The following is a 57671-nucleotide window of genomic DNA, read 5'->3' as shown; positions in this document are numbered from 1 at the left end:
CGACGATTATCAACCACCAAACGAGTACGAATCTCGCTTTGTTCTATGGTTCAGCTTCTGGCGGATCGGGTGATCGGAAAATACGAGTCACTCTTGAAGAAAATGCGAATGTGCAATTGACATCAAGCAAAGATTATTTTTCTTATGATGGGACAGGATTAATTTTTACGATTGGTCAAAATGCTGAATTTTTGTATGAACAAACAGGTAACAAGCCAATGAATTTTACGAATGGTCAAGCAGCAGAAATCAATTTTGGCGCTAATTCACAAACTTCAATGATCAGCCTAGGCAGATTCAATTCAAATGGAAATGTTGTAATGAATGCGGATGAGCCCGATTTTGTTCGTTTTCAAAATACTTCTAATACCAACGGCTTGTTTGCTAGAAATATGACATTTAACCGGATCGATGGAGTAGCAGGAGAAATAGGAGGCTATCAATTTAGCTATTTAGCAACTGATCAAAGTTTACAAAAAAAGGAAGTAGTAGGAGCTGGTACAGCTACATTAAATGACAGTTACTTTACAAATACAGCTCTAAAACAAGCAATCTATCAAAAAAAAATCAATATTACCGATTGGAAAGCACAGCCGAGTGTAGCGGTCGGACAAAGTCAATTAGACACTACGATCAATGCTTATGAGCCAGCCAGTCGGATAGGAAAGGCAACGACGTTTAAATTAAGTACGAAACAACTTTGGAGTGAAACCGATTTAACGACTGAGGAAGCACAACAACAAGTTGAGCTTGCTGATGAAAATACAGATGGGATGATCGCAGTCGAAGAAACCGCGGGAATGACATGGACAAAAGAAAAACTACCAGCTGGAACTTATTTTGTCTATACAAAAATAGCTGGTGCCGTCAACGATGATCCCGAACTTCAAGCCTATTTAACTGAAAGTCTTTGGGTAGAACAACAGGTGGAAGTAGTCAAAAGTCCATTAAGTGTGGAAGTACCTTTAGAAATGATATTTGAATCGAAAACAGAAGGTGCATTCGACACGGCATCTTCGACCAAACCAATCATTAGTTCGAGTAACTATCCCATTGATTTTACGATTGGCACGGTTCAAGATCTTACAGCTGATTCATCAGTTGTGCTAGTCAATCAATTTTCTGGCGGAAATCATAACGAGTTGATTCTTAATCTTGTTGCCACTGATGGGACAACGATGGGACCGTTGGTTGTCGGGCAAAATAATGTGGACAGATTGGAAATTGCCCCTTTTTTAACAGAACCAATTGAACTTTATTTAGCTGGAGAATTTTCAGGAAACATTTTACAAAAATATTATCCTAGTTATGCCTTTACTTATCAACTATCAGCTAAAGAATAAAGGAGAAAAGCAATGGAAGAAACAAAACGGAAAAAACAAAAACAGGTACTACTCATTCTACTAGGATTATTGTTGTTGCTAAGTGGCTGGCTAGTGTACCGCTATTATCTTCAAGCAAAACCAGAGCCCGTTACTATTGTCAGTGGCGAATTTTTACCCGCTGGGAAAGATGCCCAAAAAATCTCTGACTCTGAAAAGAAAAAAATCGCGCAGGTTGCAGTAGATAAAAGCAAATTCAATTTAGTTATCTCACCTGAAGCGAAAATCGATCGACAAACAGGGAGCGGCGAATTGATGATAAAAAATCCCAGTGAAAATGGCTATCCGATCAATGTAGAAATTAGAGAAAAAAAGAACAATCAACTTGTTTATACTTCCGGTGCGATTCAGCCCGGGTATGAAATAAAAAATGTCACGTTGGAACAGGCATTAGAAAAGGGGGAGTATCCATCAGTTGCTTTATTTAGTTTGTATGACCCAGACACCAACGAAAAAAAAGGTCAAGTGGCTGCAGGAGTTACATTAACAGTTGAATAAAAAATAAAAGGGGTTTATTGATATGATGAAAAAAGTACTTGTAAGTATGTTGTTTAGTGGGAGTTTTGTTGGATTTGTTGCGCCCGCAATGGTTCAAGCGGAAGACGTGATTGGTGTTGACCAAGCCGATATTCAAATCAATGGTACGATTGGATTAGATAACACAGATCCAGAAGAAGCGATTGAGGAAAGTCATGACAATTGGATCAATGTGACATTAGATACAGCGACCATATTCTATAACGTAAGCGGGCGAAATGATATTGAATCTCCAACCTATAATATTGAAAATAAATCGGGACGTCCAGTTGATGTATCCATTGCAGATTTCGCGCAAACAAATGCCGAAAGTATCACAGAAATTTCTAGTCTAAATCTTGTTTCTCCAGCAGCAACGAACACTTCCTTGATCGCCGCAGGAACACTCACAGATTTTGCGACGACACCAGTCAAACTCTTTACATTAGCAAACAATGAAGGAAAACTAACTGCAAATGGTACCGCAAATAATGCTTTTTCGACCACCTTCAACTATGCTGGAACAGTATCTTCTACCACAGCAACCAAGAGTACACCAACGTTCAATTTGACGTTGCAATTAGATGCTGTATCTTGGACAGCAGCGCCTTAAACTGATTAAAAAAGTTAGAAGGGATAATATGAAGGCAACACTTGACGTAAAAGGATCACTTGGAATTGATGCCGAACTGCCAAATGACCAGCAAGAAAGTGCAGGGGCTCAAAAACCAGGTTATGTGATTAAAACAGAAGTAAAAACGATGAGTACCTTCCCCAAAACAACGGACACAGACAGTTTAATGATTAGTTTCTTGGGAATATTCCTTGTAGGAGTAACAATTACAGTGAAGTATTTTTGGGGAAATAAAGAAAGAGAATAAAATGAAAAGTTTTTTTAAAGATAAAGATACTGGTTGTATTTCCCTATAAAATAAAAATTTGCTCTTACCACTAGCATACTGGCTAATCGTAAGAGCAAATTTTTATTGCCTAAAAGGCTTGTTTCGTCGTTAAAATCGAAGAGCGAGCAACAATCGTTTTCCGTACGCTTGAAAGATGACGTTCATCGGTTAAGATGACTAAAATGTCGCCAACATTCATGATTGTATCCCCATGAGTCAAAATCTCTTTATTTCCTCTAATAATGGAAACGAGTAACATATGTTTTGGCCAATTGAAATCTCTGACCATTCGTCCATCCAATGTACTTTCCGCAGTGATTGGAAAATCAAAGGTTGTTTTGCCAACTAATATTGGTTGTTTTTCTTGTTGAATCAATCGCTCGAGTAAAGATTCGTAAATCGGATTGCCTCCTAATAAATCATTGCTAACGTAAGCGAAGAGTGAAACGACACCTAAAGGCATCAAATGATTCAAAGAACCGACCATCTCCGTTACTAAGATAATTGCAGTCAACGGGGCTTTTCCGATTGCTGTAAAGTAACCTGCCATCGCAATCACGAGAAAGTCTTTGACATAAATCGGATTCATACCAACTAAGTTCACTAAAGCCCCTCCATAAAATGCTCCAATCAGCGCACCTAAAGTTAGGATTGGTAAAAAAATCCCGCCCGGTAAACTGGCGCCATATGAAACCATAGAAAAGAAAAACCGTAAGATAAACAGACCTGCAATCAATGTTAATGGGTAAAAGGCATGTCCTGAAGTGATGATGATCTGGTTTCCGCCCCCTAGGATTGTTGGCCAAAAATAGCCAATCGGCAAAACTAAAAGAAAAGGAACGATTCCGTGAAAGTGTGCAGGAATTGGCAGCTTTCGATAAAATTTTGGTAAGCTTAGCAAAACAATCTGATAAATATACCCTAGCACACCGAGAATAATACCTAGAATAATTAAAAAACCATAATATTTTAACGGTAAAGACGGAATTTTTCCTAGAGACAATACAGGTTTCAAACCGAAAAAATAAAGTGACACAAAATTAGCAGTGATCGCTGATGTAAAGGATGTCAGCCAAACTAATGGAGAGAAAGAATGATGGATTTCTTCTAAAACAAATAATAACCCAGCAATCGGTGCATTAAATGCTGCTGCTAATCCCGCACTCGCTCCGCTAGAGATAAGAATTTTCTTTTCAGCTGAAGAGCTGTTTAATAATTGGCTTGTTCCTTCACCAACCACTGCGCCTAACTGGATTGATGGACCTTCTCGACCTAAGAATAAACCGGAACCAACCGATAACACGCCTCCAATAAATTTTTTCCATAGAACAGAAAACCATGAGACTGTTAATTCTCCTTGTAATTGTCCTTCAACTTGGGGAATGCCGCTTCCTTTAATATCGGGATCGCTTTTGATAAGAAATCCCACAAAAATAGCAATAATAATTGAAGCTGCTAAGATAAATGCTAAATATAAAGGTTCTTGTTGACTATGAAGGTAAACTTGTTCGGTCAATTCACCAAATTTCTCAATCGCCAGGCGAAAAATGCTAACGATACCGCCAGTGAGCAACCCAACTAAGACCCCTTTTAAAATATAATATAGTTGCGTTTTGTCGACATGTTTAAATAATGTTTTTGCTTTCATTGCTAATCCCTCGTTTCAATTTAATTTAGCGTGATTTTTTCTTTTTTACAAGAGGAAAAGAAAAGAAATTTTTTTTCATTGCAAATTCATCGCTTTGCAAACAAATTTTCATTTCGCTTGCAGTGATCAGATTGCGGTTATTACTACCCTATTCATAGATAATATATGCTTTAATGAAAGCTGGGGAAATGCTATAATTAAACGGATTGATAAAAGAAAGGATGTTGTAAATGTCATCCAAAAGTGAATTATTGAATGGGATGAATCCTCGACAAAAAGAAGCGGTTCTTCATACCGAGGGACCACTATTATTGATGGCCGGTGCAGGTAGTGGGAAAACGAGGGTCTTGACCCACCGAATTGCTTATTTGATTGAAGAAAAGGAAGTAAATCCGTGGAACATCCTAGCGATTACTTTTACCAATAAAGCCGCTAAAGAGATGAAGGAGCGGGTAAATGCCATTTTAGAATATGGTGGCGAAGATGTTTGGGTATCGACTTTCCATTCCATGTGTGTGCGTATCTTAAGAAGAGATGTCGATTTCATCGGTTACAACCGAAATTTTACCATTATCGATTCTTCTGAACAGTTGTCTTTAATGAAACGTATCTTAAAAGAATTGAATATTGATCCGAAAAAATACGATCCAAGAAGTATACTTGGAACGATTTCGCAAGCAAAAAACAACTTGCAAAACCCTCAGGAGTTTGCCAAGTTGCAAGGAAGTTACTATGAAGAAATTGTAGCTAAGTGCTATGTAGCTTATCAAAAAGAATTACAATATAACCAATGTATGGATTTTGATGACTTGATTATGAATACCATTCGGTTATTTGAAGAGCATCCTGATTCTTTGACTTATTATCAAAATAAATTCCATTACATCCATGTGGATGAATACCAAGACACGAACCATGCACAATATACTTTAGTTAATCTACTCGCCCAAAGATTCCAAAATTTATGTGTTGTGGGGGATGCTGATCAAAGTATTTACGGTTGGCGTGGCGCTGATATGCAAAATATTTTGGATTTTGAAAAAGATTATCCGAATGCCACAGTCATTTTATTAGAGCAAAACTACCGTTCGACTAAAACAATTTTAAGTGCTGCCAACCAAGTGATCGAAAATAATAGCAATCGAAAGCCAAAAAATCTTTGGACAGAAAACCGGGAAGGAAATAAAATCACTTACTACCGTGCAGATAACGAGCGAGATGAAACACGTTTCATCGTGGATCGTATGCAAGAGCAAATTCGTGAAAATCAACGAAATTATGGCGACTTTGCGATTTTGTACCGAACCAATGCTCAGTCTCGTGTGATGGAAGAAACCTTACTAAAAGCGAATATTCCTTATAAAATGGTGGGCGGACATAAGTTCTACGACCGTAAAGAAATTAAGGATATTTTAGCGTATTTGAATGTGATTGCGAATCCTCAAGACTCAATCAGTTTTGAACGGATCGTTAATTCGCCTAAACGCGGGATCGGACCTGGCTCAATCGAGAAATTAAGAAGTTTTGCGACGATCCACCAATGGCCACTCCTTGAAGCGGCGCAAAATGTTGATTTAACTAACATTGGTGGAAAAGCCGGTCAACAATTAGCAGTTTTTGGCGATATGATCAATGACGTCACACAAATGGTTCCCTATCTAACAGTGACCGAACTGACAAAAGAAATCTTAGAACGTAGTGGGTATCTAGAAGACTTAAAAATTCAAAATACTTTAGAATCACAAGCAAGAATCGAAAACTTGGAAGAATTTTTAACCGTTACTCAAGAATTTGATAAACAATTTGAAAAACAAAATGAAGAAAATGCGGATGCACCAGAAGAAAAATTAACTGTATTTTTAAATGACTTGGCCTTAGTTTCTGACATCGATAATTTAGAAGAAGAAACTACCCAAGTGACATTGATGACTTTGCATGCCGCAAAAGGTCTTGAATTTCCAGTCGTCTTTCTGATTGGTTTGGAAGAAGGAGTTTTCCCATTGTCACGAGCCTTGATGGAAGAAAGCGAATTGGAAGAAGAACGAAGACTTGCTTATGTCGGGATCACGAGAGCAGAAGAAGCACTCTACCTGACCAATGCTTTTTCCCGTACCTTATATGGCAGGACGCAATATAATCGACCTTCTCGCTTTGTAGAAGAGATTGATCAAGAATTATTAGAAGTCCAAGGCATGCGGCCAACGCCAAAACAAACGAGTCCTTTTACGAGCAGAACAGCTAAACCAGCCTACAAACAACCAGTGACAACTGTTGTTTCTTCAAAAACAGCAACTGGTGGAGAAAGCAATAGCTGGAAAGCAGGCGATAAAGTCAATCATAAAAAATGGGGGATCGGAACAGTGGTAAGGGTAAATGGTACTGCCAAAGATTTAGAATTGGACGTGGCATTTCCTAGTCAAGGTGTGAAACGGTTGTTAGCAGCATTTGCGCCAATTGAAAAAGTTTAAACAGGGGGGATAAACGATGGAACATGAAATGACAATTGATGAAGCTGCAAAACGAGCAGAAGAACTACGATCTCGGTTAAATCGTTGGTCCAGAGAATATTATGTTGAAGATAAACCAACTGTCGAAGATTATGTTTATGATCAAGAATATGCTGAATTAGTAGCAATTGAAGAGCAATATCCTGATTTAATCACTTCGGATTCACCAACTCAGCGAGTAGGGGGGAAAGTTCTCAGTGGGTTTGAAAAAGTGACTCATGATATTCCGCTTTATAGTTTGAATGACGTATTTAGCAAAGACGAACTATTTGCCTTTGATCAACGTGTCCAAAAAGCGATTGGTCGCCCTGTTGATTACTGCTGTGAGTTAAAAATTGATGGTTTATCGGTTTCCTTGCGCTATGAAAATGGCGAATTTGTTCGTGGTGCAACAAGAGGAGATGGGACGGTTGGCGAAAATATCACAGAAAATCTAAAAACAGTTCGTTCTGTCCCATTGAAGTTGAAAGATGCTATCAGTATCGAAGTCCGCGGCGAATGTTTTATGCCCAAAAAATCATTTGTGCAATTAAATCAAGCAAGAGAAGCAGAAGGGAAAGATATTTTTGCAAATCCTCGAAATGCAGCTGCAGGATCACTGAGACAACTGGACTCTAAAATTACTGCAAAACGTAATTTGGATACTTTTTTATATACGGTAGCGGATTTTGGACCGATGAAAGCAACAACCCAATATGATGCTTTAGAAGAATTAGAACAGATCGGTTTCCATACGAATCACGAAAAGCGTTTGTGTCATTCGATTGATGAAGTTTGGTCATTTATTGAAGAATACCATGAAAAACGAATGGACTTAACCTATGAAATTGATGGAATCGTCATCAAAGTGAATGAATTTTCTTTACAGGACCAATTAGGTTTTACTGTCAAAGCACCTCGTTGGGCAACAGCGTATAAATTCCCACCGGAAGAAGTAGAAACGAAGATCGAAGAAATCGAATGGACGGTTGGGCGGACTGGTGTTGTGACACCTACAGCGATTATGACACCGGTACGAGTGGCTGGCACGACAGTTAGTCGGGCAAGTCTGCATAACGGTGATTACATCAAGTTAAAAGATATAAGGTTGCACGATATTGTTCGTATCTATAAAGCAGGAGATATTATCCCTGAAGTAGCACAAGTCGTGTTGGATCAACGACCTGCTGATAGCGAACCTTATGTTTTACCAACACATTGTCCGATCTGTCATAGTGAATTAGTTCATCTTGATGAAGAGGTTGCTCTTCGTTGTATCAATCCGAAGTGTCCAGCCCAAATCAAAGAAGGATTGAATCATTTTGTTTCACGTAACGCCATGAATATCGATGGCCTAGGACCAAGAGTATTGGCACAGATGTATGATAAACAACTAGTTACAGATGTGGCTGATCTTTACAAGCTAACGGAAGAGGAATTGCTGACGTTAGATAAAATCAAAGAAAAATCAGCCAATAATATATTGACAGCGATCCACGATAGTAAGGATAATTCGGTCGAAAGATTGATATTTGGCTTAGGGATTCGCCACGTCGGCTCCAAGGCAGCGAAGATATTAGCAGAGCATTTTGGCGATCTGGAAACTTTAAGTAAAAGTGACTTTGAATCAATCATTGTTTTAGACACGATCGGCGATACGATTGCTGATAGCGTAGTGACTTATTTCAGTAATGAAGAGGTCCATGACTTGATGTCCGAACTAAAACAAGCAGGTGTCAACTTTGAGTATAAAGGGATTCGTTCTTCACAGATCGAAACGATCGACTCACCTTTTAAAGAAAAAACAGTGGTTTTAACAGGGAAATTGACTCGTTTTACGCGTGAAGAAGCAAAAGAAACCATTGAAAATCTTGGAGGTAAGGTTACTGGCAGTGTGTCTAAGAAAACCGATATCGTGGTTGCAGGCGAAGACGCTGGTAGTAAGCTGACCAAAGCACAAGAACTAGGAATCGACGTATGGTCAGAAGAAAAAATGGCAGAAGCATTAGCTGACAGTCATTTTAATTAAGAAAATCTGATTTTTTTCAGACAAATTTCAAGAAACAATTTCAGATGGGAATCACTTATGTTAAAATAGAGAGCAAAGTTTTTAACTCGTTTAGAAAGAAGGGGTAGTATGGCGATCAGTGAAGAACAAGTAAAACACGTTGCCAAATTAGCAAAACTTGCGTTCGCAGATGAAGAACTTGCAAGTTTTACTGATCAATTAGGGAAAATCATTGATATGGTGGAAATGCTTGAGGAAGTTGATACAGAAGGTGTTCCATTTACATCAAATGTGGTTGAAACAGTGAACGTTATGCGACAAGACCGAGCAAGTGCTGGTTGGGATCGCGATGAATTGTTGAGAAATGTACCAGAAAAAGAAGATGGCTTTATCAAAGTGCCAGCAATTATTGACAATGGGGAGGCTGGCGCATAATGACAAAACTATATGATCTTTCTTTAGAAGAATTGCACGCATTACTGGTTTCTAAAGAAATCACTGCACAAGATTTAACAAGAGCAACCTTTGAGCGAATCAAAGAAACTGAGCCAGAGATTGAAGCTTTTATTACATTGAATGAAGAAAAAGCTCTGGCACAAGCCAAAGCGTTAGATGAAAAAGGAATTGACGAAAATAATGTCTTAGCTGGGATTCCAATTGGGATCAAAGACAATATCGTTACCAAAGATCTGTTGACGACTGCAGCTTCCAAAATTCTTTATAATTTTGATCCTATCTATGATGCTACTGTCATGGACAAAGTGTATCAAGCAGATATGATTCCAGTTGGTAAATTGAACATGGATGAGTTTGCGATGGGAGGAAGTACAGAAACTTCTTACTTTAAGAAAACAAAAAATGCTTGGGACCATTCGAAAGTTCCTGGTGGTTCTTCTGGTGGTTCGGCTGCTGCAGTCGCTGCTGGACAAATCCCAGTTTCCTTAGGTAGTGATACAGGCGGAAGTATTCGCCAACCAGCTTCATTTAATGGAATCGTGGGAATGAAACCTACCTACGGACGTGTGTCACGTTTTGGTTTGATCGCCTTTGCCTCATCACTAGATCAAATCGGGCCAATGACTCGCAACGTCAAAGATAATGCATTAGCTTTAACAGCAATCAGTGGCTATGATGAAAAAGATGGCACATCTTCTGGTGTTTCTGTTCCTAATTTTGCCGAAGGATTAACTGGCGACATCAAGGGGATGAAGATTGCTTTACCAAAAGAATATCTTGGCGAAGGAGTCGCTCCTGGCGTAAAAGAAAACATTTTGAAAGCGGCAGAAACTTTCCGTTCATTAGGCGCAACTGTAGAAGAAGTAAGTTTGCCACATTCAAAATATGGGGTAGCAGTCTACTATGTCATTGCCTCATCAGAAGCAAGTTCCAACTTACAACGTTTTGATGGTATTCGTTTCGGTTACCGTTCAGAAAATGTGAAGAACTTAGAAGATGTATATGTGAATTCACGTACTGAAGGTTTTGGTGAAGAAGTCAAACGTCGGATCATGTTGGGAACATTCTCATTAAGTGCTGGATATTATGATGCTTACTTTAAAAAAGCGGGTCAAGTTCGAACATTGATCAAACGTGATTTTGAAAAAGTCTTTGCAGACTACGATCTGATCATCGGCCCATCTTCTCCAACAGTGGCATTTGGTATCGGTGAAAACATCAATGATCCAATCACGATGTACATGAGTGACATCTTAACAATTCCTGTTAACTTAGCTGGTTTACCTGGAATGTCAGTTCCTGCGGGATTATCTGAGGATATGCCGGTTGGTTTACAAATCATTGGTAATTATTTTGATGAAAAAACAATGTACCAAGCAGCCTATGCTTTTGAACAAGCAACACAATTCCATAATCAAAAACCAGCAATTTTAGGAGGGAAAGGCGAATGAACTTTGAAACAATCATTGGGCTTGAAGTCCACGTTGAGTTAAAGACCAACTCAAAAATTTTCTCTCCAGCTCCTGCACATTTTGGAGCTGAACCAAACAGCAATACAAATGTGATCGACTGGGGATATCCTGGTGTTTTACCAGTAATGAATAAAGCAGCATTAGAATTTGGTATGCGAGCAGCACTCGCTTTGAACTGTGAAATTTCTAAAGACACACATTTTGATCGTAAAAATTATTTTTACCCAGATAATCCAAAAGCTTACCAAATCTCACAATTTGATCAACCCATTGGGCATGACGGTTGGATCGAGATCGAAGTTGAAGGTAAGAAAAAGAAAATACGGATCGAACGAGTTCACTTAGAAGAAGATGCTGGTAAGAACATGCATGGTATTGGTGGCTATTCTTACGTTGACTTAAACCGTCAAGGGACACCATTGATCGAGATCGTTTCTGAAGCTGATATGCGTTCACCAGAAGAAGCCTATGCTTATCTAGAAGCATTGCGTTCAATCATCCAATTTACTGAAGTTAGTGATGTGAAAATGGAAGAAGGTTCTATGCGCTGTGATGCCAATATTTCTTTACGACCTTATGGACAGGAAGAATTTGGAACAAAAGCAGAGTTGAAAAACTTAAACTCCCTTTCATTTGTTAAAAAAGGTCTAGCCTTCGAAGAAAAACGTCAAGCAAAAGTCTTACTTTCTGGTGGAGAAATCCAACAAGAGACACGACGTTTTGACGAAACAACTAATAAAACAATTTTGATGCGTGTCAAAGAAGGTTCTAGCGATTATCGTTATTTCCCTGAACCTGATATTCCTAAATTTATGATTGACGATGAATGGATCCAAAAAGTGAAAGCAAGCTTGCCGGAAATGCCTGCTTCTCGTCGTCAACGTTATATCCAAGAATTAGGGTTACCTGAGTATGATGCAATGGTTCTAACTCTATCAAAAGAAATGTCTGACTTCTTTGAAGCGACTTTAGAGAATGGTGCGGATGCAAAACAGGCATCTAACTGGTTAATGGGTGAAGTATCTGCTTACTTGAACAGTGAGAAACTAGAATTAGCTCAAACGAACTTGACTCCTGAAAATCTAGCAGGCATGATTCGTCTGATTGCAGATGGTACGATTAGTTCTAAGATTGCGAAAAAAGTATTCCGAGAATTAATCACAAATGGTGGCGACGCACAAGATGTTGTTGAAAAAAATGGTTGGGTTCAGTTGTCTGATCCAAGCAAACTATTACCAATTATCAACGAAATCTTAGATAATAACCAACAATCAGTAGATGACTTCAAAAACGGAAAAGATCGTGCGGTTGGTTTCTTAGTAGGACAAATCATGAAAGCAACTAAAGGTCAAGCCAATCCAGGTGTCGTTAATAAACTGTTGCAAGAAGAATTAGCAAAACGCTAGGAGTAGATCATGAAAAAAGCTCGTGTTATTTATAATCCAACTTCTGGCAAAGAATTGTTGAAAAAAAATCTAGCGGATATCCTCCAAGCTTTGGAGGATTCTGGCTATGAAGCAAGTGCGTATGCGACAACACCAGAAAAAAATTCTGCCAAAAATGAAGCAAGAAGAGCAGCAGAAAATGGATTTGATCTGGTGGTAGCTGCGGGAGGCGATGGGACGATCAATGAGGTTGTTAACGGTATTGCACCGCTTGAGCATCGTCCTAAAATGGCGATTATCCCAGCAGGTACTACTAACGATTACGCACGTGCGTTAAAGATTCCACGGGATGATATCAAAGCCGCAGCTGAAGTTATCAAGAAGAATCAGACGGTTAAGATGGATATCGGTCAAACGGAAGATAGCTACTTTATCAACATCGCTGCGGGTGGTTATTTAACGGAGTTAACTTATGAAGTTCCTTCAGAACTAAAGAGTATTTTCGGCTATTTGGCATATTTAGCTAAAGGAGCAGAGATGCTGCCTCGAGTGAAACCAATCAAAATGCGCTTGAAATATGATGAAGGAGAATACATCGGGAATGCCTCTATGTTCTTTTTAGGACTCACTAATTCAGTCGGCGGGTTCGAAAAGATTGCTCCTGATGCCAAGCTAGACGATGGTAAATTTTCATTAATTATTGTCAAAACAGCGAATATTTTTGAAATTTTGCATATCGCAGCCTTGATGTTGAATGGTGGGCGCCATGTAGATGATTCTCGAGTGATTTATACGAAAACCAGCAGTTTGTATGTCGAAACAGAAGACGATATTAACCGACCGGTCATGATCAACTTAGACGGCGAATATGGTGGAAATGCACCTATGCACTTCCAAAACCTTCATCAACATATTGAATTTTATGCAAACATCGACCAAATTCCAGATGAAGCAATTACTGGTTCCGAAGAGGAGTTAGAAGAAGTCAGCAAAGAATTTGTCAAAGAAGTTGAGCGTTTGACTGATGAAGACATAGACGGTGACGGCAAGATTGCAGATAAAGAAAAATGACGTAAAGGGTGGGACAAATGATCGTTCCACCCTTTCGTATGATAAAAATTAATTCTTATTTATTGAAGATCATTATGTAACAGTATGTTATTTTTCTTTGTTGAGTCTAAAGCAGGCGAACGAAAGATTGACAATTGGATCGTAAATGAAGTGAAGGCATCAAGTGAATAAATGGACTTGCCAAAAAAAGGCTCTATGTGCCTAAAAAAATGTCCTGAAGCAACCCGGTACCAAGTCCCTATCCAATAAAACACAAATGATCGTTTTTTGGATATGACCGTAGTACTAAAAGCAAAACTGCTTCAGTTACAAACCTAAATGAGGAGTTATTATGAAAGAGAAACTATCAGTTAAAAAAAATGAACGTTACACATTAGATATTATCGATTTAAGTTATGAAGGTATGGGCGTAGCTAAAATCGATGGCTATCCTTTGTTTATTGAAAATGCATTACCAGGTGAACGAGTGGAAGTGCTAGTAGTAAAAGCTGGGAATAAATTTGGTTATGGAAAAGTAGAAAAATGGCTAACCGAATCACCAGACCGTCAACCATTAAAGGATAATCGCCTTCTACGGACAGGAATTGCTCCTTTAGCACATTTGAACTATGAGCAGCAATTACTTTTTAAACAAAAGCAAGTGGAAAATGTCATGAGCAAGATCGCAAAGATGCCAGAGGTTGACATTTTACCTACCATCCCAATGGAGAATCCTGTTGGCTATCGTAACAAAGCACAGATTCCAGTGAGAAGAATAGATGGTCGTCTAGCAACTGGTTTTTATAAAAAGAATAGCCATGAACTAGTTGAAATCGAGGATTATTATATTCAAGATCCAGCAATCGATGAAGCCATCAAACGTGTGAGAGATATTTTGCAACGTTTCCAAGTACGTGGTTATAACGAGGCGAAAAACGAAGGACAAATCCGTCATATTATCATCAGAAGAGGTCATTACTCACATGAAATGATGGTCGTTTTAGTTACACGAAAAGAAAAATTCTTTAAAGGAAAGGAAATTGCTTCTATTATTCATGAAGAATTGCCAGAAGTCGTTTCAGTCGTTCAAAATATCAACGAAGAGAAAACAAACGTGATATTAGGCGATAAAGAGAAGGTTCTTTATGGTAGAAGTTATATTGAGGATCAACTATTGGGAAAAACTTACCGTATTTCCTCAAAATCATTCTATCAAGTGAATACTGAACAAACGGAAAAATTGTATCAAACAGCCATTGAATTTGCAGCGTTACAAAAAGAAGATACCGTCATTGATGCTTACTCTGGTATTGGAACGATCGGTTTATCTTTAGCTGATAAAGTTAAAGAGGTCTATGGCATGGAACTTGTTCCGGAAGCGATTGAAGATGCACAATTCAATGCATTAACAAACAAAATTGAAAATGCTCATTACGAAGTGGGTAAGGCAGAAACAGTCATGAAGAAATGGCAAGACAAAGGGATCAAACCATCTGTGATCGTTGTCGACCCGCCAAGAAAAGGATTAGATGCACGTTTTATTGCGTCAGCCATTGACATGGAACCTGCGAAATTAGTGTATATCTCTTGCAATCCAGCAACTTTTGCCAGAGATGCAAAGTTATTTGCTGAGTCAGGCTACGAAGTGAAAAAAGTACAACCAGTCGATTTATTCCCACAAACACATCATGTGGAATTAGTGGCGCTATTAGCACCTAAGGGATAATTCAAACTTAGTGAATCATGTAAAAGAATCAGAAAACTAGAAAATGATAACGTAGCTGACAATCATGAAGAAAGGGGTATAAGATGGATACAAAGGAAAAAATGCTTGAATTGATCAAAAAGAAACAAGGCGGCGGACGTTCAAAAAAAATGGCTGAGCCTAAAAATGATCGACGGAATATGCGAAAAGGACCAAAAATCTATAATAAATAATTAAAAAGAATCAACACGAAACTAAAAATCGTGTTGATTCTTTTTTTTGTTACTTGTTCGGCTAATGATCAATCATTGATTGGATAAGCTAATTTAAAAATGTATTGTTGTAGATCGAGCCATTCCTTTTTTGTAGGAAAATAAGAAAGTAAGAGTACTGGGCAAGGGAAGGTTGTATCTAGAAAATCATAATTGCAAACAACCAATGCAACCTCAGTTTCTAAAACCATCTTATGTGAGATAAATTTATTAGAGACAAAAAGAGGAACCACATTTTGTGGAAGCAATTGGCATACGAATCGAGTCAAATAGTCTTCTAATCCGGGTTCTCCTTGGAATGAAAATAAAATCGTCTGTTTTTTTTGGGTAGAGGAAGAGGTTAAATTGGCATAATGAATAATACTTAACGTTAAGGCGATATCTTGATAGTGGGTAACAGAAAAAGGTAATACATGTGTATACTTTTTTAAATAGTTCTGCCATTCTTTAAAAAGTTTTTTGACTTTCATAGGTACGCTAGTATGAAGTTCTAAAGTGATTCGCTCAAAATGAGAAGAGATTTTTGTCAGCAGACGCAGGTTGCTGAGATATCCTTTTAACTTTAGCAGGTCGACATTTGTGATAGTTGTAGAATTCTGTAATGGTCGTAAAAATGGTTCATACTGTTCTAAGGTTGGAATATCTTCTGGATAGCACAGATTCAAAGTTTTGTTAGCTGGGTAGTAAGAAACACAATGTAAGCGTATGAGGTAAGACCAAACAATTTCCTCCTCGGCTACTTGGGTAATACCAAATCTACTTTTAAAATACTTTTTAAAAACCGATTTAAACTGAATGAAACTTGTTCTTGCCTTAATTTCTTTACATAAGGACGGTTCGAGATGAATCATTTGTTTATTTAATAAGCGCTGTTTTAAAATATTCATCCATAAGTTGATGCGAAAATAATTTGTTGCGATTTGCGTTGTCGCTTCTTGGAGTTCTTCGTATGTATTGTTGATTGTTTGATAAGAATGATTGGTCGTAAATGTTTGTCTAAAACCATGGTAAAACTCAAATAAAAAGTAACGGATATCTGCTTCATTTCCTAATAAATCTAATTGTTTAGTCGATAAAGTAAGGCGATAAAATTTTAATTCTTTGTTAATATGGCGAATGGTCTTTCTCAAAACTGAATGCGAGAGATGAAACTGTTCGGTGGCAGTTTGGAATGAATGAATACGACCTCGGTAGATTTCGTCAATCAATTTATAAACAATTGTATCTTTAGCAATCTCCATGACAATGGAATCAATCGTTTTGAATGTAGACACCATCAATCGGTAACCGATCTTTTTATAATATTTGATGGTCATTCCCTTGGGAAGTAATTGTTGTAAAGAATCAATATCCGCGCGAAGTGTCGGTGCTGTTGTTTCAAGTTCTTTCACTAGTTTTTCAGTTGAAGAAATCGAATCACATTTATGTAAATAGTAAAGAATTCTTATCTGCCGCTGTAATTGCTTGTTATTTAATAATCTGAAAAATAGGTTATTCATTCTTATTCCTTCCCGACTTTAATTAAAAGCCGCGTAATTTATTTAGTGAAATCTTTTTTATTTTAACTTGAATAAACGATGAGCTCAATTTTTTTACTAATATTTTTTTTGAAAGAAAAAAATAGAAAACTTTTCCTTCAAGTAATCGTTGATTATATAAATAGCTTTTATTTTAAAAACATGGTGAATTTAGGGGGAAAATCAATGAACAAGAAAAAGTTAGTCAAATGTTCGTTAGCGATTTGGTTGGCGACACAATCTCTGCTTCATCCGTTTTCTTATTCTTATGCCGAAGAATGGAGTAAACCAGACGAAGAGCAAGTACAAACAGCAACTAGTTTAAACGAACCAGGAGGTAAAAACGATCTGGTCGAAAATCCATTAGAAACAATGATCCAGGAACCTGATGAAAATCAGCCAGAGTTAGAAGAGTCAATGACAGAAGTTCCGCAAGAAGAACTGGTAGAGGAATCAGAGAGCCTTGATCAACCAACTGAAAGTCAATCAGCTGTTGACTTAGATCAGGATCAATTGACGGAAAACACAGAACAAGAGGAGACACTTCTCAACACTGCCACACCTACAGAAGAATCCACCGATATTGCCAGTGGTGTTTTCGGAACTTGTTCTTGGCGAATCGATGCAGAAGGTACATTATATATTGGAGGAGGCACATTGGGAGAAACACCGGTTACGTTTTTTCCTCCTTGGTTCAACAGCTATCGATTTAAAATAAAAAAAATGGTATTCACTGGACCAACGATTGCTCCTAAAGAAACTCATCGCTTATTTTATGGATATACTAATCTTTTGTCCATTGAGAATTTAGCTTATTTAGACGTAAGTCAAGTAACGGATATGACTTCCTTTTTTTCTGACTGTCGTGTACTAAATGGCGTTGATTTGTCAGGATGGGATACGTCAAATGTCACGAATATGTCTAATATGTTTTTTGAAGCATTTGACCAAACAGAGAATCTCATTCATCTTGATCTTTCAAGTTTCGATACAAGTAATGTAGTTGATATGAGTGGCATGTTCAGTCGATGTACCAAAGTACAATCAATCGATCTTTCTAGTTTTGATACGAGTAATGTTGTCAACATGAACAGAATGTTTTTTGCTTGTAATGAATTAATTACCTTAGATATCGCTCACTTTGATACATCAAATGTGGTTTATATGTCACGTTTATTCGCTGAATGTAAGAAGTTGCGCTATGTGGATGTCTCAAATTTCGATACATCAAGTGCGATTGATCTTTCAGTGATGTTTCGTTTGAATTATGAATTAGAGAGTGTGGACGTTTCTAATTTTGATACATCAAAGGTTGTTCATTTGCATTACATGTTTGATCAATGTCGCAAATTGAAAACGATCGCAGTGGAAGGTTTTGATACAAGTCAAGTAACATCCATGAATTATATGTTCAATGGCTGTAATAGTTTAACCTCTTTGGACGTTTCTAATTTTGACACCAGTCTAGTCCAAGCAATGAGATACATGTTTGCTAATTGTGAGTTACTAGAGACGATCGATGTGTCTAATTTCAATACAGAGTCTGTGAATTATCTGACATATATGTTCTTAAATTGTTCGAAAGTAAAAAAATTAGATCTTTCTTATTTTCAGTTTGAGGATCCCGTAGAAATGGCAGAAATGCTGGCTGGAACAACGAGCCTCAATGAATTGACTCTTGGTAAAGGCTATCGTTTTGTAGATTCAGCCAATCTTCCTGCTATTCCAGTAGAAGATGGAAACACTGGTTATTGGCAAAACGTTGGTTCTGGAACGGTTACGAACCCTGCAGGGGAATACGTGCTAACTTCAGAAGAATTGATGACGAACTATACAGGAGCGATGGCAGATACGTATGTTTGGCAGAAAGAGCCAAACTATGAATCAATTTTAGCCAAAGATTCGACGCTTTACCTTGGTGAAACCTGGGATCCACAGGATAATTTTATTTCAGCAACAGATAAGGAAGGAAATCCCCTTCCATTTGATATGAGTATGGTCAGTGGAACAGTGGATACCTCAGTAGTAGGAGTGACACCGATTACTTATACTAATGGTAGCGCTGCTCAAGTCATTCATGTAACAGTGAAAGAAAACCAGGAGAGCATTCAGGCCAAAGACTCAGTTATTTATGTGGGTGATCAATGGGATCCACAAGCTAATTTTGTTTCAGCTACTGATGAAGATGGAATGCCTCTACCGTTCACTCCAAAAATGGTGGAAGGTTCGGTGGATAGCCAAAAAACGGGCGATTATTTTGTGACGTATACCAACGGAATAGCAAGTAAGACGATCAAAGTAACGGTCAAAGAGAACAAAGAAACACTCGTAGTTAAAGGTTCCACACTCTATGTAGGAGACAATTGGAATCCACAAGACAATTTTATTTCAGCCAATGATAAAGAAGGAAATCCCCTAACATTTGACCAGAAAATGGTTTCTGGTAAGGTGGATACGACAAAAGTTGGCGTTTATCCAGTGACCTATCAAAACGGTCATCAAAAGAAAACTGTTGAAATCCATGTGCTAGCTGAACCAACTAAAGAAAAACCAGATGCGGATACGAACCAATCGGGGGATAAAAAGCCAGTACCAGCAACGCCAAATGAGACAACGAATAACAACGATCAGAGAGATAAAAAAGACGAAAAAAACGAAAAAAATAAAAAAGATGAAAAAGATGATAAAGATGAAAAAGACGAACAAGAAGACAAAAAACTACCTACTACAGGTTATCAAAAATCAAGTCTTTCTATGATTGGCATGGCTTGCTTCTTACTTGGATTATACTTTGTTTACAAAAAAAAGATAAACATTAAATAAAGCGTAAATCAACTAGTCGATCTCCTCGTTTTACGTCATAATGTAAAAAAAGGAGATTGGCAAGATGGATAAAGAATTATTGATTATTGAATTGATGTCAGCAAAAGCAAAGATGTTGTCTATCATCAATCAACGAACGAAAAAAATGACATGGAAAATTGGGATGTATTTTATCGCTAACTTGTTGTTCTTTGTCGGATGGGGAAACATATACCATCATTTAAAGCAGAATCATCCACATTCATTTAAAATGGAGCGAATCACTAGTTTGTACCATTTTTCAAGTTATGTTGACTTTGCGATAGGACTATTCTTGTTTTTACTCGTTGCTGTGCTATGGTTCAAAAAGAGGAACATCTCTAGGCATTATGATCAATGGCTGGAAAAACAAGTGGCGAATATGTTACATATTTCAGTTGGCTCTCAGGACGAAAATTATCTCTACTTGAGTGATCATAACAAAAAGGAGTTTACACTTGCGAAAAAGAGGCGTTATTTTCTGCTGCAAACGATGGAGGGTGTCTCACTTTTTCTAGGAGAACAACTTACTTGGTATGGCAGTAATCGATACTATGTTTTTATGCAAGTAAATGAACCGATAGACCAAAAAAACAAAAAAAGAATTGAGCCTTTTTACTCTCATTTAGCAATTGGAGTTGGAACACTCTTATTGATTGGCGGGGGTGTTTATCAATTCATTAATGCAGGACCAGTAGCAACGAATGTACACTCTATGATGCAAAGCGAAGAAAAAGTAAGAAAAATGCCAACTTCGACTAATCAGGACGGTTTATTGAAACCTGTTCAAACATCCGTCAATTTGATCACTGAGCAAACGAATGACGTAAAAATAGACCCAGAAACACAAGCCTTGTATTTGACGACGAATCAAGGAAAAGACTGGCATTTCGTTCCAATTGCTGTGGACTGGTTGCGTTTTGGTGACTATACTTTGACTTCGGGTACTGTTGCAAAAGGGGAATGGATGGACAAAACATTTGATGTTTCTCCTACTTTTTCTTGGTTTATCTATTCACCTGATCAAAAAAACGTTTACCTATTATCATCAGCTGATAATGGGAAGACGTGGCAAAAAAGTCAGATTACAGATCAAGGCGGACAGGTTCGTTATCGTAAAGCAAACTTTTTCACAAATGATCAAGGCGTCATGGTATTTTCATCCTCTACAGGAATGTCTGCGGAAAGTCTAAAAATTTATACGACCAACGATAAAGGGCAAAGCTGGCAAAAAAGCGGCAGTACCATCGTAAATCAACCGATTCAAAATGTTAGTTTTGTGACGAAGACATTGGGTTTCCTTTCTACAAGAGAAAACATCTATTATACGAATGATGGGGGACTAACATTCAAAGAATCCTTGGTAGCTATCCCGGGTGAGTATCAATTGGGAGGGATCGATTTGTTCCAGTCACCAAATGAAGTGGTACAAGTAAGTGCCAATAAATTGGAAACCAAGTTTTACCTCCTAAAAAATGGATCGATCGATACAGGGAAAATGTTTGCTTGTCTTTTTTATTCGACTGATGGTGGAGAAACATGGCAATTCGAACAACAATTATCGCAAGTAGAGAATCGCTAAAAAAGTTTAGATGAATTTCAACACCAAAAAGGAAACGGCGTAAGGAGAGACAATGACAATTTATGTAAGTGAAAGTTCTTTATGTAACGATTGAATTTGTGAATAAGAGAGATTGAAAGAATAGACCCATAAAAAAGAGCCTTGGAAAAAAGACCAGGCTCTTTTTTATGGGGTTTAAAATAGGTAAAAAGTGTTCAAAATTACTTAGGTCAAAGCGCACTTTCACAACTTCTTGATATAAACGGTGTTCAAGAAGCAACTCCTCAACAATAAGCGATGATTTTCTAAAATATGAGGAGCTATTTTAAAAAATCCTCTCTTATTCGCTCGGAGCTAAACGCTTCTTTCACAGCCTCTTGCTAAACGGTGTTCAAAGTGCTGACCCTCGGTAATAAGTCTAAAAATCTCAAAACATGAGGAGCTGTTTCGAGATTTTCTTCCTTATTACTCGGGTCAAGACGCACTTTTCACAACCTCTTTTATGTGATTTGAAATTGGCTATTATATAAACTAGCATAAAGTGTTGGTTTGCTTAATAGTGACTGATGAGTTCCTTGTTCAATAATATTTCCATTTTCCATCACTAAAATCAAGTCGGCATTTTCAATCGTAGATAACCGATGGGCGATGATAAAGCTGGTTCGGTTTTCTGTGACAGCATTCATTGCTTTTTGGATCATTGCTTCGGTGCGGGTATCCACGCTGGAGGTTGCTTCATCTAAAATAACTACGGAAGGATTCACCAGCAATACCCGAGCAATGGTCAATAGCTGTTGTTGTCCTTGTGACAACGAACCATTTTCACTTGAAATAATCGTATCATATCCTTCAGGTAACGTACGGATGAAATGATCACATTGGGCAATTTTGGCAGCCGCAATGATTTCGTCTCTGGAAGCTTGCTGTTTCCCATAAGCAATATTATCTGCCACTGTGCCTTCAAAGAGCCACGTATTTTGCAAAACCATCCCAAAGTGTTTACGTAACTCACTACGAGAGAATTTCGTGATATCGATTCCGTCGAATTCGATTCTTCCATGGTTTAGCTCGTAAAATCGCATGAGTAAATTGACTAATGTCGTTTTTCCTGCCCCAGTTGGTCCCACGATTGCAATTGTTTGTTTTGGTTTAGCCGAAAAGTTGACATTTTCCATCAAGATCTTATCTGGACTATAACCAAATCGAACATCTTTGAACTTGATTGAACCAGCAGGCTGGTCAAGTGATGTTGTATTTTCGTGATCAGAACGCTCATTTGGTTCATCCATAATCTCAAAGATACGATCAATCGCCGCCATAGCAGATTGTAACGAATTGATGACATAAGAAGCGGTCGAGATCGGTTCAGAGATTTGATTGATGTACTGCAGATAAGCTTGTAACAATCCTAGTGTGAGTCCACCAGATATTACTAAGATCCCACCTAAGACAGCACTTAAAATGAACGCTGATTGATTGATCAAGCGAATCGCTGGATAGATGGCAAAGTTCATGAATTGCGCTTTTTTAAATGCTTGGTACTGTGAATGATTTACTTGACGGATCGACTCGATCGCTTGATCTTGTTGATTGAATGTTTTGATGACCAAGTTACCTGCAAGATATTCTTCCACTTTATTATTTAATGAACCTAGTTCTGTTTGATTGTCATCAGAAATCTTTTTGTTTTTATTCGCAAAGAGTTGAGTGACCCATGAACTACCAACGATCAATAAAAGAATCAGTAACGTCAATTTGCTGTCAATATAAAACAGCATCAAAATTGAAAATAAAATCGTTACGATGGAAGTGAAAAATTGATTGATCCCTGTTAGCAAGACTTGTGCTAGTTGATTCAAACCAGTCGTTGTTCGGCTGATGATATCTCCTACCTGATGCTGATCAAAGAAGGCCATTGGTAATGTTTTGAATTTCTTGGTCATTTCTTTTCTAACATTAAGTGTGATTTTTTCACTCAATGAAGCCATTGCGTATTCTTGAATGAAAGAAGTAATACTACTTAAAAAAGAAAAAACGAGTAATAAAACAACAGGGAACAAAAGGGCATCCTTGACATCATGAAATGTCATTTCAGCAATCCCGATCGTACGGATTCGACTTAAAAGCTGATCGATACCAACGCCCATGATCATCGGCATTGCAACGACCATCAGGTTACCGATTAAACTACATAATAGTAAGCCATAAAATGTTTTGTGATCAGATTGGATCATTTTCCAAAAGCGGATCAAACTATGTTTATTCATTTTTACATCAGTTGTTTTCATATATTCCCTTCTTTCAAAATCCCTTGTGATTTAGCAAATTCCTGATAAGAAAGACAAGTAGCAAGGAGTGTTTCGTGAGTTCCTTGTCCCACGATTCGGCCATTGTCTAAAACGATGATGTGATCAGCGTTCATGATTGTACTCAATCTTTGAGCCACAATGATCAATGTCTTATCAGCCATTTCTTCATGGAGGGCTGTTCTTAGTTTTGCATCCGTCTTGTAGTCCAAAGCAGAAAAGCTATCGTCGAAAACATAGATATCTGCTGGTTTGATGAGCGCTCGTGCAATACACATCCGTTGTTTTTGTCCGCCAGAATAATTATCTCCGCCTTGTGCAACAAAACTAGCTAATTTTTTGGGCAATTTATCCAAAACTTCCTCTAATTGTGAAATACGTATAGCTGAGGTCAATTCTTCTTCTGTTGCATGCTCATTGCCCATTTGCAGGTTTGATAAACTTGTTCCACTAAACAGAAACGCTTTTTGCGGAACATAGCTGATTTTTGAGCGAATCATTTCTTGTGTTAATTGTTGAAGTGGTTGCCCCCCTAATGTAATCTGTCCACTGGTCACATCATTCAAACGAAGGAGCAATTTGGCTATTGTACTTTTACCAGAACCAGTTCCGCCAACGATGGCAGTTGTTTTGCCTTTAGGTACCTTAAAATGGATATCTTCCAATACAGGTTCTGAATCTTTGGTATAACTGAAAGAAACGTGTTCAAAAGATAACACATGCTCATCATCCATATTCAGCGAAGCTGTTGATGGATTTTCCGGATCAATGATCTCAATAGGTTGATTCAACACTTCTTCGATCCGCCGAAGAGAGGACATCGATTTTGGAACGACGACTAACACCATAGCTGCAGTCATTAGATAAGCCAACGTGAGCATCGAATATTCGACGATGGCAGTAACAGTCCCGATCTGTAGTGTACCTTCACTGACCAACGAACCACCAAACCAAAGAATGGCGCTGTATACGATCCCCATTAATAAAAATGCAATCGGAGTGACCCAAGCAAATACGCGATTGACTCGGATCATCTGTGTGGCATACTTCTCAAATGTTTGATTGGTGCGCTTCTCCTCATAGTCTTGATTGTTGAAGGCTCGAATCATATTCACACCTGTAAAAAATTCCCTTAAAGTCACTGTGATACGATCCATTTTTGGTTGAATACTGAGAGATAGAGGGGTTCCTTTTTTCATTAAAATGTAAATAACGACAGCATAAATAAACACAGAAATCAATGTAATCAATGTCAATGTCATGGAATATTGAAGCATCATGACAATTGTAAACACCGCAATGATTGGTGCAGGTAAGATCATTTGACAAAAGAGTACAATCATTTGTTGGATATTATCTACATCATTAGTCATTCGAGTCAGGAGTGAGGCACTTCCAAATTCATCTGCATCTTTCATCGATAATTGTTGGAACTTATCAAAATAGTTTTCCCTTGTTTGGTAGCCAAATTTTGCAGACACTAGTGCAGAAAAATAGCTAGAAGCAATCGCTGAAAAAGTACCTAGCAAGGCTACGAATGCCATTTGTAGACCAATGGTATAAATTTTACTGTTTTGACCAGTAACTATCCCTTCATCAATTAATGTTGCCACTAATTTAGGAACACCAAGTGTACCAATGATTTGTAAACAGACGAATAAAAAAGTCATGCCTACGATTTTTTTATTCTTCCATAGGAATTGTTTAAGTAATGTCATTTTGTTTCCTCCTTTTACTAGACAATAATGAATTTTACACCTTAAAGTTACTTGAAGGTCAATAGAAGAAGCGGTAAAATTAACAAGAGGTGAGCGGAAATGCCAAAACTTTACACGATCGGAGAAGTCTCGGAACTACTAAATGTACCAAAGTCAACGATTCGTTTTTGGGATGAGCAAGGGTTAATCCATTCTCTACGCCATGAAGAAAACGGGTATCGGATGTTTAATATTGATGATATTTTTCAGATCTATGACATCAATTTCTATCGAAAATTAGATGTTCCAATCAAACAGATGAAAAATTTATATGGAAAAACGATCGAAGAACATTATGCAACGATTGCAGAAACAGAGCAGCGGATCAAGCAAGAAAAAATAAGTCTGCAAAAAAAACATGAAGAAATCTTGGCTCGAAAAGAACAATTAAAACTTATGATTGACAATCGAGGCATTACCAAAGAAACAATTCCTTTTGCGGCAATCGTCATAGTGGATTCCGACGACATTTTAGATTCGAAAGCCTATCTTGAAAACTATGCCAGCTTCGGTGGGTATTTTGATTTTTCGCTGAGCGATGAAATGATTTATGGCTTCTGTACAGACCAAACATCAGCCACAATTTCACTGTCTAAAATTGTTTGGTACAATCAGCCTGGTAAAACTTATCATCGATTTTTATTACAAGTGGAAGTCAATCATACCGAAAAGAACAATATCGAAGAAGTAAGATTAACATTAGCTCAACGAGGGTATCAAACAGGAAATGTGATTGGACAGTATCTGCTAACGAAGCAAACGGAAGAAGGAGTCTATCATGAATATTATTTAGGATGGATCGAAAGCCAAAAAGTAGAAGCTGATTTAACAAATGAGGATAAGCAAAAGTAGACGAAGAAGGAGCGGGAAAGGATAGTTATCTCGCTCTTCTTCGTCTATTTGGTTAGGATTTATCAGGGTTAAAACTTTCTCTAATGATTAGTCGTGTAGGATAAGTGACAATGATCGGTTCATCTCTCAAACCATCGATTCGCTCCACCGCTAATCGAACAGCAGACTGACCAATGGCTTTTGCATTGATCGCTACACTTGTTAAACTAGGAGATAAATCAGCAATCGCCTCGATGTTATCGAAGCTAACTAGAACGATCTCTTCTCCAATTTTTCGATTGTCTTTTTGTAATGCTCGATAAACACCTAATGCTAAAGGATCGCTACCGATCAAAATGGCCGTCGGTAAATCATGTTTTTGTTTTTCGAGAAGTTTGGTCGCTAACTGCTCTCCGGATTCCTCTGTCCATTCTCCTAAATAATAATTGATCTGTTTGGTCAAATGATGATCTTGCATGAAATGGCGGTAGGCTCTGAGCCTTTTTTCATTCTCAGTTGTTGATTTCCGACCAGCTTCGTTAATATCGATTTGATAACCACCAATATAAGCGATGTTGGTGTGCCCATTGTCTAAAAAAAGTTCTAAAACAGATTTAGTCATTCGTTCGAGATCCCCATAGACCATATCCACTTCTTGTTGGATATCTGGATTATCTACTACAACTAATTGTCGGTTCTGTTTCAATAAATCGGCGATTGCACCTTTATCGATCGTACCGACTACGATTATAGCACCTAATTGATCCAAATCTTTCCACTCGGTCGGGTTATCCGACATATTATAAATTCGATTCATACCGATATGGAGTCGGCTGGCTTCTTCTTCTAGACCTGCTCGTAATTCTCGATAATAAATATCTTTTTCTTCGCTGGCTTTACTGATTGCTGAAATGACACCGATGGAAGGACGGCGTTTTTTAATATATTTTCGCTTGTTGATATCATAATTTAATGTGGCAGCTGCAGTGAAAATCCGTTGACGAGTAGCAGCAGAGACACTGATCGTTTTGTCTTCATTCAAAACTCTTGAGACCGTAGCAGGTGAAACATTGGCTTTTCTTGCGACATCTCTAATTCCAACCATAAAATGGCACCCCTTACAAAAAAATAAAAATTTTTATTGACATATTTGTTTAGTAAACAGTATACAGGAAATGTAACAAAAGTAAACGGTTACTATTTATTTGAGAGGTGAAACAATGGAACAAGTGATGAAGAATCAAAGAGCAGCTTTAATCACATTTGACGAACAGGAAAAAGTATTTCATCTATCCAATTCAGAAATTTCCTATATTCTTCAAATTGAAGAAAGTGAAGTTCTGGCTCATGTTTATTTTGGTAAAAGAACGACCCATTATCATAATCATAAAAAATATCCTCGCAGAGATCGCGGCTTTTCTGGGAACGTCCCCTTAAATGAAGATCGAACGTATTCAAAAGATACATTACCACAAGAGTATTCAGGGCACGGAGGGATGGATTATCGATTACCTGCCTTGATGATTCGTCGAGAAAATGGATCAAATCTGCTTGATCTACGTTATGAAAGTTTTCAGATCCAAGAAGGAAAGCCAAATTTATCTGGATTACCGCAAGCGTATATCAAGAATGATACAGAGGCAGAAACGTTGATCGTGACGTTGAAAGATCGTGAAGAAAAGATTTACGTGGATCTTTCCTATACGATTTATCGAGAAAGAGCAGTGATTACACGTTCGCTGAAGGTAAGAAATGAAACCAATGATCCAGTGATGATTGAAAAAGCAGCCTCTTTTCAACTTGATTTTACGAATTCAGGCCGGTTTGATGAAGTGATTGCCTTACCAGGAGCGCATGTCAAAGAACGGCAGATGTCTAGACAAAGCATAACAGATGGCATCAAATCATTTGAAAGCCGTCGTGGTTCAAGCAGTCATCAGATGAATTCATTCATTGCCTTGACAAATCATGCAACAACTGAATTCACAGGGGAAGCGATTGGGATCCATCTTGTTTATTCGGGAAATCATTCCTTTGAGATTGAAAAAGATGCCATTCAACAATTTAGAGTGATCGGGGGGATCAATCCCTATAATTTTTCTTGGGAGTTACAACCATATGAAAGCTTCCAAACACCGGAAATACTCTTAACTTATTCTGATCAAGGGTTGAATGGGATGAGTCAAGTGACCCATCATTTATTACGGGAACGAGTAGCAAGAGGGCAATTTCAATACCAAGAACGTCCGATCCTAGTCAACAATTGGGAAGCGACTTATTTTGACTTTACGAGCAAAAAGATCGAAGCGATCATTGATGAAGCAAACGAATTAGCGATAGAGATGTTTGTTTTAGATGACGGCTGGTTTGGGAAAAGAGATTCGGACCAATCTTCTCTAGGAGACTGGTTTGAATATCAAGGGAAATTGAAAAATGGCTTAAAAGGGATCGCTGACTATGTTCACCAAAAAGGACTAAAGTTTGGCTTGTGGGTTGAGCCTGAAATGGTTTCCAGCGACTCTCAATTAAATCGGGATCATCCCGAATTTATGATGAAAGAACCAGGTCGTCAACCATCGGCTTCTAGATCTCAACACGTCCTTGATTTTACCCGAAAAGAAGTCCGGAAGACGATTGAAACACAGTTACGGCATTTGTTAGACAGTGTGGAGATCGACTATATCAAATGGGATATGAATCGATCGCTATCTGATGTCTATTCGGTGTCATTGGGCAAACAAAACCAAGGGGAAGTTTTGCATCGTTATCTATTAGGATTATATGAGATGATGGAAAACTTAACAAACGACTATCCTCATATCCTTTGGGAAGGATGTTCTGGTGGTGGTGGACGGTTCGATGCAGGGCTGCTTTATTATATGCCACAGTCTTGGACTAGTGACAATACAGATGCGGTTGAACGTATCAATATCCAATATGGGACAAGCTTAGCTTATCCTATTTCAGCTATGACTGCCCATGTATCAGCTGTTCCTAATCATCAAACGGGTCGAGTCACCAGTTTAAAAACACGTGGAGATGTGGCCATGGGCGGGGTGTTTGGATATGAACTCGATCTAACAAAATTATCTAGTGAGGAAAAGCAGGAAGTAGCCGCACAGGTAGAATTTTATAAAAAAATCAGACAGACAGTCCAATATGGTGATTTCTATCGTTTACAAAATCCCTTTGAGCAAAATATTGCTTCCTGGGAATTTGTTTCAAAAAACCAACAGGAAGTCCTCTTATTTATAAATCGTCGGTTGGCAAATGCACAGCCCGAATTTCATGAGGTACGCCTTGTTGGACTAAGCGAAGAAAAACTATACCAGAACCAGATAGATGGCAAAGTATATTCAGGATCGGAATTAATGACAATAGGTCTTTATTTCCCGGATTTTTATGGCGATTTTCAAACAGAATTGATTCATTTTATGAGTATAGACGAAGGAGAATAGAAAAATGAACGCATTGATTGAATGGTTAGATGATCCGCAAGTGTATCGAGTAAATCAAAGGAAAGCCCATAGTGATCATGTTATTTATGGTTCTAAAGAAGAAGTGGAAACAGGAAACACCAGAATCCAATCGCTGAATGGGAAGTGGCAATTTTGCTATTCCCGCAATGCTTTAGAACGTCCAGTGAATTTTTTTGAAAAGGAATTTGATAACAGTGGCTTCGATCAGATTGATGTTCCTAGGCATATCGAACTAGCAGGATACGACAAGATCCACTACATCAATACGATGTATCCATGGGAAGGGCATGAGTTTAGACGTCCGGCTTATACAACCGCTGGTAAGGAAGAAGCCGAGGGGATGTTTTCTCAAGCCGAGTATAACCCAGTTGGCTCATATGTGACGAACTTTACTTTAAATGAAGAAATGAAAGAAAAGGCGATCACCATTCGATTTGAAGGTGTCGAACAGGCAATGTATGTCTGGTTAAATGGGCACTTTGTCGGCTATGCAGAAGATTCTTTCACGCCTTCTGAATTTGATTTAACTCCTTATCTGGAAGAAGAGAATCGTTTAGCGGTAGAAGTCCATAAAAGAAGTAGTGCCGCTTTTCTCGAAGACCAAGATTTTTTCCGTTTCTTTGGGATTTTTAGAGATGTTTCATTGATCGCCAGAGGGAAAAATCATATAGAGGATATGTGGATCAAACCTCAAGTTGATCCCTCTTTTCAAAGCGGTTGGGTAGATATCGACTTGACTATTGAAAATCTTACTTCAAACGGAAAGCTACGTGTCCGACTCCTCAATTGCAAAGGAGAAGAGATCCATCAAGAAGAAGTGGGAATCGAAGAACAAATCTCGTTGCATATTCCAGTAGATAAAATTACTTTATGGGATCATTTTCAACCCAATTTATACACCGCCGAATTTGAAACGTTTGATGATACTGGGGTGACGGAGTATAGTTACTATCCATTTGGTTTTAGAAAGATCGAGATCAAAGAGCGGATCATTTATTTGAATGACCGACGTTTGATCATCAACGGTGTCAATCGACATGAATGGCATCCTGAAAAAGGAAGAGCTATCGATTTGATGGATATGAAGAAAGATCTAGAAATCATTAAACATGCGAATATCAATGGGGTTAGAACCTCACATTATCCAAATCAAATCCCTTGGTATTATCTTTGTGATCAGGCGGGGATTCACTTGATGGCAGAGACCAATCTGGAATCTCATGGTTCTTGGCAAAAGATGGGCGCGTTTGAGCCGTCTTACAATGTACCGGGGAACGTTCCTCAATGGCGGGAGATCGTTCTTGACAGAGCACAGACAAATTTTGAGACATTCAAGAACCATACGAGTATTTTATTCTGGTCTTTAGGAAATGAATCTTACGCAGAAGAGAATATTCGTTTGATGAATGATTACTTTAAAGAAAAAGATCCCGATCGCCTTGTTCACTATGAAGGAAATTTCCCTAATCCTGCATTCGAAGATTCGATTTCTGATGTCAAGAGTTGCATGTATGCTACGCCAACAGATATCTGTGATTACCTTGAAAATGATGGGAAAAAGCCTTTCATTTTATGTGAATACATGCATGACATGGGGAATTCGTTGGGAGGATTGAATTCTTACATGGAATTATTAGATCGATACCCAATGTATCAAGGTGGCTATATTTGGGACTTTAAAGATCAAGCGATTCAAGTGATCGATCCATTGACGAAACAAAAAGTAATGAGATACGGTGGGGACTTTGATGATCGTCCAAGTGATTATGAATTTTCAGGTAACGGGATCGTCTTTTCTGATGGTCAAGAAAAACCGGCATTACAGGAGGTAAGGTATTATTATGGAAAATACAGCGATTAAAATGAAGATTATTTATGGAGATTGTACATTTGCTTTAAAAGGTGAAGGATTTCATTATATCTTTTCCTATACAAGAGGTGGGTTGGAATCCTTAAATAAAAATGGGAAAGAATGGTTGTATCGAGAAACGCTGCCGACGTTTTGGCGGGCTTTGACGGATAATGATCGAGGGAATGGGTTTGGCTATCGTTCGTCCATGTGGCTAGGGGCTGGGATGTACCCGAAAGTAAAAAATGTTCAAGTTTCCATTGATCAAAAACCAATCGGACAGCCAATTGCTCCGATCAATAATCGCTATTCCAATCATGAATATGCGCAATCAGCAGCGATCAAATTCACGTTAGAAATCAATACGGTGCCCAAAACAGAAGTCATAGTCAACTATGAAGTACAATCTGATGGGGAAATGAAAATTTCTGTCTTTTATCATGGACAGCAAGGGCTGCCTGAATTACCTTTATTAGGTTTTCGCTTTATTATGCCAACCAAAGCGAAATATTTTGAATATGAAGGACTATCAGGAGAAACGTATCCAGATCGAATGGCAGGAGGAATCGAGGGTACTTATAAAGTAACTGGTTTACCAGTGACTCCCTATCTCGTGCCACAAGATTGTGGTGTCCATATGAAGACGAAATGGCTAGAAATCACTAGAGATTCTACGATGAATAATGCGGATCAAGGAAAGGAGGAATTTTCATTACGCTTTGAACAAGTGAACGGCGATTTTGCATTTTCAGCTCTCCCTTATAAAGCCGAAGAATTAGAAAATGCTACGCATCTTGAAGAGTTACCACCAGCTAGAAGAACCGTCTTAGTGATTCAAGGGAAGGTACGTGGTGTAGGAGGAATCAACAGCTGGGGAGCAGATGTTGAAGAAGCGTATCATATTTCAGCGGAAGAAGACCATGAATTTAGTTTTATCGTGAAGTAAAGGTCGTGAAAGAAGCGGTCAGCTCCGAGCAAATAAGAGGCAATTTTTTAAAACACCTTTTCATGTTAAAAAAAATTTAGGCTTATTTCAAGGAGCTGATGCTTGAATGCTGTCTATCTAGAGGAAGGATTGATAGCTAAGTATCGGGAAAGAACAATAGCTTTTCATATTATTAGCAGACATGAAAAATATAAAACCATAGACAAATAGACGTTGCTTTTCTAAAATCATCTATCTTAGAAGGGCAGCGTCTATTGCTTATAAGTATCAACTAACTGAATTGTTTATTTTTGGATTAACTGATTAATGGCAATGTGATTTTTACCGTTGTACCAACACCCATAATCGATTGGATCTGCAATCCATACTCTTTGCCGTAAAGCAATTTGATTCGTTCGTTCACATTCTTGACTCCGATTCCAGAAAAATAGTCCTTGTTTTTTTTCTTTTGATTTGTATCAAATCCATCACCGTTATCTACGATTTCAAAGATCAATTGTGTTTCATGAATTTTTCCGAATAAAGTAATAAACCCACTTTTTTTTGTTTGAAAAGCATGTAAAAAAGCATTCTCGATAATTGGCTGGATCATCATATTGGGCACTTTAAAAGGGTATAGTTCATCGGGGACCATGATCCGAGTGGCGATATCATCACCATATCTCAATGAAAGAATATGGATATAGCTTTGCACACTTTTTAATTCTTCTTCGACAGTGATTGTTTCTGCTTTTTTCCCAATGGTACTTCTCAACAAATCAATAAAATGATCGATTCCATGAATTGCTTTTTGATTTTCTTTTTGCCAGATCAAAAATTTTAGACTAGTTAACGTATTGTAGATAAAGTGAGGCTGGATTTGGGCTTGCATCGTTTGAATCTCTAATTGGCGTTTTTTCTTTTCGTTTTCAATTGAAGTAAAATAGTTCTCATCGATCGTTGTTAATAGTTGATTGATTGTAGTGCCTAAAGTCTTTGTTTCGTAGGTCCCTTGAACGTCTACTTGGGTATTATTAGGAATTTTTTTGATATGTTTTAAGGACTGAATCAAGGCATAAATCGACTTCGTCTGACGGTTCATATAGCGAAAGACAATAGCACCAACTACCATTAAAGTCATCAAATTAAAAAGGACGATCGGAACAATCAGTCCCATTTGATTGACTAGTGAACGAATATTTACTTTACTAATCAAAGCTAAGTTTTGTCGATATAATGGAACACGTGTTAAACGATTATAATCAACTGTTTTTGTTTCATTGGTATTTAAATCATTTAACAAGTTGGTTTTGGCACCAATCATGCCAGTTTCATTGGAGGTAATGATTTGATTTGCTTCATTGATGAGATAGATTTTGGAGACCTCCGAATGGATCGTTTCATTGAATAAATTCGCTAGCTCATCTGCAGTTATCGCAATGACAGCATACCCATAAATATGATTCAACGAGGAAGTCAATTTCTTAATGAATAGGATGCTGCTTTTTGTTTGGTCACGAGTAGTCAAACCAAAGTCGACAAAGAACATTTGGGTCGATGCTTTATGTGCCTTTGCTTTTTGTACGACATCAGATCTCATGAATGCCGCAGCATCCATACTGGCAAGCATCTCGTTTCCAACGAAGGTATGTCCACTTTCACCATAGATCATCAGATCGTAATTGATGGAAGGAGAGATCGAAGTAAAGCTTCGGTTCATTTGTTGGATCGTTTTTACATTTGCGTAGTTATCTAACGAAGAGTGCGGATCGTTAGAGAAATAATTTTCGACTGCAGGGTTGTTAGCGACCATCGTTAAGGTATTTTCGATATTATCATTCAATCGTTCAAAATCACGTTGTATTTTGCCAAGCGTTAGTTCATTCGATTTATCAAATAGATGGATATAAGCGTTTTTGGATCGATCATAAATGAAGAAGGACAGAATAATCGCTTGAGTAAGAAGCGCAATGACTAGGACAACCAGTAGTTTTGTAACTAGTTCATACTCTTTGAATTTTTTCTTCATGTTTCAAACTTCCTTTTCGATATTGAGAAGGATTTAGCCCAGTTTCTTCCTTGAATACTCTTGAGAAATAACCAAGTTCAGCAAATCCTACTTGGTAAGAGATTTGTGAAAGTGGCTCGGTTGTCTCAAGCAAAAGCCGTTTCGCATGTTGTATCCGGACTTTTTTTAGATATTTAGTGAAGCTAATCCCATATTTCTCGGTAAACATGGTAGATAAATAACTATAGGAAAAATGAAATTTTTCGGAGATGATTTGCAAGGAAATATCTTGATGATAATTTTCTTGAACATAATCATAGATCGCTGTCAGAATTTCTGAGTTTTCATTCTTTTCCGGCGTGCTCCAACGCATCAATTGAGTGATGATTTTAGTAAACGTAATGGAAAAATCTTCGATGGTGGCGACGTTCGTTATAAGTGTTGGTAACGTAATTTTTAATGTCGTCAATTCTTTCGTCCCTTGACCATCTTCTAAAGCATTGATGAGTGCGTAGAGACGATTGATTGTTTCGTGTTTTAAAAATAAAGGGTCAATTTTTAAAGCGATCAGAGTCTCAATCGCTGATTTCATTTCTCTGATAGCGGATACATAATCTTTGTTGACAATCTTTGTTAAGTAGCTTTTCGTGCTCTGATCAAAGTGTGGAATCAAAGGGACTAATTGTTCTTCCGATACAACACCAGCACTTTTCTGATAAAAACGTTGTCCTTTGCCTAATTTTTTTAATCTTTGAAAACAATCGAACAGCTCACTTAGCTCTAAACAAGGGGAAATAATCAATAATGCATCAGATTTTTGCGCATATTCACGCAAAGAAGTCTGAATTTGTTCGAAACAATCCATGGACGAAACATTTAGTAAGCAACCATATTCATAGTCGAGAGTGGTAAAAGGCTGACAATCAATCCAGAGTTCAGCTCGTTCTTCGTTACTTTTTAGAGAAGCTAGTGGAGCTAAATCATCCATTTCGCTATAGACGATGTAAAATAACGGGAAACGAAAAGGATCGTTAGATATCGTTGTTTTTTGTCCAGAGAAATATTGTGTTAAAGCACTATCTAGAGAGAATTTAGAGTCTAGATTTTTTTGGCCTTTTTTAACCAAATGGTTCAAAGCAGAAAGCAGGTTTTCTGGATTCAATTTTGGTTTAAGTAAATAATCGGATACGCCTTCTTTAAAAGAGTCTTTCACTAGTTGAAACTCATCATGGCTTGATAACACTAATATTTGAATATCAGGCTTGCTTTTTTTTAGGAGGCGAGCAAGTTCAATCCCATCCAGTTCAGGCATGATAAGATCAGTAATGACAATATCAATATCATTAGAATGAATAGAGAAAAAATCAAGCGCTTCCAACGAGTTTGAAAAAGCGCCTTTAATTTGGAATCCGTGGTTTGACCAATCAACCAAATTGGCTATGCCATGTAAGATTGTTTTTTCATCGTCGATCAATAATAAATTAATCAAGCTTGTTCCCCCTTTTAAACAGTTTCTCTTTTTAAAATACGGTTTAATTGGCAGAAAAGCAAGATGAATTACTCAAAATAAAAAAATTTGAAATCTAAATTTGTGATTTTTTCTTATTTTGGGATATTTTTTGGAACTCTTTTAGAAATTAAGAAAACGATTACATTTTTTGGTATGATTCACATGTAAAGAATAAAAATGAAAAAGGCGGGTTGGATATGAAATTCAAAAAATTAGTAGCAAGTGCGACGCTTTTAGCTTCAGCAGCAGTTTTGTTTGCGGGATGTGGGAGTTCCTCAAATTCAGCAACGAAAGATGAAAATAAAATCAGTGTTTGGGCATGGGATGAAACGTTTAATATCAAAGCAGTCAATGAAGCAAAAAAAGTCTATGACAATAAAGATGTCGAAGTGGATGTCGTTACGATGTCACAAGATGATATCGTACAAAAGTTAAACACAGCATTAGCCAGTGGAAATACGGATGGATTACCGAATATCGTGTTGATTGAGGATTATCGTATTCAAGGTTATTTGAATTCTTATCCGGACGCATTTTCTGAGTTAACCGATATCGTAGATGAATCCAATTTTGCTTCGTATAAATTTGCGGTTAATAAGATCGATGATCAAATTTATGGCGTCCCATTTGATTCAGGTGTTACGGCTAATTTTTATCGAACAGATTTGTTAGAAGAAGCCGGTTACAGTCAAGCAGATATGCAGAATTTAAGTTGGGATGACTATTTACAAGTTGCTCGAGATGTTAAAGCAAAAACGGGTAAAAAAATTACTGAAGTGAATCCCTCAGATCTTGGACGTGTCCGTATGATCATGCAAGAAGCTGGTGAATGGTACACTTCGGAAGATGGAAAGACGGTTACGATCAAAGATAACCAATCATTGAAATATGGATTAAATCTATTTGCTACACTACTTAAAGAAGATCTAGTGGAACAAACTTCAGATTGGAATGCAGGTGTCACGGCTATTCAATCAGGGGCTGTTGCATCCAGTCCAATTGGTGCTTGGTATTCCTCAACGATCCAAGGTGCTGAAGATCAATCAGGGAAATGGGCAATTGCACCGACACCTTCATTACCTGCCAATATGCAAAAAGCACAAGCTTCTAATTTAGGCGGAGCTGGGTGGTATGTGATCAAAGGTGTTTCAGGCGAAGAAAATGCGAAAGACTTCTTGAAGAAGACCTTTGCGACTAACGAAGACTTGATGGGAACCTTAGCGAAAGAAATCGGGTTAGTTTCTACCATGTTAAGTGCAAAAGATCAACCAGCTTATCAAGAGTCTTCTGAATTCTATAGTGGTCAAAAGGTGTTTGAAGATTTTTCTAAATGGACAGCGGAAATTCCACAAGTTAATTATGGACAAGAAACCTATGCAATCGAAGCAGTTGTAGCAGAGTCATTACACCGAATCATCAATGGAGAAGATACTGATAAAGTCTTGGCAGATACGCAAAAACAAGTAGAAGCACAGTTAGCCAATTAAGCAGAGTGAAATGAATTGATTTAGATGATCAGATTTGTGTTGGCTGGTGATTTTTGAACGGTCATCAGTCACACAAATTTGCTATCTATTAAAAATAGTTTCAATCAATACCGTAGAATTTTCGTGAGGACGCTGTCATTTACTCAGACAATTAGTTAAGAGGGAGGATTTGTGAGACGATCCTTAAATGACAGATAAAACGAAGATGAACGTAACGAAAGTGAGCAAAGCAGATGAAACAAAAAGATTTTTTCAAGAACGGAAATGCGTTTCTTGTTTTACCAGTTCTGATGATCTCGATCATGGTATTTATCCCAATGATTTTAGCGCTGATCACTTCATTTCAAAGTGGTCCCCCAGTTAATATGAGTTTTAATGGTTTGGGGAATTATCAACGCATGTTGAATGATGCGACCTTCAAAAAGGCTTTTTTTAACACCTTTTTATATTTATTGGTACAAGTACCGATTATGTTGTTTTTAGCTTTATTTGTCTCTAATTTATTAAATGATAAAAAGCTTAAAATGAAAGGATTCTTCCGGACAGCGATTTTTTTACCTTGTATCACATCCATGGTTAGCTATTCGCTTATTATGAAAAGCTTGTTTTCTCAATCGGGATTAGTGAATAATTTTTTGATGACGATTGGCTTGATCGATATGCCAATTGGCTGGCTGACTCATCCAGTTTGGGCGAAAGTATTAATCATCATTTCGATTACATGGCGTTGGACAGGTTATAACATGATTTTCTTTTTATCAGGAATGCAAAATATTGATCCGGCAATTTATGAAGCAGCAGAAATCGATGGCGCATCTAAGTGGCAACAATTGATCAAAGTCACGATTCCTAACTTAAAACCAATTATTTTGTTTACGTCAATCACATCAACGATCGGTACGTTGCAACTCTTTGATGAAGTACAAAATATTACGGGTGGTGGACCAGCAAATGCAACAACTACGCTATCTCAGTATATTTACAATTTAAGTTATAAATTTACACCGAATTTTGGTTATGCTGCGGCGGTTTCATTTGTGATCGTAGTCTTTATTGTACTGTTATCAATCATTCAAACGAAAGTCGGAGGTGAAAAAGCGTGATAGATCAAGCAGAAAACAAAGTACTTCTTAAAGAGAATGAAAAAAAAGCGACTAAAACATTCGATTGGTTAGCTGTTTTTAAATATGCCTCTTTGAGCGTGATTTCATTTATTTCGATTTTTCCTTTTGTTTGGATGATCTTAGGAATGACGAATACACCTATCGATATTACTGCCGGAAAATTAAAGATCGGTAGCCATTTAGTTGTCAACTTCCAGAATCTTTTTTCAAATGACTTAAACTTTGCACGCTCATTGTGGAATTCAGCTTTGATCGCTATTGTAACAACGGTCTTAGCTTTGTTGATTTCATCTATGGCTGGTTATGGGTTTGAGATCTATAAAAGTCGAAAAAAAGAACGATTATTTACGATTTTGCTTTTATCGATGATGGTTCCTTTTGCTGCGTTGATGATTCCTTTGTACCGCATGTTTTCTAACTTAAACGGAACGATCTTAGGGATTAATAGCTTCTTAGTCGTCATTTTGCCTTCAGTAAGTACAGCTTTTTTGATCTTCTTCTTTCGACAAAACGTTAAAGCGTTTCCTAAAGATTTAGTAGAAGCTGCACGTTTAGATGGATTAAAAGAATTAAGTATATTTTTCCGTGTCTACCTACCCACTGCTAAAAATACGTATGCAGCTGCTGCAATCATTACTTTTATGAGTAGCTGGAATAACTATCTTTGGCCTTTAGTTGCATTACAATCACCAGATAAGCGTACGGTCCCATTAGTTTTATCTGCCATGGGAGCCTCTTATACACCAGATTACGGAATGATTATGGCCGGGCTTGTGATTGCAACATTACCAACAGCTATCGTGTTCTTTGTTTTACAAAAACAATTTGTTCAAGGAATGATCGGTTCTGTCAAGTAAACGCGACTCGATGATAAAATTAGTTTGGTATAAACTTTAAATGTATAGGAAAAGCTGTCCCACTAAGGGAGAGCTTTTTTTCTTTTTAGATAACGCTTAATATAAAAAATATATTTATGGTTAATTATTTAAATAACTATAATTATTATAGGTTGTAAGGATAAAAATTTATAAATATTATATTATTGCTATTTATTTAGTTGTTATTTATAATTAAATTGTACAAAAAATAACGTTTTAGTAATGGGTGAATAATTATTTTTTGTTCATAAAATAATTTTAAGGAGTGAGGTAAATGAAAAAATATGCGGTTAGTCTGTTGTTGTTTGTGTTTGGTATCTTTGTACTTTCAGCCAATGTTGGTGCGCAAGAAGTCACGTCAAAAGAGATTTTTAGTATTCCGGAGCCGACGTGGATCTTCAACTCAGGGATGAGTAAAGGGAAAAACCATGATCGTCAGGATCTAGGTTTTATCTTAAGCGAAAATACCGAATTGAGAATGAGACAGACAAATGCTCATTTCAAGAATAAGTTAAAATTGCGACTACTAGGAAACGATAAAAAGAATGAAAAAAGTATCGAAGTTGGATCAAATTGGGTAAGTATACGTGCAGATGAGCCCTTGGTTCCATTTATTGATACACCGTACGGAGAAGGATCAGCACAGATCGAATACGAAGTGGTGACTTCCAAAGAAATGAAAGCGTTACCTGTTTATGGATATCATGGGAATGAGACCATGTTTTTTTCAATGTGGGATACGGAGGATGCAGAGTATGCGCTAATTCAAGGAGTAGATTTCCAATTACTCGTACCCAAATTGGACAAAGAACTAGTGAGAAACTTAAAAGATTTTCCATCAATTGATGCGTTGATTGAGTATCATCACGGTATTTTTGCTTTATTTAACGGTATCGCTGGTTTTGATGGTTCCGCACCAGAAAATCAGAACGGCGCGAATCGTTACTTTTTAAAGGCAGATGATTCTGGCGCAGGTGCTGCTTATTATGGGGGTGATTGGACAGCTAATAGTGAACCTACGACAGATATGTGGTTGAAAGAACTAAGTTGGGCAACATTACATGAAATTGCTCACGGTTATCAAGCTGGTTTTGATGGGCAAGATATGTATACTGGCGAAGTGTCAAATAATTTATTTGGGGTCCAATATCAGTATGAAAAATATGGAAAAAAAGCAGATGACATCGGTTGGTTGTTTAATTTAGGTAAAAAAGAAGAAGTCGAAAACAAGCTATATGATAAGTTGATCCGTGATGGAGACACTTACCATGATGTCGATGTGCGTGAACAACTGATTTTATTAACGATGTTCAAACAAAAAGCTGGAAATGACTCCTTCACTAAGATATATCAGGAATACCGTAAAATGGCTAATCAGAGTGATTTCAAAGATTGGGAATATACATTACCCAATTTAATGAATCGTATCTACAGTGAAAATAGTAAGCAGGATTTTTCTGCTGCCTTAAAAAAACGTGGGTTGTATCTTGATGAATTTCAAGCAGAAAAAAATCGTGTGGCAGGTTATCCAGCTGTGGCTTCATTGGCAGATATTGTCTCTGAAAATGAGTTGGTGCGTGCACGTCAATTGATTGACCCAAACTATTTGATCAATTCTAATTTTGAATTGGTTACTAACGAGGAAATCGCCTCTCTAGGGTTGGCTGGTGATTTGACCATTGAAATTCTTCCTAGCGATTTGAGTAACTTTGAAGGACTCACAGTTGAATTAAAAGATGGAGCAACTATTATAGCGAGTCAACCAGTACAACAAAAAATGACATTTAAAAATATTCCTAATGGGGTCTATCATTTAGAATTTTCTGGTGAACAAATGAAGTATTATTTACCAAGCGAAAATTATGTTTATGTAAAGGAAACCCAAAACCATGCTTCTCTTTCATTAATCAAAGCTGATATCAGTAAGTTAGCCGATGAAGATCTTATCTTTTATGGCTTTAATGATCAATGGTCAGGTTCATTAAGAACGAATTTGAATTCAAGAGAAGAAACACTTACCTTAAATATGCCAAAACCTCATTATTTATTTAAAGATGAACTTTATGTAAAAGTGACTATCAAATCTCAGGATGGCAAAATTAGGTATGAAAAATCGATTAATGGAGACATACCTGAACGATTCACCGATGACCATTTGTTGCTTGAGATAGGAGATAGCATAGAAATCTACCATGCAGAAGCAAGAAATCGTTTGAAAGGTCCAGAAAATCTTATTGATCGTGGACAAAATACTAACCACTGGCTAGTTACGGAACATGGGTTAAAACACCTTGGATTAAACAATAATCCAGAAAAAGATCTTATGAAAAAAATTGAAAAATTAGGGAATTCATTAGTAAAAGCTGAGGGTATTAAACCGATGGCATGGGAAAGATCAATGGCTAAAAAACAATTATGGACAGCCATACAATCTCTATCTCCAAAAGATACAGAACATTATATGTCCCAATATTATGTTTTGTTTAAATAGCATATGATGAGCAGGAAAGATGAGCAGTCAAAATTATCGAATTGATCGTCTTTAGCAAAAAACTTAGCACCTTAGAGATTGAGACGAAAGTGTTAATTATCAAGCACCAAAAAAAATTCCGGAACTTGCCAAGAAACACAAACGCTAGTTTTTTCTGTCGATTGTTATCTACTTGGTGCTTCTCCAATTTTTGATTAATTTCGGCTTATCTTTCGAAAATGCTGCTTTTATCTCGTCGTGAACAAGAGCTCTTTAAACACCGTTTATTCATTTTTAGATATACTAGAAGATACTGGGACAAAAAAGTTGTCTCAGTATCTTCTTTTGTTTTATCACAAGCGTTTGGTTTTAGTGATGTAATACAAATAAGACCAGTATAAAATATTAGCTAAATGGCTATGCTAGTATAAATGACTTGAATGATCCTAAGATTTACTCAAGAATTTTTTAAAAGAGCTTCTTTTATATAACAAACACTTCTTTTTTGATATAAAAATGGTTACGCTTTCATTAGAATAGAAATATCAAATAAAGGAGTGAGTAGAATGAAAAATAAATGTTGCATGATTACTTTGGCTTCTATTTTATTGTTAGGATGTGCTACACCAAGTGTCGTTTACGGAAAGGAACAAGAGGGACTATTGGCAAGAACAAGCCTTGCATCTGTTTCTCAATCTCTCAACAAAGGAAACGAGGGGCAAGTAAAAACAACAACACTTGGACTATCTGACGATGAGCAAGCGATCATTCAAGCAATCGGTAAAGGCAAGAATTTCAAGGGAAAACTTTATTTAAATTATATCCGAGATAAAATAACTGAAGTTTTCAAAGAGTATAATGGAGATATTTTTAAACTTCTAAGTGAATTCTCTTCGTTGATATCAGACCAAATTTCAGAAGTGAATGTAAAAGAACGCTTTGATGTTAGTCCAGAAGTAATCAAACGTTTGATTACAATCAGTGCGATGTATGACATTGCTTTTGCAAAAGACAGTTGTTTTATGAACTTGCTTGGTGCAGCGAATGATGGAACGGCACCTGCTGAGCCTACAGGTTTTTATCCTAATACCACTCAATTAGAAGGAACGACCGTAAATAAGCAAGATGGGAAATTAATGACGTTGAAATCTTATTATGTGGATCAAAAATCAGATGTAACGGTGATGATTCATGGTGGTTTTCGAGGAAATTGGAATTTAGGGACAGTAACGGATGAGTATAATATCTTTTACAATGCGGGCTATAATTTATTATTTGTAGACCCTCGTGCCACTGGAAACAGTGGGGGCGATTATGTCACTTATGGACAATATGAGTCAGATGATGTGCTCTATTGGATCAATCGAGAAGTAGGAACTAAGCCGACTCAAAAGATTTTACTTTATGGTGGCTCAATGGGGGCTGCAACTATGATGTCAACATTAGCTAAGGATATCCCAGCAAACGTAAAAGGAATCATCGAGAATTGCGGATTTAAATCAATTGATGAACAACTTAGATACACCTACAAAAATACCGTAGCGCCTTTATTAGGTTCAATATTTGGGGAAGAATTTGACATTGTAGCAGACGAAGAACATGAAGATCTATATATGGGATTGTTGAAAGAGTATTACTTTGACCAAGAATTAAAAATGAATGTGAATGAAAATCTACCTGAAATTGGTATGGCCACAATGATCCCCAAATTGATCATTCACGGAGATGCTGATCAAGTAGTTCCTCATGAAAATGCGGATGAACTCTATGGTCTTTCCGGGGGCTATAAAGTCAAGTTGATTGTAGCAGGAGCTGGACATGGGGAAGCCCAATCAGTTGATCCCGAAGCGTATCAAACATATGTCACTAATTTTCTAAATTATCTTTTTGGAAGTCAAAGACGCTAAGAAAAAATGATTGATCTTTCTGAGAAATGCGACGAAGTTTGACACGATCGAGAGAGTAGCGCCACGCATATTTAGGTTGATGAAATAAGCCGAAGAATCTAAAATCATTTCCTTGATTTTAGTGTTCTTCGGTTTGTTTTTACTACATTTACTCAAACCACAAGCAGTTACAAATACATACATGAAAGTATTGAACCTATCTGATCACGATCAAGATAAATGGAGAACGACTTAGTAGTTAAAGACATCTTCAGACCAATGAATGGGCATAGTGGATACTTTTGTATTCTTTTGGGGTACAGCCGGCGACCTTTTTGAACACTTGAATAAAATGACTTTGACTAGAATAAGCAAGCAAGTGACTGATTTCATCGTAAGAATGATCTGTAAACAATAACAAATGTTTTGCTTCGGTTATCTTTTTTTCTTGAATGTATCCGTGAATGGTAATCCCCATTTCTTTTTTGAAGTGGCTGCAAATATGTGCCTTATGTTTTTCAGTGATGGCAGCTAACTCGTCGACGGTGATGCGTTCGTATAAATGATTATCAATGTGGTTGACAATCGTTTTTACTAACATGGATTTTTGAGCTAAAGGAAAATTATGAAGCAGTTCCATAAAACGGAAGGTTGCTTCTTTCATATATTGCAGACATTCTTTGACTGAGTGGATATAAATCAGTCCCTGAATCAAAGAGTCGGACAGACCAAAGGCTTGATTGATCGGTACGCCTTCTTCAATACTCATTCTGGTAACGATGGCTACGAACGAGGCAAATTTAAGTTTCAACCCTTCCAATTCAAAGGGGGATAAAGAGACTTTATAGGTTTCTTTCATTTTATTGAAGACCCAAATGACTTTTTCAGGTTCGTTTCGTTTAATGTAATCTAGATAGCGTAATTCAAAATGATACGAATCGAAGGTTTCTTTGTGGATCCGTCGATCATAAAGATTATTTTCCAGGCTGTAATCAGTGGATAGATTTTTTTTATTTTTTTCTTGTTGAAAGTACCAAATAAATTCTTCCTTTTTGGTTGGCCGCTGAGTCAGAATCGTGTGTAATAGTTGGATATATTCTTCAAATGAATACTTGTCTTCTTTGGAATAATGAATATTATAATGGTACTCATGTCCCATAAAAAAACAAGAGGTTTCTTTTGAACCGATAATACCGCAAGGGCCAATGATCATCTGATATTCCTTTTGATCAGATTTAAAACAAAAATAGCCGTATAAATAGGATGTTGTATGGTAAAGCTGGATCTGCTCTGTTTTTTTAAATGGAAAATAGGTACTGATCGTGATTGGTAAGTCTTCTAAATTTTTTGGATGGATGAGATATCCGTTGTCATCAAATAATAGCATCGGAATCAGATATTTTCGGTACAATAAATCCATAGTTATTTTAATCGTATCGGTAGTCATAATATAAATACTCCTTGTGACGAATTCTTTCTTTTTATTTTACACGAATAAATTTTATATAGCGCGAATATTTTGGTATAAATGCTAATTTTTTTATATAAAATTCGTTTTTTATTCTTTATAATCTGTTCTATAAAGCGGTTACAAAGGAGGCGCCGATGGAAGCAGATCAGTTACAAGCTTTGTTTGATCGATTATCTGTTCAGGAAAAAATCGCACAAACGATCCAACTGAATGGAAGTATTCTATCAGAAAATGATGTGATGAATACTGGGCCAATGGAAGAATTAGGATTACCTCAAGAGTTAGACGTATTTGAGATTGGCTCTATTTATAATATCAACGATCATCAAAAATTAAAAGAACTACAAACAAAAGTTTTAGCAAAAAGTAAACACAAGATACCCATGTTGTTTATGTCAGATGTCATCTATGGGTTTCGGACAATTTTCCCCATACCTCTAGCTCAAGCTGGTTCTTACGATTTTGAGTTAATTCAACAAGCAGCTAAGTTAACAGCAGAAGAAAGTTATTTAAATGGCTTACATGTCTTGTTTTCACCAATGTTAGATTTAGCGCGTGATCCACGTTGGGGGAGGGTTATGGAATCTCCAGGCGAAGATGTTTATACGGCGAAAGAGTTTGCAAAAAGTATCGTCAATGGTTATCAGGGAGATAGTGAGACAAAAATTCCAGAAAAACATGTAGCTGCATGTCTGAAGCACTTTGCAGCTTATGGATCACCGGAAGCAGGACGAGAATATCAAGCGGTAGATATGTCCCATCAACGGCTTTTCAATGAATATCTACAGCCTTATCAAGCAGCAATTGAAGCAAAATGTGAATTAGTAATGACTGCTTTTAATTTGTTGAATGGAGTTCCTGCAACTGGAAATGAATGGTTGAATCGAGAGATTTTACGTTCTCGCTTTGGGTTTGATGGCGTATTAGTTTCAGACTATGCAGCAATCAAAGAACTGATTCCTCACGGGTATGCCAAAGACGAAATAGATGCAGCCAAAAAGGCACTCATTGCAGGTGTTGATTTAGACATGATGACTTCGATTTATGCCAATCACCTGTCTGAATTAGTACAAGAGCCACGATTTATGCAACTTCTCGATGAAGCGGTGTGGCGTATTTTAATGCTCAAAAATAAATTGGGCTTATTTGAAAATCCTTATCGTGGCTTGGAAGAAGTGAATACTGGAGAAATCTTAACCGAAAAAGCTAAAGAAGCAGCAGTCGAGTTGGTTGAAAAAAGTTGTGTTCTTTTAAAAAATAATGACACACTTCCATTAGTACCAAATCAAAAAATTGCTGTGATCGGTCCATACGGCGAAAGTCCTCTCACTTTAGGTTTTTGGGCTTCAGTCAGCGGAAAGCCACAAGATACGGTTACTTTGAAGGAAGGATTGAGTCGCCATTTTGCGACAGATCACTTAATGTTTGCTAAAGGATACAATTTATTCGATTCTTATAATGGGTTTGGACCTCTGAAAAAAGGAATGGAATTATTGAATGGGCCAATTGCAGAAGAGGAATCATTAATGGAAGAAGCTTACCAGATTTCTCAAAAGGCTGATGTGATTGTATTAACATTTGGCGAACAATTTCTCGAGAGTGGTGAAGGAGCTTCTAAAGCTCACTTACAGATTTCAAAAAAACAACAACGTTTGATCAAAAAATTACATGAATTAAATAAACCAATTATAGGCGTACTATATACCGGTCGACCGCTAGTCATAACGGATATAGAAAAATATTTCGATAGTTTATTACTTGTCTGGTTTCCTGGAACGATGGGTGGGATCGGAATCGCTAATTTACTTGCTGGTAAAGTCAGTCCTTCTGCTCGTCTATCGATGACGTTTCCTAGAAGTGAAGGACAACTACCGATTTATTATGCTCAGACCTCCACAGGCAGACCAATATCAACAAGCAATCATTCTGAGCGTTTTGTCTCAAAATATATCGATGAATCCAATGATCCGCTATTCAAATTTGGAACGGGAATGAGTTACGCCTCATTCGAAAGTCAATTACTGAGAAGTGAGCAAAAAGACCAATTTATTGAGATCAATTATTTAGTGAAAAATCGGTCGGATGTTTCAGCAGAAACAGTGACACATGTTTATCTTCATCAAGAATATGCTTCGATTGTCCAACCGGAAAAACGATTGGTCAGCAGTCAGCGAATCTATTTAGAAGCAAATCAAGAAAAGCAAGCAAGAATCAATATTCCAATTTCTGACTTAGCTATCTTTGATAATAATGGAAATAGTTGGATAGAAGAAGGTGTCTACCATTTTTATTTAAATGTCGACGGGTTAGAAAGTGTTACCACATGGGAATATAAACAATAGGGGGATTACGATGGAAAAATTAGAAGCGTTTTTAGGAAGTAAGTTATTACCATTATCGCAAAAATTACAACAAAATAAAGTGTTAGCTGCTTTGATGGAAGGGTTTATTCGTACGAGTCCAATCACTTTGGGGATTGCGCTGATTACGATCGTAGGGAACTTCCCAATTCCTGGTTGGATCGATTATTTGACTTCATTAGGTATTTACCCACATGTAGAAGCTATTACAAATGGTGCAACTGGGGTATTTTCATTGTATGTCGTTTATAGTCTGGCTTTTTCTTATGCAAAACAACTGGGGACGAATGAGCGAAACGCAGCAATTATTTCTTTAGCTAGTTTTGTGATGTTGATGCCTCAAACTGTCGCAACAATGGCTATGCAAAATGGAGAGGCTGTAGACTCTACGATTGCAGCATTACGCTTAGATTTCTTAGGCGGACAAGGCTTGTTTATTGGAATGATCGTTGCGTTAGTGGTTACTCAACTTTATGCTTATCTATCGAAAAAAAATATTGTGCTTAAATTACCAGATAGCGTACCTCCGATGGTTACGCAATCATTGGCACCAGTCTTTGTTGTAACAATCATCTTTGTCCTTGTATTTATTCTGCGTATCTTATTTGGTTTGACAAAATCTGGCTCGATTTTCCAATTCTTTATCGATGTGATCAATGCACCGCTTAACGCGTTGGTTGCTAGTCCATTATCAATTATTATTATCATGGAAGTATTAGCTGTCCTTTGGTTCTTTGGGATTCACAACGCAGTTTTACAAGGACCATTAGGAGCAATCAGTATGACGATGGTTGTCTCAAATATCGCAGCTTTCCAAAAAAATGAAGCTTTGCCTTACTTGATTCCTTCTGTGATCTACATGGGAATGTACGCTGCAGGCTTCATGGGATTTGTGACGTTCTTTATGATTCGTAGTAAATCTGCCAAAATGAAACAACTTGGGAAATTATCCGTGATTCCTGCCATTTTCAACATTACGGAACCCTTGATGTTTGGTATGCCGATTATTTTAAACCCATTGTTTTTCATTCCACAAGTCTTTACACAGTTGATCGCAGGCTTTGTGACGTGGGGATTAACCACAACCATTTTACCGATTTCATTGAACCCAATGATAAGTTTATTGCCTTGGACGACACCAACTTTTGTTAAGATGCCACTTTCTGGTGGGATAAATTATACAATCTTGATGGTTATTTGCATGGGTATCGGGATCTTGATGTGGTATCCATTTATTAAGATTGCTGACAAAAAAGAGTATGAATTAGAATTAAAAGCAGAAGCCGAAGCTAAGGAAGCAAAAGAAAAGATGGCTGGTGTGATTGCAGAAGAAGTTCAAGCATAATGGAGGAGAGCAAATGGTCGTTTTAGGGATTGATATTGGAGGGACGATGATCAAGACCGCTCTGATTTCTCAGAATGAAGTTTCTTTTAAAAAGCGTTTTCCAACACCTTCAGATAAAGAGCAATTTCAACGATTATTATCACAAATGATTCGTGACTATCAAGAAATCCAATCATTCCATAAAATTGCTTTTTCAGTACCTGGATCGGTTGATCAGTCTGGGACAGTTCGCTTCGGCGGTGCTGTTCCTTATCTGGATCAACTCCAATTGCAATCGTTTTTAGAGTTGGAGAATTTCGAAGTGTTCGTTGAAAATGATGCCAAAGCTGCTACTTCCTGTGAAATGAAATATGGCAATTTAAAAGGGATCCAACAAGCCGCAGCAATTATTTTGGGAACTGGAGTTGGCATGGGCATTTGTATCAATGGACAGCTTTATAAAGGAACGCACATGCAAGCCGGTGAAATTAGCTTTATGATCCGTGATCGTCAGATTACTGGTCAAGACTCGTTTGTAGGTATGGGACTGTCGGCTGTTTGGTTGATCAAACAATTAGCTGAATTATTAAAAGTAGACAACGAGGGCGAACAGGTCTTTGCTGCCTTAAAAGACAGTGAGAATGAGTCAGCCAAAGCTTTATTTCATGATTATTGTAAACAGGTTGCTTTTCTTTGTTTCAATGTTCAAACGCTGCTAGATGTTGAAAAGATCGTCATTGGTGGAGGAATCAGTCAACAAGAATATTTGGTCCAGACGATTCAACAAGCTTATCGAGAGCTGTTTACAGTAGCGCCAATCATCAAAAAAACATTACAACCAATGACGATTGAAGCAGCAAAATTTCAAGCAGACGCCAATTTAATTGGTGCGGCCATAAAGGAGAATGAAGATGAAAAATAAATTTCCAACAGATTTTTTATGGGGAGCTTCTACCAGTGCTTATCAAGTAGAAGGCGCTTGGAATGAAGAAGGGAAAGAACCATCTGTTCAGGATATCAAGTCTATCCCAGAAGGAACGACTGATTTTAAAGTTGCCTCTGACCACTACCATCGATTGGAAGAAGATGTCCGTTTATTTAAAGAGTTAGGACTAAAAGCTTATCGTTTTTCGATTTCATGGAGTCGTGTAATGCCTAATGGAAAAGTGAATCCAGCTGGTATTGCTTTTTACAAACGTTTGATTGAGTTATTGAAAGAAAATGATATCCAACCAATCGTAACTGTTTTCCATTTTGATTTGCCTGCGTCCATTGCCGAAAAAGGTGGTTGGGAAAATAGAGAAACGATTCAAGCTTTTGCGGATTATTGTCAGGTATTATTTGACCATTTTGGGCAAGATGTTCCACTTTGGCAAACAATCAATGAACAAAATGTCATGGCATTGGCTGGTTCTGTAATTGGGACAAGTAATAAAAGTATGAAAGAAAAATTCCAAGAAAACCATCATATGTTAGTCGCACAAGCCCTCGTGACCAGTAATTACCACAAAGGGAATTATAACGGCAAAATTGGACCAGCGCCTAACATCGCCAGTGTGTATCCTGCTTCAGATAAACCAGAGGATCAGATGGCCGCTTTATATATGAGTGCGCTTAGAAATTGGCTCTTTTTAGATGTTGCTGTTTTTGGGAAGTACAATCATAATGCTTGGCATTTATTAGAGAAGATTGGTGCGGCACCAGTGATCACTGCAGAAGATCAAACGATTTTAGCAGAAGGAACAGGAGATTACATTGCTTTTAACTACTATAATACAATGACCGTCTCCAGTTATTTTGCCAAAGAACAAAAAATAGATCAGCAATCCGGTTTTGGGATTCCAGGATTCTTTCAAACAGTCGAAAATCCACATTTACCAATGACGGAATTTGGCTGGCCTATTGATCCAGAAGGGTTTCGTTTTACTTTAAATGAAATTTATTCTCGCTATCGCTTACCACTCTTGGTGACAGAAAATGGGATCGGTGCATCAGAACAACTCATTGACGGGAAAATCCATGATGATTATCGGATTGCTTATTTACATCAACACATCCAGCAAATGGCTTTAGCGATTGAAGATGGCGTTGAGGTGATCGGTTATTGCCCATGGAGTGCGATTGATTTGATCAGTACCCATGAAGGAATCAATAAAAGGTACGGATTTATCTATGTCAATCGGACCGATGAAGAGTTACTCGATTTAGCACGGTATAAAAAGGATAGCTTTTATTGGTATCAACAAGTGATTGAGGAAAATGGCTTAGGAGAATGAAGCAATGAGAACAAAAGAAATTATTTTTGATCGCAAGGCAAATACCGGTCTCAAGCTTTACTTACAAGAAGAATTGTTTGAATCGCAGCCAATCGAAAAACGTCCGTTTATTTTAGTGATTCCTGGGGGTGGGTATTCTTTTTGTAGTGAAAGAGAAGGGGAACCGATCGCATTAAGCTTTCTGTCAAAGGGCTATCATGCAGGTGTTTTACATTATCATGTAGGAGAACATCGTCATTTTCAAAAAGCATTGTCTGATGGACAAAAAGCAATGGGATTACTTCAAGAATGTGCGGAAGAATGGCAGATTGATCGTCATAAGATTGCGGTCATTGGCTTTTCAGCAGGTGGGCATTTAGCAGCAGCCATGTCGACAATGTTAGCGACTAAACCCGCTCTATGTTTATTAGGTTATCCAGCTATCCTCTCTTCTTTTTCGGAGGTCATGGGTATTTCTGCTCCTTCTTTGGAAGAATGCGTGACGAGTGATACGCCGCCGACGTTTTTATTTTCCACATTTGAAGATTCGATCGTTCCTATCGAAAATTCCTTACTATATTTACGTGCGTTAGAAGAAAATGATGTTCCTTTTGAATCACATATTTTTCAAAAAGGACCTCATGGACTTTCTTTGGCAACTAAGTGGTACCGCACATCTGATGAAGTGACAGACGAACGTTTTGCTCGCTGGTTTCCATTTGCGATGGAATGGATGGAATCACAGTGGGAAGAACAAGGAAAAGGCAACGAATTATCGACCAGAGAGATCATCGACATACCGATTTTTCAACTCGTAAAAGAGGCAGAAAATCAGCAAGTTCTCCAACGATTTTTCCCTAGCTGGCAAGATCCTAGTCGTTTCAAATTAGTAAAAAGACTTAATTTAAAGCAATTACGGCGAATGATTCCAGATCAAATGACGAATGAACAATTTGAACAATTGATCGATGGATTGAATCGACCAAAGGAGGAGCATTGAATGCAAGCTTACCTTGTCCATGAAAGTTATAAAGCGACCAATCGTCTGACGGCTGAACAGCCTCAGGAACTTACGGAATTAACTTTTTATAAGAACAGTAAAAATGCTTGTCAGTTACTACTTCATGACGGGCGAAAAAACCATTTCGTACTATCGGATGAATTTTCGATACCAGATGCTATTGAGATACCGATTTATCGTATCGCTATCGAATCCTCGTTACCAGTAAAAGCTCAATTTATTGACTATTATTTAGGCAACGAAGATATATTGTATGCTGATAAGTTGTTAGAACAAACAGTGAAAACTTATTCAGGCGATCGTTATGCGCCAATTTATCTGGAATTTCCTCTGGATACTGAAATCAAGTCTGGCAGCTATTCACTAGAAATAACAGTTTACCGTTCATATTTGACAGCCGGTGACGAAGAAGTAGTGACGAAAAAATTAATGATTGACGTTTCAGATTATTGTTTTCCAGATAACGTGACTCAGAAATTTAATTTGGATATTTGGCAACAACCGTCTAATTTAGCGAGAAGTTTTCAAGTCCCGTTGTGGAGTGAGGCTCATTTTCGGTTGATTCGTGAAATGGCCGCCAGTTTAGCAGCAATTGGGCAAAAAGCGGTAACGGTGATCGCAGGCGAGATCCCTTGGAAAGGTTGGTTCAATTATATCGTCAAAGACTATCCAGCGAATCTCTATGAGTATTCAATGATCAAAGTCAAGAAGGATCTCAAAGGAGAATTGACGTGTGATTTCACCATTTTAGATCGCTATCTTCAAACGATGGCAGAAGCAGGTATCGATCAAGAAATCAACGTCTTTGGTTTGTTAGGTGTGTGGCAAGTACCATTCTTCCCATTGATCCAACAGTTAGATTACCCTGAAAAAATTGTGGTTCGCTATTTTGATGAAGCCTTGCAAAAGATCGGATTCATCGAAAACAAAAATGAATTGAAGTCCTATTTCAACCAATTATTTGAGCATTTCAAAGAGATTGGGGTATGGGATAAAGTCAGGATTATCTCTGATGAGCCGAAGATTCACGAAATAGACACCTTTAAAGCTTCATTAGCAGAATTAAAGTCAGTGGATACTAGTGTTCAGATAAAAGTCGCTTTTGATAAAGAAAACGTCTTGGAACAATTGCTGCCAGATGTCGATTTTCCGGTCACTTCTTTTTATTGTACGTGCAACCATTATCAGCAGTTAACACAAAGCCATCCAGGAAAGACACAATATTATATTTGTAATTATCCTGATCGTCCGAATACCTTTTTACACAGCTCATTACTAGAGACTCGTATCCAAGGAATTTTAGCGCATTGCTTCAAAACAGATGGTATGCTGCGTTGGGCATATAATTGCTGGCCAGAAAATGTGCGAGAAGATATCCGCTATAATACTAGTTCGTTACCGATCGGTGATACTTGTCTCATTTATCCTAGCTATTCTGGACAGTTATTGTTGTCTTTACGTTACAAACAATTGCAAAGAGGAATTGAAGATTTTTACCTGGTCAAAGAAGCAGTGAATAAGAATCCGATTGTCACACAACAATTGTTAGATGCATTTTTAGGCAGCAGCGAACCAAAAGAATGGATGCAAGATAGCCATACAAGCAACCAACGTTTGTTTAATCAACAGGCAGACGAATACGAAGCATTTCGAAAACAATTGATTGCTTCCTTGTCTTAGAGCTGAGTACTTATTTTGTGATTGCTTTTTCAGAGTGAAACAAAAGGGACGCTAAGCTCCAGATGTTTTTTGAGTACCTTGCTAAACAGCAGACCTTCCTTTTCAGAATCAAGCCCAAAAAATTGAAAGGCTCGTATGGTTTTTCATTCTTGATTTTGAAGTAGCAGGGTTGCTTATAACATAAAGAGAAGCCAAAGGAGCCGAAACCAAGTTTGATTTTCGCTCCATTTGGCTTCTTTTTATGGTAATGTCATATTTGAGTATTTTTTCATTGAAAAAAATAACAGCGTTTACCTGTTCTGCTCGTAACTTGTGAAGGAATCAGGTAAAATAGAGTAAAGGAGGAGGATATATGCTAAAAAATTTAAAAGAAGTTGTTATCGCCATTTTACCAATGACGCTTTTAATTGTTATTTTAACTTTTATTTTCGCACCGCTTGACTCAGATGAAATGATTTCTTTTTTGTTTGGGGCAGGGATTATGATGATTGGCATGACACTATTTTTATTTGGCGCCGATTATTCGATGATGGAAGTCGGGCGATTAGTGGGAAAATATATGATCAAAAAGAAAAGTCTCACAATCCTCATTGCTTTAGGATTTATGATTGGAATTGTAATCACGATCGCAGAACCTTCCGTTCAAGTGTTGGGACAACAAGTCAATCAGATTTCTGAAGGAAAGATTGGCCGAGTGTTGTTAATTGGAATTGTAAGCGTTGGCACAGGTGTCTTTTTAGCGTTTGCTCTTTTACGGGTTGTCTTCAAATTATCTTATTATCAATTGATGGCGATTGGTTATGTTGGTGTATTAGTCGCTTCCTTTTTTACAAGTAATGAATTTATGCCGATTGCTTTTGATTCTGGAGGCGTTACGACTGGACCGATTACCGTTCCTTTTATTCTAGCATTAGCTGGCGGACTGACTAGTATGATTCGTCAAGAAACGAGTGCCAATGATAGCTTTGGGATGGTTGGGATTGCATCTTTAGGTCCAATTCTGGCAGTAATGATTTTAGGGGTGATTTTTCAATGAAGATAGTCCAAGAATTATTCTCGGGGATAGAAATCATTTCCTATGAGGTGTTAATCGCCATATCGCCGATCATACTATTATTCTTAGTCATGAACTTCTTGAGCTTTCAGATGAGTAAAGAACGTTTCTGGGCTATTATCAAGGGCTTTTTGATCACTACTGTCGGATTGATCTTATTCCTGCATGGTGTCGATCTGGCTTACGTTCCTGTTGGACAACATCTAGGTAGTGTACTTGCTAGTTTAGAACATAATCAGCTTTTGATACCTTTAGGGTTCTTGATGGGGTTTTTAGTTGGTTTCGCAGAACCAGCGATCCATGTCATGGTTAAACAAGTGGAAGAATTGAGTGAGGGAAGAATCAAAGCAAAAATCATGTTAGCAGTCATCTCTATTGGGATTGGCTTAGCAGTTGGGTTATCTATGTGGCGTTTATTAGTTGGGTTTTCTCTCTACTATTTTTTGATTCCAGGATATGGCTTAGCTTTCATTTTAGGGCGCAAGGTTGATAAAATTTTTCTTGCTATGGCATTTGATAATGGAGGGGTAGCGACTGGTCCCATGTGTTCCACGTTCATTTTATCGATGTGTGTGGCAATCGCCACGCAAATTGAAGGAAGAGATCCGATTATTGATGGATTTGGAGTGGTGGCTATGATTGCATTGACGCCCATATTATCGACATTGGTTCTAGGCTATATCTACAAAAGGAAAGATGAAAAAGATAAACAAGCTAAACACAAATTACAACAGTTGGAGGGAAAAAAATGAAAGATCCTGTAGCGTTGAATCTGAATATGATCGTCACGATTGTTGATGGGGGAATGGGGTACGAAGTGATTAAGTTTTCAAAAACCGCCGGAGCAGCTGGAGGTACGATACTCCATGGGCGTGGATCAGGGATTCATGATTCTAGTAATTTTTTAGGTCTGGAAATCTCACCTGAAAAAGATATTGTGTTAACCCTCGTACCTGATAGTTTAACCAATCAAGTCATGGAGACGATTGGTCAGGGAATCAACATTGATGTTCCAGGCAATGGTATCTGTTTTAGTATTGATGTCGATAAAGTCATTGGGATCACTAAAATCCACCAATATCGGGAAGTGATCGAGATGAAAGAATTGATGGAAAAAGAGGAGTGAATCTGCAATCGCTCAGGTGGTTTCATTGTTTTAAGGAGAATTTGATGAATTACTAAATTTTTATGAAACCCTCCTCTTTTACCAGACAACTTTTTAAAAATATGCTATGTTAAAAATGATAAAGGGGGAGAAAAATGAATTTTTTAGTGGTGCTAAAGGATCAAGTCATCAACCGTTCGACCTTTCTTTATGTTCAGTTAAACAAGGGGAAAACTTTGTTGCATTTTTCGCCAGAGTTTCATTTAGAAGGTCAAACACTAGGAGAAATCTATCAATCAGAAGGGTTAACTGCACTTTTGCTCTTTTTTAATAGAGAACTTGATTTACCTGTGAAAGATTACCTTGAGCTTTCATTGACAAGTTGGGATCAGGCAGTAACAGAGCTATTTCCAAATGGCTTGATAATCAAGGAGAACGGCCAGTTGATACAGTTAACGGTCAGTGAACTTCAAAGACAAATGCGTTATAAAATTGATGAGAAAGATTCGTTTTCAATTTTTCAACGGCAACAAAAAATCTTAAAAAGTTTTTTAAGTGAAATTGGTAAAAAACGCCATTTATTAAAGACAACTCAATTATTAAAAAAATATCCTGATTTAGTTCATACATCGATTCAATTAACACAATTCTTAACGCTGATTCGCCGATTTGTTCGCTTGAAGGAAGTGCCTTCTAGAAAGCTCACGTTACCGTTAGCGGATACATTTCGTGTCGTCCAAAGAGCGCAGGAAAAGAAAGTCATCGTGATTGACTTTATGAAGAATCGGAATGCACTTCATCAATTAACAATGGAAAAAGCGAATTAAAGCTTTTTCTTTTTGCTTTTTTTTGCCATAATAAGAGCAACAGGAGGAGTTACGATGGCACAAATTTGGTTAAGACGCTTGATTGAATACAAAAGAAAATACAACCAAGTGATGCAAGGACGTTATGCAACATTTGATTCGTTGAACCGAGTATTGTTGATTCTGGCACTATTCTTTCGTCTGTTTCAATTTTTACTTCCTTTTTCAATCGGTTATTTCTTATTTTGGGGATTACTCGGTCTGATCGTATTTCGATTGTTATCAAAGAAAATCTATGTAAGAATAAATGAAAATCGGAAATTCATCGAAAAATCGAATCAAATAAAATTATGGTTTTCTCAGTTGAGAAAGCCAAAAAATTCAAAGAAAGTGATGGAGTACACGTTTTTTTCTTGTCCTACTTGTCACCAAAAGCAAAGAGCGCCACGAGGTAAAGGACGAATTCGAGTGACTTGTCAAAAATGCGGTACCCAATTTGAAACGAAAGTCTAGGTGAAGAGGATGAAGTTAGTCTTATTACGACATGGTGAAAGTGAAGCCAATTTTCAAAATTATTGGACTGGCTGGTTAGATGTTGCGCTAACTGAAAAGGGGATGCAACAAGCAACGGAAGCTGGACGAAAAATGAATGAGCAAGGACTGGTTTTTGATATCGTTTATACATCTGTACTAAAAAGAGCAATCAAAACGTCACAGTTAGCTTTAGAAGAAATGAATCAATTGTATCTTCCCGTCCAAAAAACTTGGCGGTTAAATGAACGACATTATGGGGCATTAGTTGGTAAAAATAAAACGGAGATGAAAAAAGAATATGGCGAAGAACAAGTCAAAAAATGGCGTCGTGGCTATCGAGAAGTTCCGCC

The 57671-nt window shown here is 37.5% G+C and carries 42 protein-coding genes and 1 pseudogene (2 of these 43 cut by a window edge); 35 read left to right on the top strand and 8 right to left on the bottom strand.

Translation table 11 applies throughout. The features are described from left to right. The 4 genes in view from IGJ27_RS07250 to IGJ27_RS07235 are tightly spaced (at most 28 nt apart) and all read left to right on the top strand, a layout consistent with a single transcriptional unit that may run on beyond the window. Nucleotides 1-1343, top strand: partial view of a hypothetical protein gene (locus IGJ27_RS07250; RefSeq protein WP_178305898.1) — the 3' portion only. It extends 853 nt beyond the left edge of the window; the window shows 1343 of its 2196 coding nt (coding positions 854-2196); its start codon lies beyond the left edge, outside the window; the stop codon is at nt 1341-1343. Nucleotides 1344-1355: 12 nt separating this feature from the next. Next, a complete protein-coding gene (locus tag IGJ27_RS07245) occupies nt 1356-1880 on the top strand; it encodes a hypothetical protein (RefSeq protein WP_010718977.1) in 525 nt (174 codons plus the stop codon). 22 nt (nt 1881-1902) lie between these two features. Then, nucleotides 1903-2511: a hypothetical protein gene (locus IGJ27_RS07240; protein ID WP_010718978.1), complete on the top strand. Its 609-nt coding sequence runs from the start codon at nt 1903-1905 to the stop codon at nt 2509-2511. Between the two features lie 28 nt (nt 2512-2539). Then, complete coding sequence (locus IGJ27_RS07235; RefSeq protein ID WP_010718979.1) at nt 2540-2779, top strand: hypothetical protein; 240 nt, start codon at nt 2540-2542, stop codon at nt 2777-2779. A gap of 109 nt (nt 2780-2888) precedes the next feature. Here IGJ27_RS07235 and IGJ27_RS07230 read toward each other — a convergent pair whose 3' ends face one another. Beyond that, nucleotides 2889-4448, bottom strand: coding sequence for a ClC family H(+)/Cl(-) exchange transporter (locus tag IGJ27_RS07230; RefSeq protein WP_010737720.1), 1560 nt, complete (start codon nt 4446-4448; stop codon nt 2889-2891). 230 nt (nt 4449-4678) lie between these two features. On the opposite strand from IGJ27_RS07230, the gene pcrA reads away from it, so the two are divergent. The 8 genes from pcrA to IGJ27_RS07190 all read left to right on the top strand — a co-directional run bounded on the left by pcrA (nt 4679) and on the right by IGJ27_RS07190 (nt 15243). Continuing rightward, the gene (gene pcrA, locus IGJ27_RS07225) at nt 4679-6916 is read left to right on the top strand and encodes a DNA helicase PcrA (protein ID WP_178305899.1); all 2238 of its coding nucleotides are present in this window, start codon (nt 4679-4681) and stop codon (nt 6914-6916) included. A gap of 16 nt (nt 6917-6932) precedes the next feature. After that, entirely contained in the window at nt 6933-8963 is a 2031-nt protein-coding gene (ligA, locus tag IGJ27_RS07220; protein ID WP_178305900.1) for an NAD-dependent DNA ligase LigA, read from the top strand. A gap of 108 nt (nt 8964-9071) precedes the next feature. After that, a complete protein-coding gene (gatC, locus tag IGJ27_RS07215) occupies nt 9072-9377 on the top strand; it encodes an Asp-tRNA(Asn)/Glu-tRNA(Gln) amidotransferase subunit GatC (RefSeq protein WP_010718983.1) in 306 nt (101 codons plus the stop codon). Beyond that, nucleotides 9377-10849: an Asp-tRNA(Asn)/Glu-tRNA(Gln) amidotransferase subunit GatA gene (gene gatA / locus IGJ27_RS07210; protein WP_178305901.1), complete on the top strand. Its 1473-nt coding sequence runs from the start codon at nt 9377-9379 to the stop codon at nt 10847-10849. The genes gatC and gatA overlap by 1 nt, the downstream gene beginning before the upstream one ends. Next, nucleotides 10846-12276: an Asp-tRNA(Asn)/Glu-tRNA(Gln) amidotransferase subunit GatB gene (gatB, locus tag IGJ27_RS07205; RefSeq protein ID WP_010737716.1), complete on the top strand. Its 1431-nt coding sequence runs from the start codon at nt 10846-10848 to the stop codon at nt 12274-12276. The genes gatA and gatB overlap by 4 nt, the downstream gene beginning before the upstream one ends. Nucleotides 12277-12285: 9 nt before the next feature. Continuing rightward, nucleotides 12286-13326, top strand: a complete 1041-nt coding sequence (locus IGJ27_RS07200) for a diacylglycerol kinase (protein WP_010718986.1) — start codon at nt 12286-12288, stop codon at nt 13324-13326. A gap of 331 nt (nt 13327-13657) precedes the next feature. After that, the gene (gene rlmD / locus IGJ27_RS07195) at nt 13658-15031 is read left to right on the top strand and encodes a 23S rRNA (uracil(1939)-C(5))-methyltransferase RlmD (protein WP_063627211.1); all 1374 of its coding nucleotides are present in this window, start codon (nt 13658-13660) and stop codon (nt 15029-15031) included. 83 nt (nt 15032-15114) lie between these two features. Further along, on the top strand, nt 15115-15243 hold the full coding sequence (locus IGJ27_RS07190) for a hypothetical protein (protein WP_010718988.1): 129 nt from the start codon (nt 15115-15117) through the stop codon (nt 15241-15243). 68 nt (nt 15244-15311) lie between these two features. Here the strand turns inward: IGJ27_RS07190 and IGJ27_RS07185 are convergent, their stop codons facing one another. Continuing rightward, nucleotides 15312-16781: a helix-turn-helix domain-containing protein gene (locus tag IGJ27_RS07185; RefSeq protein WP_161651776.1), complete on the bottom strand. Its 1470-nt coding sequence runs from the start codon at nt 16779-16781 to the stop codon at nt 15312-15314. A gap of 204 nt (nt 16782-16985) precedes the next feature. Between IGJ27_RS07185 and IGJ27_RS07180 the strand changes: the two genes are divergently transcribed. Both IGJ27_RS07180 and IGJ27_RS07175 read left to right on the top strand, forming a co-directional pair. After that, nucleotides 16986-19622: a BspA family leucine-rich repeat surface protein gene (locus IGJ27_RS07180; protein ID WP_178305902.1), complete on the top strand. Its 2637-nt coding sequence runs from the start codon at nt 16986-16988 to the stop codon at nt 19620-19622. 64 nt (nt 19623-19686) lie between these two features. Then, entirely contained in the window at nt 19687-21222 is a 1536-nt protein-coding gene (locus IGJ27_RS07175) for a WD40/YVTN/BNR-like repeat-containing protein (protein ID WP_178305903.1), read from the top strand. A 479-nt stretch (nt 21223-21701) separates the two neighbouring features. Here the strand turns inward: IGJ27_RS07175 and IGJ27_RS07170 are convergent, their stop codons facing one another. Together IGJ27_RS07170 and IGJ27_RS07165 are read right to left on the bottom strand one after the other, a co-directional pair. Beyond that, entirely contained in the window at nt 21702-23489 is a 1788-nt protein-coding gene (locus IGJ27_RS07170) for an ABC transporter ATP-binding protein (RefSeq protein WP_178305904.1), read from the bottom strand. Continuing rightward, nucleotides 23486-25225: an ABC transporter ATP-binding protein gene (locus IGJ27_RS07165; protein WP_373191445.1), complete on the bottom strand. Its 1740-nt coding sequence runs from the start codon at nt 25223-25225 to the stop codon at nt 23486-23488. Before IGJ27_RS07165 ends, IGJ27_RS07170 begins: the two co-directional genes overlap by 4 nt. A 99-nt stretch (nt 25226-25324) precedes the next feature. Between IGJ27_RS07165 and IGJ27_RS07160 the strand changes: the two genes are divergently transcribed. Continuing rightward, nucleotides 25325-26116: a MerR family transcriptional regulator gene (locus IGJ27_RS07160; protein ID WP_178305905.1), complete on the top strand. Its 792-nt coding sequence runs from the start codon at nt 25325-25327 to the stop codon at nt 26114-26116. Between the two features lie 52 nt (nt 26117-26168). Here IGJ27_RS07160 and IGJ27_RS07155 read toward each other — a convergent pair whose 3' ends face one another. Further along, nucleotides 26169-27200, bottom strand: coding sequence for a LacI family DNA-binding transcriptional regulator (locus IGJ27_RS07155; protein ID WP_053766792.1), 1032 nt, complete (start codon nt 27198-27200; stop codon nt 26169-26171). 115 nt (nt 27201-27315) lie between these two features. On the opposite strand from IGJ27_RS07155, the gene IGJ27_RS07150 reads away from it, so the two are divergent. The 3 genes from IGJ27_RS07150 to IGJ27_RS07140 are packed head-to-tail and all read left to right on the top strand — an operon-like array spanning nt 27316 to nt 32369. Beyond that, nucleotides 27316-29553 (top strand): alpha-galactosidase, encoded by a 2238-nt coding sequence (locus IGJ27_RS07150; protein ID WP_063627206.1) that lies wholly within the window; start codon nt 27316-27318, stop codon nt 29551-29553. A 4-nt stretch (nt 29554-29557) separates the two neighbouring features. After that, nucleotides 29558-31435 (top strand): glycoside hydrolase family 2 protein, encoded by a 1878-nt coding sequence (locus IGJ27_RS07145; protein ID WP_178305906.1) that lies wholly within the window; start codon nt 29558-29560, stop codon nt 31433-31435. Then, a complete protein-coding gene (locus IGJ27_RS07140) occupies nt 31416-32369 on the top strand; it encodes a beta-galactosidase small subunit (RefSeq protein ID WP_178305907.1) in 954 nt (317 codons plus the stop codon). Before IGJ27_RS07145 ends, IGJ27_RS07140 begins: the two co-directional genes overlap by 20 nt. 295 nt (nt 32370-32664) lie before the next feature. On the opposite strand, the gene IGJ27_RS07135 is transcribed toward IGJ27_RS07140, so the two are convergent. Both IGJ27_RS07135 and IGJ27_RS07130 read right to left on the bottom strand, forming a co-directional pair. Continuing rightward, entirely contained in the window at nt 32665-34377 is a 1713-nt protein-coding gene (locus IGJ27_RS07135; RefSeq protein WP_010737706.1) for a cache domain-containing sensor histidine kinase, read from the bottom strand. Beyond that, nucleotides 34352-35845: a response regulator transcription factor gene (locus IGJ27_RS07130; protein ID WP_115233171.1), complete on the bottom strand. Its 1494-nt coding sequence runs from the start codon at nt 35843-35845 to the stop codon at nt 34352-34354. Before IGJ27_RS07130 ends, IGJ27_RS07135 begins: the two co-directional genes overlap by 26 nt. Before the next feature lie 218 nt (nt 35846-36063). Between IGJ27_RS07130 and IGJ27_RS07125 the strand changes: the two genes are divergently transcribed. From IGJ27_RS07125 to IGJ27_RS07105, 5 genes and pseudogenes are all read left to right on the top strand, one after another. After that, nucleotides 36064-37353 carry an ABC transporter substrate-binding protein gene (locus IGJ27_RS07125; RefSeq protein ID WP_010737704.1) on the top strand — a complete coding sequence of 430 codons (1290 nt, stop codon included), beginning with the start codon at nt 36064-36066 and terminating at the stop codon, nt 37351-37353. A gap of 233 nt (nt 37354-37586) precedes the next feature. Continuing rightward, on the top strand, nt 37587-38456 hold the full coding sequence (locus IGJ27_RS07120; protein WP_010719005.1) for a carbohydrate ABC transporter permease: 870 nt from the start codon (nt 37587-37589) through the stop codon (nt 38454-38456). Beyond that, complete coding sequence (locus IGJ27_RS07115) at nt 38453-39334, top strand: carbohydrate ABC transporter permease (RefSeq protein WP_010719006.1); 882 nt, start codon at nt 38453-38455, stop codon at nt 39332-39334. Before IGJ27_RS07120 ends, IGJ27_RS07115 begins: the two co-directional genes overlap by 4 nt. 295 nt (nt 39335-39629) lie before the next feature. Beyond that, nucleotides 39630-41846, top strand: coding sequence for a putative mucin/carbohydrate-binding domain-containing protein (locus IGJ27_RS07110; protein ID WP_373191446.1), 2217 nt, complete (start codon nt 39630-39632; stop codon nt 41844-41846). 647 nt (nt 41847-42493) lie between these two features. Continuing rightward, a pseudogene (locus IGJ27_RS07105) lies at nt 42494-43723 on the top strand (alpha/beta hydrolase); the annotation flags it as partial. 259 nt (nt 43724-43982) lie between these two features. Here IGJ27_RS07105 and IGJ27_RS07100 read toward each other — a convergent pair. Further along, the gene (locus IGJ27_RS07100; RefSeq protein ID WP_178305909.1) at nt 43983-45158 is read right to left on the bottom strand and encodes a helix-turn-helix transcriptional regulator; all 1176 of its coding nucleotides are present in this window, start codon (nt 45156-45158) and stop codon (nt 43983-43985) included. A 158-nt stretch (nt 45159-45316) separates the two neighbouring features. Between IGJ27_RS07100 and IGJ27_RS07095 the strand changes: the two genes are divergently transcribed. From IGJ27_RS07095 to IGJ27_RS07040, 12 genes are all read left to right on the top strand, one after another. Further along, on the top strand, nt 45317-47524 hold the full coding sequence (locus IGJ27_RS07095; RefSeq protein WP_373191447.1) for a glycoside hydrolase family 3 N-terminal domain-containing protein: 2208 nt from the start codon (nt 45317-45319) through the stop codon (nt 47522-47524). 10 nt (nt 47525-47534) lie between these two features. Next, entirely contained in the window at nt 47535-48887 is a 1353-nt protein-coding gene (locus IGJ27_RS07090) for a PTS sugar transporter subunit IIC (protein ID WP_010719011.1), read from the top strand. Nucleotides 48888-48900: 13 nt separating this feature from the next. Then, nucleotides 48901-49788: an ROK family protein gene (locus tag IGJ27_RS07085; protein ID WP_088744881.1), complete on the top strand. Its 888-nt coding sequence runs from the start codon at nt 48901-48903 to the stop codon at nt 49786-49788. Beyond that, the gene (locus IGJ27_RS07080) at nt 49778-51142 is read left to right on the top strand and encodes a glycoside hydrolase family 1 protein (RefSeq protein ID WP_178305910.1); all 1365 of its coding nucleotides are present in this window, start codon (nt 49778-49780) and stop codon (nt 51140-51142) included. The genes IGJ27_RS07085 and IGJ27_RS07080 overlap by 11 nt, the downstream gene beginning before the upstream one ends. 4 nt (nt 51143-51146) lie before the next feature. Then, nucleotides 51147-52121, top strand: coding sequence for an alpha/beta hydrolase (locus IGJ27_RS07075; protein WP_081127498.1), 975 nt, complete (start codon nt 51147-51149; stop codon nt 52119-52121). Beyond that, a complete protein-coding gene (locus IGJ27_RS07070; RefSeq protein ID WP_178305911.1) occupies nt 52122-53822 on the top strand; it encodes a DUF4091 domain-containing protein in 1701 nt (566 codons plus the stop codon). It begins immediately after the preceding gene. A gap of 352 nt (nt 53823-54174) precedes the next feature. Continuing rightward, a complete protein-coding gene (locus IGJ27_RS07065; protein ID WP_010737694.1) occupies nt 54175-54858 on the top strand; it encodes a DUF1538 domain-containing protein in 684 nt (227 codons plus the stop codon). Beyond that, nucleotides 54855-55628, top strand: a complete 774-nt coding sequence (locus tag IGJ27_RS07060; protein WP_010719018.1) for a DUF1538 domain-containing protein — start codon at nt 54855-54857, stop codon at nt 55626-55628. The genes IGJ27_RS07065 and IGJ27_RS07060 overlap by 4 nt, the downstream gene beginning before the upstream one ends. Further along, complete coding sequence (locus tag IGJ27_RS07055; RefSeq protein WP_010719019.1) at nt 55625-56002, top strand: P-II family nitrogen regulator; 378 nt, start codon at nt 55625-55627, stop codon at nt 56000-56002. Before IGJ27_RS07060 ends, IGJ27_RS07055 begins: the two co-directional genes overlap by 4 nt. Before the next feature lie 134 nt (nt 56003-56136). Beyond that, a complete protein-coding gene (locus tag IGJ27_RS07050; protein WP_010737691.1) occupies nt 56137-56808 on the top strand; it encodes a hypothetical protein in 672 nt (223 codons plus the stop codon). 54 nt (nt 56809-56862) lie between these two features. Then, the gene (locus IGJ27_RS07045) at nt 56863-57300 is read left to right on the top strand and encodes a hypothetical protein (protein ID WP_034698189.1); all 438 of its coding nucleotides are present in this window, start codon (nt 56863-56865) and stop codon (nt 57298-57300) included. A 9-nt stretch (nt 57301-57309) separates the two neighbouring features. Continuing rightward, nucleotides 57310-57671 carry the 5' portion of a 2,3-bisphosphoglycerate-dependent phosphoglycerate mutase gene (locus IGJ27_RS07040; protein ID WP_010719022.1) on the top strand. Its footprint extends 307 nt past the window's final position, so 362 of the gene's 669 nt are visible here — the first part of the coding sequence; it begins with the start codon at nt 57310-57312; the stop codon falls past the right edge of the window.

This window comes from Enterococcus sp. DIV1726a (assembly GCF_051710985.1).
Lineage (GTDB): Bacteria > Bacillota > Bacilli > Lactobacillales > Enterococcaceae > Enterococcus_B > Enterococcus_B hirae.
This window is presented reverse-complemented; position numbering and strand designations above follow the sequence as displayed.

What these genes read in the sequence shown, in the direction of transcription:
- IGJ27_RS07170 (WP_178305904.1), bottom strand. Translation starts at nt 23,489, where the DNA reads ATGAAAACAACTGATGTAAAAATGAATAAACATAGTTTGATCCGCTTT.
- IGJ27_RS07055 (WP_010719019.1), top strand. Translation starts at nt 55,625, where the DNA reads ATGAAAGATCCTGTAGCGTTGAATCTGAATATGATCGTCACGATTGTT.
- IGJ27_RS07125 (WP_010737704.1), top strand. Translation starts at nt 36,064, where the DNA reads ATGAAATTCAAAAAATTAGTAGCAAGTGCGACGCTTTTAGCTTCAGCA.
- IGJ27_RS07165 (WP_373191445.1), bottom strand. Translation starts at nt 25,225, where the DNA reads ATGACATTACTTAAACAATTCCTATGGAAGAATAAAAAAATCGTAGGC.
- IGJ27_RS07050 (WP_010737691.1), top strand. Translation starts at nt 56,137, where the DNA reads ATGAATTTTTTAGTGGTGCTAAAGGATCAAGTCATCAACCGTTCGACC.
- IGJ27_RS07075 (WP_081127498.1), top strand. Translation starts at nt 51,147, where the DNA reads ATGAGAACAAAAGAAATTATTTTTGATCGCAAGGCAAATACCGGTCTC.
- IGJ27_RS07175 (WP_178305903.1), top strand. Translation starts at nt 19,687, where the DNA reads ATGGATAAAGAATTATTGATTATTGAATTGATGTCAGCAAAAGCAAAG.
- IGJ27_RS07235 (WP_010718979.1), top strand. Translation starts at nt 2,540, where the DNA reads ATGAAGGCAACACTTGACGTAAAAGGATCACTTGGAATTGATGCCGAA.
- IGJ27_RS07180 (WP_178305902.1), top strand. Translation starts at nt 16,986, where the DNA reads ATGAACAAGAAAAAGTTAGTCAAATGTTCGTTAGCGATTTGGTTGGCG.
- IGJ27_RS07110 (WP_373191446.1), top strand. Translation starts at nt 39,630, where the DNA reads ATGAAAAAATATGCGGTTAGTCTGTTGTTGTTTGTGTTTGGTATCTTT.
- IGJ27_RS07150 (WP_063627206.1), top strand. Translation starts at nt 27,316, where the DNA reads ATGGAACAAGTGATGAAGAATCAAAGAGCAGCTTTAATCACATTTGAC.
- IGJ27_RS07240 (WP_010718978.1), top strand. Translation starts at nt 1,903, where the DNA reads ATGATGAAAAAAGTACTTGTAAGTATGTTGTTTAGTGGGAGTTTTGTT.
- gatC (WP_010718983.1), top strand. Translation starts at nt 9,072, where the DNA reads ATGGCGATCAGTGAAGAACAAGTAAAACACGTTGCCAAATTAGCAAAA.
- IGJ27_RS07060 (WP_010719018.1), top strand. Translation starts at nt 54,855, where the DNA reads ATGAAGATAGTCCAAGAATTATTCTCGGGGATAGAAATCATTTCCTAT.
- IGJ27_RS07090 (WP_010719011.1), top strand. Translation starts at nt 47,535, where the DNA reads ATGGAAAAATTAGAAGCGTTTTTAGGAAGTAAGTTATTACCATTATCG.
- IGJ27_RS07155 (WP_053766792.1), bottom strand. Translation starts at nt 27,200, where the DNA reads ATGGTTGGAATTAGAGATGTCGCAAGAAAAGCCAATGTTTCACCTGCT.
- IGJ27_RS07085 (WP_088744881.1), top strand. Translation starts at nt 48,901, where the DNA reads ATGGTCGTTTTAGGGATTGATATTGGAGGGACGATGATCAAGACCGCT.
- gatA (WP_178305901.1), top strand. Translation starts at nt 9,377, where the DNA reads ATGACAAAACTATATGATCTTTCTTTAGAAGAATTGCACGCATTACTG.
- IGJ27_RS07230 (WP_010737720.1), bottom strand. Translation starts at nt 4,448, where the DNA reads ATGAAAGCAAAAACATTATTTAAACATGTCGACAAAACGCAACTATAT.
- IGJ27_RS07145 (WP_178305906.1), top strand. Translation starts at nt 29,558, where the DNA reads ATGAACGCATTGATTGAATGGTTAGATGATCCGCAAGTGTATCGAGTA.
- rlmD (WP_063627211.1), top strand. Translation starts at nt 13,658, where the DNA reads ATGAAAGAGAAACTATCAGTTAAAAAAAATGAACGTTACACATTAGAT.
- IGJ27_RS07045 (WP_034698189.1), top strand. Translation starts at nt 56,863, where the DNA reads ATGGCACAAATTTGGTTAAGACGCTTGATTGAATACAAAAGAAAATAC.
- IGJ27_RS07065 (WP_010737694.1), top strand. Translation starts at nt 54,175, where the DNA reads ATGCTAAAAAATTTAAAAGAAGTTGTTATCGCCATTTTACCAATGACG.
- IGJ27_RS07100 (WP_178305909.1), bottom strand. Translation starts at nt 45,158, where the DNA reads ATGACTACCGATACGATTAAAATAACTATGGATTTATTGTACCGAAAA.
- IGJ27_RS07245 (WP_010718977.1), top strand. Translation starts at nt 1,356, where the DNA reads ATGGAAGAAACAAAACGGAAAAAACAAAAACAGGTACTACTCATTCTA.
- pcrA (WP_178305899.1), top strand. Translation starts at nt 4,679, where the DNA reads ATGTCATCCAAAAGTGAATTATTGAATGGGATGAATCCTCGACAAAAA.
- IGJ27_RS07135 (WP_010737706.1), bottom strand. Translation starts at nt 34,377, where the DNA reads ATGAAGAAAAAATTCAAAGAGTATGAACTAGTTACAAAACTACTGGTT.
- IGJ27_RS07120 (WP_010719005.1), top strand. Translation starts at nt 37,587, where the DNA reads ATGAAACAAAAAGATTTTTTCAAGAACGGAAATGCGTTTCTTGTTTTA.
- IGJ27_RS07140 (WP_178305907.1), top strand. Translation starts at nt 31,416, where the DNA reads ATGGAAAATACAGCGATTAAAATGAAGATTATTTATGGAGATTGTACA.
- gatB (WP_010737716.1), top strand. Translation starts at nt 10,846, where the DNA reads ATGAACTTTGAAACAATCATTGGGCTTGAAGTCCACGTTGAGTTAAAG.
- IGJ27_RS07190 (WP_010718988.1), top strand. Translation starts at nt 15,115, where the DNA reads ATGGATACAAAGGAAAAAATGCTTGAATTGATCAAAAAGAAACAAGGC.
- IGJ27_RS07080 (WP_178305910.1), top strand. Translation starts at nt 49,778, where the DNA reads ATGAAAAATAAATTTCCAACAGATTTTTTATGGGGAGCTTCTACCAGT.
- IGJ27_RS07160 (WP_178305905.1), top strand. Translation starts at nt 25,325, where the DNA reads ATGCCAAAACTTTACACGATCGGAGAAGTCTCGGAACTACTAAATGTA.
- IGJ27_RS07095 (WP_373191447.1), top strand. Translation starts at nt 45,317, where the DNA reads ATGGAAGCAGATCAGTTACAAGCTTTGTTTGATCGATTATCTGTTCAG.
- IGJ27_RS07070 (WP_178305911.1), top strand. Translation starts at nt 52,122, where the DNA reads ATGCAAGCTTACCTTGTCCATGAAAGTTATAAAGCGACCAATCGTCTG.
- IGJ27_RS07185 (WP_161651776.1), bottom strand. Translation starts at nt 16,781, where the DNA reads ATGAATAACCTATTTTTCAGATTATTAAATAACAAGCAATTACAGCGG.
- ligA (WP_178305900.1), top strand. Translation starts at nt 6,933, where the DNA reads ATGGAACATGAAATGACAATTGATGAAGCTGCAAAACGAGCAGAAGAA.
- IGJ27_RS07200 (WP_010718986.1), top strand. Translation starts at nt 12,286, where the DNA reads ATGAAAAAAGCTCGTGTTATTTATAATCCAACTTCTGGCAAAGAATTG.